The organism is Pseudomonas parafulva NBRC 16636 = DSM 17004 (assembly GCF_000730645.1).
GTDB classification, from domain to species: Bacteria; Pseudomonadota; Gammaproteobacteria; order Pseudomonadales; family Pseudomonadaceae; genus Aquipseudomonas; species Aquipseudomonas parafulva.
Genome location: NZ_BBIU01000005.1, coordinates 288,358 through 339,861, shown reverse-complemented (window position 1 = coordinate 339,861; position 51,504 = coordinate 288,358). Strand labels below are relative to the sequence as shown.

Genomic DNA, 51,504 nt, shown 5'->3' with positions numbered 1-51,504 from the left:
TACATGAGCTGAAAACAGGTTATGTAGCGGCCCCTTCGAACCAAGCCAGCTTGTCCCGCAGTTGCACCACCTCACCGACGATCACCAGGGTCGGCGCGTGCACCTCGTGCCGGGCCACCAGGTCAGGCAGGTCTGCCAGTGTGCCGGTGAACACCCGCTGGTTGCGGGTGGTGCCCTGCTGAACCAACGCCGCAGGCGTACTGGCCGCACGGCCATGACGGATCAGTTCGGCGCAAATTGTCGGCAAGCCTACCAGGCCCATGTAGAACACCAGGGTCTGGCCTGGCGCTACCAGGTCGGTCCACGGCAGGTTGCTGGTGCCGTCCTTCAGGTGACCGGTGACGAACCGCACTGATTGCGCATAGTCGCGATGGGTGAGCGGAATGCCGCCGTAGGCGGAGCAGCCGCTGGCAGCCGTGATGCCTGGCACCACTTGGAATGGGATGCCGTGCTCGGCCAGCTCTTCGATTTCCTCACCGCCACGGCCAAAGATGAACGGGTCGCCCCCCTTCAACCGCAACACGCGCTTGCCTTGCTGGGCCAGGTCCACCAACAGGCGGTTGATCTGGTCCTGGGGCACGGCATGATCGGCGCGGCGCTTGCCCACGTAAATGCGCTCGGCGTCGCGGCGGCACATGTCGATGATCGCCGGGGCCACCAGCCGGTCATACAGCACCACGTCCGCCTGCTGCATCAGGCGCAAGGCACGGAAGGTGAGCAGATCCGGGTCGCCCGGCCCTGCCCCCACCAGGTACACCTCGCCGCCCTGTTGAACCGGAGCACCGTCGACCATGGCCTGCAACAACCGCTCGGCCTCGGCGCCCTGCCCGGCCAACTGGCGCTCGGCAATCGGGCCCTGGAACACGGTTTCCCAGAACCCGCGACGCTGGTTGACGTCCGGGTACAGGGATTTGACCCTGTGCCGGAAGCGCGCTGCCAAACCGGCCAGCTCGCCGTAGGCGGCAGGTATCCAGGCCTCCAGCTTGGCGCGGATCAGACGCGCCAGCACCGGCGCATCGCCACCGCTGGACACGGCGATCACCAATGGCGAGCGGTCGACGATGGCGGGGAAAATCACCGTGCACAAGGCCGGCGCGTCCACCACGTTCACCGGCAGGCTCAATGCCTGCGCATCCGCCGACACCTGGGCATTGAGGCCAGGGTCGTCGGTGGCAGCGATCACCAGGCGGCATTCGGCAAGGTCGGCTGCCTGGTAACCACGCACCCGCACTTCACCGCCGCCTTCCCGGGCCATGGCGGCCAGCTGGCCATCCACCTCCGGTGCGACTACGCGCAGCGCGGCGCCGGCATCGGCCAGCAGCCGCGCCTTGCGCAAGGCAATTTCGCCACCGCCGACGACCAGCACCAGGGCGCCCTGCAGCTTGTGAAACAGCGGCAGGTAATCCATTTAGCGAATGACCTCGACGCCGCCCATGTACGGCTTCAGCACATCCGGTACGCGGATCGAACCATCGGCCTGCTGGTAGTTTTCCAGCACAGCCACCAAGGTGCGGCCAACAGCCAGGCCGGACCCGTTGAGGGTGTGCACCAGCTCAGGCTTGCCGGTTTCCGGGTTGCGCCAGCGCGCCTGCATGCGGCGCGCCTGGAAGTCGCCACAGTTGGAGCACGAGCTGATTTCACGGTACTTGTCCTGGCTGGGCACCCACACTTCCAGGTCGTAGGTTTTCACTGCGCCAAAGCCCATGTCGCCTGTGCACAGGGCCAGTACGCGGTAAGGCAGTTCCAGCAACTGCAGCACACGTTCGGCGTTGGCGGTGAGGCCTTCCAGGGCTTCCATCGACTTGGCCGGCTCTACCACCTGCACCATCTCGACTTTGTCGAACTGGTGCTGACGGATCATGCCGCGGGTGTCGCGGCCAGACGCACCGGCCTCACTGCGGAAACACGGCGTGTGTGCGACCAGCTTGAGCGGCAGTTGCTTGGCATCGAGAATTTCCCCGGCCACCAGGTTGGTCAGCGACACTTCAGCGGTCGGGATCAGATAGAAATCAGCCTCACCCTCACGGGTGATCTTGAACAGGTCTTCCTCGAACTTCGGCAACTGGCCGGTGCCCTGCAACGCCGGGGCCTGAACCAGGTAAGGGGTGTAGTGCTCTTCGTAGCCATGTTCACCGGTGTGCAGGTTGATCATGAACTGCGCCAGCGCACGGTGCAGGCGGGCGATGGGGCCACGCAGCACGGCAAAGCGGGCGCCGGACAGCTTGGCAGCCGCCTCGAAGTCCAGGCCGCCGCTCACTTCACCCAGGGCAACGTGGTCCTTGATCACGAAATCGAAGGCTGTCGGCGTGCCCCAGCGGCGCACTTCGACGTTGTCGTCTTCGCTGGCGCCCACCGGTACGCTGGCGTCCGGCAGGTTGGGGAGGGTCAACAGAATGCCGTCCAGCTCAGCCTGAATACCGTCCAGCTCGGCCTTGCCAGCAGCCAGCTCGTTGGCCATGCGCTCGACGTCGGCCATCAGCGGTGCAATGTCCTCGCCCTTGGCCTTGGCCTGGCCGATGGACTTGGAGCGGGCGTTACGCTCGGCCTGCAGCTGTTCAGTGCGGGTCTGCACCGCCTTGCGGCGCTCTTCCAGTGATTCGATGCGCGCGACATCCAGGCTGAAGCCACGGGAGGCCAGGCGTTCTGCCACTTCCTGAAGTTGGCCGCGTAACAGTTTGGAATCGAGCATATCGTTCTCTCGTTATAGGTAGGTGTTGGTTCAGAAACGGGTAAGGCACAACCCGGCCCAGGTCGCGAGCAGGCCGCCCACCACACTGATACCGGTATAGCCCAATGCCAGGGGTACCTGCCCGCTTTCCAGCAAGCGCACGGTATCCAGCGAAAAGGAAGAAAAGGTGGTCAGGCCGCCCAGAAAACCCACGATCAGGCCGGCACGCAGCTCCACCGGCACCATGGGTTTGTGCAAGAACAGCCCGTACAAAAGACCGATGAGCAGGCAGCCGACCAGGTTCACGGCCAGCGTACCCAGATAGAAGTGCCGTGGCCAGTGGGCGACCACCCAATTGCCGGTGGCAAAGCGTAGCAGGGTGCCGGCGATGCCACCCGCCGTCACCGCAGCGATCAACGCAATCATGGTTTTCTCCGCTGGCGGGGGCTGTTGCGGTCTAGGTCGGCCAGGTGCCGCAGCTTTTCGCCGATCTTCAATTCAAGGCCGCGAGGTACAGGCTGGTAATAGGGGCGCGGCTCAAGTGCATCGGGGAAGTAGTCTTCACCTGCTGCGTAGGCATCTGGCTCGTCGTGGGCGTAACGGTACTCGTCGCCGTAGCCCAACTGCTTCATTAGCTTGGTCGGGGCGTTGCGCAGGTGCAGCGGCACTTCCAGCGAGCCATGCTCGGCGGCTTCGCGCAGGGCCGTCTTGAAGCCTACGTAAACGGCATTGCTCTTGGGGGCGCACGCGATGTAGGTGATGGCTTGGGCCACGGCGAGCTCGCCTTCCGGGCTACCCAGGCGCTCCTGCACATCCCAGGCCGCCAGGCACAGGCTGAGCGCACGGGGGTCGGCGTTGCCGATGTCTTCGCTGGCCATGCGCACCACACGACGGGCGATATACAGCGGGTCGCAGCCACCATCGAGCATGCGCGCGAACCAGTACAGGGCCGCATTCGGATCAGAGCCACGCACCGACTTGTGCAGCGCCGAAATCTGGTCGTAGAACGCTTCGCCACCCTTGTCGAACCGGCGGCGGCTGTCGCCCAGCAGGCTCTGCAGCAGTTCTACATTGATTTCGCTGCCGTCCTCGGCCAGGTCGGCGGCGTTTTCCAGAAAGTTGAGCATGCGCCGGCCATCGCCGTCGGCGGCGGCCATCAGCATCTTGAACGCCTCATCGCCAACGTGCAGGTGGCGCTTGCCCAGGCCACGTTCTTCGGTCAGTGCACGGTTCACCAGCTTACGCAGGGCCGCTTCGTCCAGGCTCTTGAGCACGTACACCCGTGCCCGTGAAAGCAAGGCGTTGTTGAGTTCAAACGATGGGTTTTCGGTGGTCGCGCCGATGAACAGCAGGGTGCCGTCTTCCACAAACGGCAGAAAGGCGTCCTGCTGCGACTTGTTGAAGCGGTGAACTTCATCGACGAACAGGATGGTGCGCCGGCCGTATTGCCCGGCCTGCTGCTTGGCCACCTCCACCGCTTGGCGGATCTCCTTCACCCCGGCCAGTACCGCCGACACGGTTTCGAAATGCGCATCGCAGAACTGGGCCAACAGCCGCGCCAGGGTGGTCTTGCCCACCCCAGGCGGCCCCCAGAAAATCATCGAATGCAATGCGCCCTGCTCCAGCGCCTCACGCAGCGGCTTGCCGCGGGCCAGCAGGTGCTCCTGGCCCACGTACTCGTCCAGGTTGGACGGGCGCAGCCGCGCCGCGAGGGGCTGGGCGACAGGTTCGCTTCGAAACAGGTCCATGACGGGCTCTGGTTACTCCTTGATCACATCCGCGCCTTTGGGGATGTCGAACTTGAAGCGGCTATCGGCCACTGCCTGGTTGGCCTTGACGCCGTTGAACAGGATGTTGGTGCGCTGGCCGACACTGTCGATCAGCTGCATGTCGTTGATCAGGCCCTTGCGGAACGAAACGCGCAGCGAATCGAACAAGGTGTCCTTGGTTTTGGGCTTGAGGGTGAAGTCCATCACGTCGCCCTGCTGCTTCGACGTAATGTCGAAGCTCTGGCTGATCTTCGAGACGTCACCGGACAACAACAGCGCCGGGGTCTGGTTCAGGCGCACGTCGAGCTTCTTGATGGTGGCCTGTTCCAGGTCAGGGTCCCACAGGGTGACGTTGATGCCGTCGGACACCACCACCTGCTCCTGGGGCGCATCGGTGTGCCAGTAGAACAGGCCTGGCCGTTTCACGGTCATCTTGCCAGACGTTTCCTGCAGGCTGGTGCCACCGGCATCCAGGGTCAGCTGGGAGAAATTGGCCTCGATAGTTTGCGACTTCTCCAGCAACTGGGTCAGGCGTTGTACGTCTTGCTCGCCGGCAAAGGCTGCAACAGGGCCCAGGGCAAGGGCAGAAACCAACAGCATGCGAATTGCGCGCATGGGAATCCTCATTGAGCATTAATAATGCCGGGCGCCATGGTTGGCGACCGGCAGGGTGATCATCAGTCGCGCGGGCCGCCTGGGGCAATCACTTCGCGCGAGCCGTTGCTGTTCATGGGGGTGACCACACCGGCCATCTCCATGGCTTCGATCATGCGGGCAGCGCGGTTGTAGCCGATCTTGAGCTTGCGCTGCACGGCCGAGATGGACGCACGGCGGCTCTCGAGCACGAACTGTACGGCTTCATCGTACAAGGCGTCGCTTTCGGAGTCGTCGCCATCACCACCGCCGCCGCCACCTTCGAAGCCGCTGCCGGCTTCCTCGACACCGTTGAGGATGTCGTCGTTGTAGTCCGGGGCGCCGCGCTGCTTCCACGCTTCCACCACGCGGTGCACTTCATCGTCGGACACGAACGCGCCGTGTACGCGGATAGGCAGGCTGGTACCGGGCGGCATGTACAGCATGTCACCATGGCCCAGCAACTGCTCGGCACCGCCCTGGTCGATGATGGTACGCGAGTCGATCTTGCTCGATACCTGGAAGGCCATGCGGGTCGGGATGTTGGCCTTGATCAGGCCGGTGATCACGTCCACCGACGGGCGCTGGGTAGCGAGAATCAGGTGGATACCCGCCGCACGTGCCTTTTGCGCGATCCGGGCGATCAGCTCTTCGACCTTCTTGCCGACGATCATCATCATGTCGGCAAACTCGTCCACCACCACCACGATGGTGGGCAGGGTTTTCAGTGCTGGCGGCTCGTCGTCCATGCTTTCGCGACGGTACAGCGGGTCGTGAATGATTTCACCCGCTTCCTGGGCGTCCTTCACCTTGCGGTTGAAGCCCGCCAGGTTACGCACGCCCATGGCCGCCATCAGCTTGTAGCGGCGTTCCATTTCGGCCACGCTCCAGCGCAGCGCATTGGCGGCGTCCTTCATGTCGGTGACCACCGGGCACAGCAGGTGCGGGATGCCTTCGTAAATGGACAGCTCAAGCATTTTCGGGTCGATCATGATCAGCCGCGCGTCTTCCGGGCTGGACTTGAACAGGATCGACAGAATCATGGCGTTCACACCCACCGACTTACCGGAGCCGGTGGTACCGGCCACCAGCAGGTGGGGCATCTTGGCGAGGTCGGTGATCACCGGTTTGCCACCGATGTCATGGCCCAGCGCCAGCGTCACCGGGGACTTCTGGTCATCGTACTGCGGCGTGGCCAGCACCTCGGAGAAGCGCACCATCTGCCGGTTTTCGTTGGGGATCTCGATACCGACGGTGGTCTTGCCCGGGATCACTTCCACCACGCGCACGCTGGTCACGGCCAGCGAGCGCGCCAGGTCCTTGGCGAGGTTGGCGATACGGCTGACCTTCACACCGGCCGCAGGCTGGATTTCATAGCGGGTGATCACGGGGCCCGGATGGATGGAATCCACCGTCACTTCGACGCCGAACTCCTTGAGTTTGATCTCCAGCAACTGACCTACGCCCGCCAACGATTCAGGCGAATACTCGATCTTTTTCTGTTCGGCCGGGTCCAGGATGGAAATGGACGGCAAGGTGCCCTCCACGGCGCTGTCGATGAACAGTGGCGCCTGCTTCTCTTTCATCACCCGCTTGCTGGGCTCGGGCGCCTTGGCGGCGGAAGGCGGCACGATCGTTGGCATGGCTGCCTGCGGCCGCGGTACCACGGGCTCGCGCTCCACCACCGGTTCGCGGGCCAATACAGGTTCACGCCCCAGGGTAGGCTCACGCGGCTCTGCCGCCTGGGCAGGGGGTTCTTCGCGCTTGAACAGGCGCTCGCGCAGCGGTGTTTTGGCCGGTTCGCGTTTTTCAGGCGTAACGGGCGCGGCCTTGGCCGCAGGCACAACCGGTTCATCGTCGCGCAGCTGCGCCTCCAGGCGCTTGCGCTCGTTGCGCGCCTCCCACCAGCGCGACGCGGCGCCTTGCACCAGTTCCAGCAGGTCGAGGGTGATCTTGCCGGTAAGGTCCATCACCTTGAACCACGACAGGTCTGTGAATACGGTCAGGCCGAACAGGAACAGGGCGATGAACATCAGGGTGCTGCCCTGCACGTTCAAGAAGTTGCGGGCCAGCTCGCCGAGGCTTTCGCCCAACGCCCCGCCAGCCGAGAACGGCATGCTGGCCGGGGGGTGGAAATGAATGTGCGCCAGGGCCGCGCCCGACAGCACCAGGAACACCAGGCCGATCAGCCGCCAGGAGAACAGCCAGCCGCTCCAGTCCCAGGGCTGGTGACGCTGACGGAAGATCTGCCAGGTCTTGAGCGCCAGCAGCAGCGGGAAGATGTAGGCGAAATAGCCGAGCACCATGAACAGGATGTCGGCGAAGTACGCCCCGGCACGCCCGGCGGCATTCTGCACCTGGTCGACCGTGGCCGTGTGGCTGAAGGCCGGGTCCGAGGTGTCGTAGGTGAGCAGCGCCATCCACAGGTACAGGCACAGGGCGCCGACAGCGATCAACGCGCCTTCCTTCAGGCGATAGTGCAGCTGCTGCCGCCACAGGGGCACAGGCAAGGGAGCTGGGGTTGCGGTGGATTTCTTCAAAACGCGTCTATTCCTGCGCGTGGTGCGCGTCCAGTAGTGACCGGCCAGGCCTGGGCCAACGGATCACTACTTTTAACATTACTGCCCGCCAGCCGCCATGGCGCTTAGCCATAAGGGGTCTGACCGGGGGCGACTTTCCAATAGCTGCAATTTGAGCACGCATTGCCTTCTGTGACAAAGGCTTATGCTGTGTTTTTGCACAGGTGTGACAGCAAATGTGGCAGATGGTGCCGACGCTTTCATGAATGCGTGGGAATTTGCCTATTCGGTTGTGAGGCGCCGCCGCACATCAGCACCGTCGGCATTGACCCTGGCAAGTACCCGCGCCATGCTGCCCCTCTCCCCTCCCCCACCGTTAGGCAGACCATGCTGACCTGGCTCACCCGCGACGCCCTCACCTTCCCGCCACTGGAAAAGGCCCTGCAAGAACCCAACGGCCTGCTGGCCGCCGGCGGCGACCTGAGCCCCGAGCGCCTGGTGCAGGCGTATCGGCATGGCTGCTTTCCGTGGTACCAGGGCGGCCAGCCGATCATGTGGTGGTCGCCCGACCCACGCACGGTGCTGCTGCCCGGCCAGCTACATGTCTCGCGCTCCTTGGCCAAGCTGATGCGCCAGGGCCGCTACCAGGTCAGCTTCGACACGGACTTTGCCGGCGTGATCGCGGCCTGCGCCGCGCCGCGCAGCTACGCCGACGGCACCTGGATCACTGACAGCATGTGCGCTGCGTATTGCGAGCTGCATCGCCGCGGCATCGCTCACTCGGTGGAGGTACGCCAGGATGGCGAGCTGGTGGGCGGCCTGTATGGCCTGGCCATGGGCCAGCTGTTTTTCGGGGAGTCGATGTTCAGCCACGCCGACAACGCCTCCAAGGTAGGCTTTGTAACCCTGGTGAACCACTTGCGCGAGGCCGGCTTCGTGCTGGTCGACTGCCAGATGCCCACCAACCACCTGCACAGCCTGGGCGCGCACGCCATCAGCCGCGCCGAGTTCGCCCGCTACCTCGACCGCCATCTGGACCAACCCAACAGTGCCAGCTGGGTCGCCTAGGCGAGTTTCTACAGCTGGCTTACACTTAAGGCAACGTCTTACCGAGGGGGTTGATCATGACAGAGCTGGCGCGGTTGAAGTTTTATGCCACTCAACCCCACTCCTGCAGCTACCTGCCAGACGAGCAGGCCACCACCCTGTTTCTGGACCCCAGCCAGCCGATGGACGTGCACGTGTACGCCGATCTGTCGGAAATGGGCTTCCGTCGCAGCGGCGATCACCTGTATCGCCCCCATTGCCAGAACTGCAATGCCTGCGTGCCGGCACGCATCCCGGCTGCACGCTTCGCCCCCAGCCGCCAGCAGCGGCGCATTCTCAAGCGCAACACCGACATGACGGTGACCGCAGCACGCCCCGCCTTCAAAGAAGAATATTTCGAGCTGTACCGGCGCTACATCGAGGCCCGGCATGCCGACGGCGACATGTACCCACCCAGCCGTGACCAGTTTTCCACCTTTCTGGTACGTGACCTGCCGTTTTGCTGGTTCTACGAGTTCCGTGCCGGCGGGCGCCTGCTGGCGGTAGCAGTGTGCGACCTGCTGCCCAACGGCCTGTCTGCCGTCTACACCTTTTACGAGCCCGACGAAGAGCGACGCAGCCTGGGCCGCTTCGCCATTTTGTGGCAGATCGGCGAGGCGTTGCGCCAGGGCCTGGAGGCGGTTTACCTGGGTTACTGGATCAAGAACTGCAAGAAGATGAACTACAAGACGCAGTACCGGCCCATCGAATTGCTGATAAACCAGCGCTGGGTCACCCTCAATTGAAAGCATTGGCTTGAAACACAGTTTTCCGGCATAATCCACGCCACTTTTTTGCCCGGTGCGGTTATGCGTCGGGCCAACACTGGATCCGAGGGCTCAACTGCATGTCGAAAGAAGACAGCTTCGAAATGGAAGGTACTGTCGTCGACACCCTGCCCAACACCATGTTCCGCGTGGAGTTGGAAAACGGGCACGTCGTAACCGCGCACATCTCCGGAAAGATGCGCAAAAACTACATCCGTATTCTCACTGGCGACAAGGTTCGCGTCGAGCTGACGCCATACGACCTGAGCAAGGGCCGCATCACCTACCGTGCGCGCTAAGCTCCAGCCATGAAAAAGCCCGGCCATGTGCCGGGCTTTTTTGTGGGCGACAGAGGGGCCGCAAGGCGGCCCCAACACCCTTACGCCACCTCGGCGGTGGTCTCGAAGTCGAACACCAGCTCGCCGTCGCGCAAGTCGACATGCACCACACCGCCATGCTCGGCCAGCTCCCCGAACAGGATCTCCTCGGCCAGCGGCCGCTTGATCTTGTCCTGGATCAACCGCGCCATCGGCCGTGCGCCCATCTGCACGTCGTAGCCCGATACCGCCAGCCAGCCGCGCGCGGCATCGCTGACTTCCAACAGCACGCGCTTGTCCTCCAGCTGCGCCTGCAGCTCGATAAGGAACTTGTCGACGATGCTCTTGATGGTCTCGGTGCTCAGGCGGCCAAACTGGATGATGGTATCCAGGCGGTTTCTGAACTCCGGCGTAAAGCTTTTGCGGATGACTTCCATGGCATCGGACGCATGGTCCTGGTGAGTGAAGCCGATCGAGGCCCGCGCTGCCGTTTCTGCCCCGGCGTTGGTGGTCATGATCAGGATCACGTTACGGAAGTCCGCCTTGCGCCCGTTGTTGTCGGTGAGGGTACCGTGGTCCATCACCTGCAACAGCAGGTTGAAGACTTCCGGGTGGGCCTTCTCGATTTCGTCGAGCAGCAACACGCAGTGAGGTTGCTTGGTGATGGCTTCGGTCAGCAGACCGCCTTGGTCGAAGCCCACATACCCGGGTGGCGCACCGATCAGGCGGGACACGGTGTGGCGCTCCATGTATTCCGACATGTCGAAGCGTACAAGCTCCACACCCAGGGCCTTGGCCAACTGCCGTGCCGCCTCGGTCTTGCCCACGCCGGTAGGGCCGGCGAACAGGAACGAACCGACAGGTTTGTCGGGCGATTTGAGCCCGGCGCGAGACAGCTTGATCGCGGTAGCCAACGAGTCGATGGCAGCATCCTGGCCGAACACCGTCAGCTTCAGGTCACGCTCCAGGTTACGCAGCAGTTCCTTGTCGGAGCTGGTGACATGCTTTGGCGGAATGCGCGCGATCTTGGCGACGATGTCTTCAACCTGCGGCACATCGATACGCTTCACACGGTTGGCTTCTGGCTGCAGGCGCTGGTAAGCACCCGCTTCGTCGATCACGTCAATGGCCTTGTCAGGCATGTGGCGATCGTTGATGTACCGCGAAGCGAGTTCCGCAGCGGCACGCAGCGCCTCATCGCTGTACTCGATGTTGTGGTGGCTCTCGAAGCGGCCTTTCAGGCCACGCAGGATGCCCACGGTGTCTTCCACCGACGGCTCGCTTACATCCACCTTCTGGAAGCGGCGGGCCAAGGCCCGGTCTTTCTCGAAGATGCCGCGGAATTCCTGGAACGTGGTAGAGCCGATGCAACGGATTTCACCCGACGACAGCAGCGGCTTGAGCAGGTTGGAGGCATCCATCACCCCGCCCGACGCCGCACCGGCACCGATGATGGTGTGAATCTCGTCGATGAACAGGATGGCCTGCGGGCGTTTGCGCAATTCGCCAAGCAGCGCCTTGAAGCGCTTCTCGAAGTCGCCGCGGTACTTGGTACCGGCCAGCAACGCGCCGAGGTCCAGGGAGTAGACCACGCTTTGGGCCAGCAGGTCGGGCACCTGGCCATCAACGATACGCTTGGCCAGGCCTTCGGCGATGGCGGTTTTGCCCACCCCCGCCTCACCCACCAGCAGCGGGTTGTTCTTGCGGCGACGCGCCAGAATCTGCGCCACGCGCTCCACTTCCTGTTCGCGGCCCACCAGCGGGTCGATGCGCCCGGCACGGGCCAGCTCGTTCAGGTTGCTGGCGTAGGCATCCAGCGGGTTGCTGGAGGATGTGGTTTCGCCGCCGTCCTCGTCCTGCATTTCCTGGTCGCTTTCGGAATGCGGGCCGTGGCCAGGCACCTTGGAGATGCCATGGGCGATGAAGTTGACCACGTCGATACGGGCCACGCTCTGCTGCTTGAGCAGGAACACGGCCTGGCTTTCCTGTTCGCTGAAAATGGCCACCAGCACGTTGGCACCGGTGACTTCGCGCTTGCCGGAGCTTTGCACGTGGAACACGGCACGCTGCAGCACGCGCTGGAAGCCCAGGGTTGGCTGGGTTTCACGGTCTTCGTCGCTGACCGGGATCAGCGGCGTGGTTGAATCGATGAACTCTTGCAGGTCGTGCTTGAGCTTGTCGAGATTGGCGCCACAGGCGCGCAGAACGGTCGCGGCAGCCTCATTGTCAAGGAGTGCCAGCAGCAGATGTTCGACGGTCATGAACTCATGACGCTTCGAACGGGCCTCCTTGAAGGCAAGATTGAGGGTGACTTCGAGCTCGCGGTTTAACATAGCTTCACCTCATACCCAAGTGGTCGGCGATTAACCGTCCTTCTCGATTTCACAGAGTAGCGGATGCTGGCTTTCCCTGGCGTATTGGTTGACCTGCATGGCCTTTGTTTCGGCGATGTCGCGGGTAAACAATCCGCACACTGCCCGCCCCTCGGTATGGACGGTCAGCATGATCTTGGTCGCCAGCTCGCGGTTCAGATTAAAGAACGTTTCGAGCACTTCGACGACGAAATCCATCGGCGTGTAGTCATCGTTGAATAAAACCACCTTGTACATCGGTGGGGCCTGCAGGATCGGCTTGGCTTCCTGAACCGCCAGACCAGCGCCATCGTCCTCGTTGGATTGAGGGCGATCCTGATTGAATGTTAGTCGAATCTGGCTGTGTGCATGCATGGAAAGAATTTCATCACATCGACAGGATAAGGTTATGGGTTGACCCTGCAGCAGGCCGTTGGTGCAGCCGCCGCATGACCTTGACTATCGGCAAAACGGTGTTACAACCAATAAGAACCCACCGTGGTCAATAAAGATCCGCGCAGTCAACCCGATTTTTTCGCAGGTTCGTATGCGGATGACGTGGATGATACTCCAGTGATGGAGTCCTTTGCAGAGGGACATAGGGATGGCAAGCGGCAAAGTCAAGTGGTTCAACAATGCCAAGGGCTATGGGTTCGTCCTTGAAGATGGCAAGGATGAAGACCTTTTCGCCCACTTTTCAGCCATCCAGATGGACGGATACAAAACCCTGAAGGCCGGGCAGGCCGTGACGTTCGATATCATCCAGGGACCCAAGGGGCTGCATGCGGTGAACATCACGAGCGCTGTCACCCAGGCCCAGGCTAGCACGGCTGCAGCCAGCAACACCGCCGACGCCTGACAGGGCTGGGCGCCCTTGTTTGGCCAGTGACCGGCCGCTTGCCTGCAAGGCAGCGGCCGGCTTGCCGTGCGGTTACATGTGCTTGATCATTGCCTCGCCAAAGCCTGAGCTGCCCACCAGGGTGGCACCGTCCATCAGCCTTTCGAAATCATAGGTCACCGTCTTGGCGGCGATGGCCCCATTGGTGCCCTTGATGATCAGGTCGGCTGCTTCGGTCCAGCCCATGTGCCTGAGCATCATTTCTGCAGACAGAATCACCGACCCCGGGTTGACCTTGTCCTGCCCCGCATATTTGGGCGCCGTGCCGTGGGTGGCCTCGAACATGGCGACCGTATCGGACAGGTTGGCGCCCGGCGCGATGCCGATACCCCCGACCTCGGCGGCCAGCGCATCGGACAGGTAGTCACCGTTGAGGTTGAGGGTGGCGATCACATCGTATTCGGCCGGGCGCAGCAGGATCTGCTGCAGCATGGCATCGGCGATGGCGTCCTTGACGATGACCTCGCGGCCGGACTTCGGGTTCTTGAAGCGCATCCACGGGCCGCCATCGAGCAATTCGGCGCCGAACTCGTCACGCGCCACCTCGTAGCCCCAGTCTTTGAAGGCGCCCTCGGTGAACTTCATGATGTTGCCCTTGTGCACCAACGTCAGCGATTCGCGGTCGTTGTCCACCACGTATTGCAAGGCCTTGCGCACCAGGCGCTTAGTGCCCTCGCGCGACACCGGCTTGATGCCGATGCCGCAGTCCTGGTCGAAGCGGATCTTGGTGACCCCCATCTCTTCTTTCAGGAACTTGATCACCTTGTCGGCTTCAGGGGAGCCCGCCTTCCATTCGATGCCGGCATAGATGTCCTCGGAGTTCTCGCGGAAGATCACCATGTCCACGTCACCCGGCTTCTTGACCGGGCTGGGCACCCCCTGGAACCACAATACCGGGCGCAGGCAGACGTACAGGTCAAGCTGCTGGCGCAGCGCCACGTTCAGCGAACGGATGCCACCCCCCACCGGCGTGGTCAGCGGCCCCTTGATGGACACCACGTAGTCGCGCACAGCATCCAGGGTTTCCTGAGGCAGCCAGGTGTCCTGGTCATAGACCTGGGTGGCCTTCTCCCCGGCGTACACCTCCATCCAGGCGATCTTGCGCTTGCCGCCGTAGGCCTTGTGCACCGCAGCGTCGACCACCTTGATCATGACCGGCGAGACATCGATGCCGATGCCGTCCCCTTCGATGTAGGGGATGATGGGGTTGTCAGGCACATTGAGCGAATGGTCGGCATTGACGGTGATCTTGGCGCCATCGGCTGGCACCTTGATTTTCTGGTATCCCATGCTTGCACTACTCCGCGGTCGGGTGTGGGTTGGACATCATGCGATCCACACAGCCTAATCCAGCTTTCACACCCTGCAAGTTAGAAGCAGCAAGTTACAAAATGCCGAGCCTCGGCCGGCGCCCGGTAGCTGCGACAACCGGCCACATTGCCGCTACGTCTTTCGTCTTATAAATGGGCTGATATCACCTGGCCTTGCTGATTAGTCCGATTGGTTTGATATACTGCCCCGCGACCGTAGGGTCATCGGGGCGATCCCTTGGAAAAATGCGGACCGCCCTTGGCCATCGAAGGCCACGAAGCCCGGGTTGTTACCGCAGCTCGGCACTTGACGCTCGACTGATGCATCCACCATCACCGCTCGCAGCCTCTCGACTTTCCGCTCATGGCGCTGCCAGGGCGATGCGCCTACCCTGCGCAGCACGAGACTCGAGCACGCTCAGCACACAGAGAGTTAACCCGCATGCCCACCCGTTCCAAGATCATCTATACCTTCACCGACGAAGCCCCCGCCCTCGCCACCTACTCGCTGCTGCCGATCATCGAAGCCTTCACCGCTTGCGCTGACATCGCCGTCGAAACCCGCGATATCTCCCTGGCCGGTCGCATCCTCGCCGCCTTCCCGGAGCAACTGGGCGCAGAGAAGCAAGTAGGCGATCACCTGGCGGAACTGGGCCAACTGGCTACCACCCCTGAAGCCAACATCATCAAGCTGCCTAACATCAGCGCCTCGGTACCGCAGCTCAAGGCCGCGATCAAGGAACTGCAAACCAAGGGCTACAACATCCCTGACTACGCTGACGAGCCGGCCACCGCGCAAGAGAAAGAATCCCGCGCCCGTTACGACCGCATCAAGGGTTCGGCGGTAAACCCGGTACTGCGCGAAGGCAACTCCGACCGCCGCGCCCCGCTGTCGGTCAAGAACTACGCACGCAAGCACCCGCACAAGATGGGCGCCTGGGCCGCCGACTCCAAGTCGCATGTGGCCCACATGACCCAAGGCGACTTCTACGGCAGCGAAAAGGCCGCCCTGATCGAAGCTGACGACAGCCTGCGCATCGAACTGGTCGGCAAGGATGGCACCACCACCGTCCTGAAAGACAAAACCGCCGTCAAGGCAGCTGAAGTCATCGACTGCGCCACCATGAGCCGCAAGGCCCTGAAAGCCTTCATCGCCGAGCAGATCGCCGATGCCAAGGCGTCTGGCGTGCTGCTGTCGGTGCACCTGAAAGCCACCATGATGAAGGTGTCCGACCCGATCATGTTCGGCGTGATCGTCGAAGAGTTCTACAACGATGTGCTGGCCAAGCATGCCGCAGCGCTGGCCGAAGTCGGCTTCAACGCCAACAACGGCATCGGCGACCTGTACGCCCGCATCAAGGACCTGCCAGCCGACAAGCAGGCCGAGATCGAAGCCGACATCCAGGCCCTGTATGCCCAGCGGCCGGCCCTGGCCATGGTCAACTCCGACAAGGGCATCACCAACCTGCACGTGCCAAGCGACGTGATCGTCGACGCCTCGATGCCGGCCATGATCCGTGACTCGGGCAAGATGTGGAACACCGCAGGTGAGCTGCAGGACGCCAAGGCCATCATCCCGGACCGCTGCTACGCCGGCATCTACCAGGCCACCATCGAAGACTGCAAGGCCAACGGCGCCTTCGACCCGACCACCATGGGCAGCGTACCGAACGTTGGCCTGATGGCGCAGAAAGCCGAAGAGTACGGCTCCCACGACAAGACCTTCCAGATCCAGGCCGACGGCGTGGTACGGGTGGTCGACAGCAAGGGCACCGTGGTGCTGGAGCAGAACGTCGAAGCCGGTGACATCTTCCGTATGTGCCAGGTGAAAGACGCGCCGATCCAGGACTGGGTCAAGCTGGCCGTCAACCGTGCCCGCCTCAGCAACACCCCTGCGGTGTTCTGGCTGGACCCGGCCCGCGCCCACGACGGCGTCATGATCGAGAAGGTGCAGAAGTACCTGAAAGACCACGACACGTCCGGCCTGGACATCCGCATCCTGGCCCCGGTAGAGGCCATCAAGTTCTCCCTGGCCCGCATCCGCGAAGGCAAGGACACCATCTCGGTGACCGGCAACGTGCTGCGCGACTACCTCACCGACCTGTTCCCGATCATGGAACTGGGCACCAGCGCCAAGATGCTGTCCATTGTCCCGCTGATGAGCGGCGGTGGCCTGTTCGAAACCGGCGCTGGCGGCTCGGCACCCAAGCACGTACAGCAACTGGTGGAAGAGAACTTCCTGCGCTGGGACTCGCTGGGTGAATTCCTGGCCCTGGCCGCATCGCTGGAGCACCTGGGCAACACCTACGACAACCCACGTGCAAAAGTGCTGGCCAGCACCCTGGACCAGGCCACTGGCAAGTTCCTCGACACCAACAAGTCGCCTTCGCGCAAGGTCGGCGGTATCGACAACCGTGGCAGCCACTTCTACCTGACCCTGTACTGGGCCCAGGCACTGGCCGCACAGAACGACGACGCCGCCTTGCAGGCTCGCTTCGCGCCACTGGCCAAGGCCCTGGGTGATAACGAAGAGGCCATCGTTGCCGAACTGAATGCGGTCCAAGGCAAGCCAGTCGACATCGGTGGCTACTACGCCCCGGATGCCGAACTGACCGCCAAGGTGATGCGCCCGAGCCAGACCCTGAACAGCGCTATTGCAGCCCTGTAAGCTTGGCTTGAAGTAACAGCAAAAACCCCGGCCACGCACCGGGGTTTTTTTTAAGCTGCAAGCTTGAAGCTGCAAGCTACAAGTAAAAGCAGTCCGCGCACGCCTTGGCTTGCAGCTTGCAGCTTGCAGCTTGCAGCTCCTAAGGAGTATTGATCGTGTCCTGGCAACCCCATATCACCGTCGCCACCGTCATTGAGCAAGACGGCAAATTTCTCTTTGTCGAGGAGTTCAAGGCTGGTAAAGCCGTATTCAACCAACCTGCTGGCCACCTGGAACCTGATGAAAGCTTGGCCCAGGCCGCCTTGCGCGAAACCCTGGAAGAAACCGCCTGGGAGGTCGAGTTAACCGGCCTGGTGGGTATCTACCTGTACACCGCACCCAGCAACGGTGTGACCTACCAGCGCATCTGCTTTGCCGCACGCCCCGTGCGACATCATGCCGACCTGGCCCTGGACAGCGACATTACCCGTGCACTGTGGCTGACCCGCGCCGAGCTGCTGGCCGACCCGGCGCGCTGGCGCAGCGAACTGGTACCGCGCTGCCTTGACGACTACCTGGCCGGCCCCTTGCACAGCCTTGCCCTGCTGCGCGACTGACGCGCCGCTGCGGGTTTGATAGAATCGGCGTTTTTCCCCCTTGATACACACCGGTAACCATGACCAGCCCAGTACTTAAAGACCCCGCCAAGACCCGCGTCATCGTCGGCATGTCCGGCGGCGTGGACTCTTCCGTCTCCGCCCTTCTGCTCATCGAGCAGGGCTACCAGGTGGAAGGGCTGTTCATGAAAAACTGGGAAGAGGACGACGGCACCGAATACTGCACCGCCCGCGAAGACCTGGCAGACGCCCAGGCCGTGTGCGACCGCATTGGCATAAAGCTGCACACGGCCAACTTCGCCGCCGAGTACTGGGACCATGTGTTCGAGCACTTCCTGGAAGAGTACAAGGCGGGCCGCACGCCCAACCCCGACATCCTCTGCAACCGCGAAATCAAGTTCAAGGCGTTCCTCGATTACGCCCTGTCGCTGGGTGCCGACCTGATCGCCACCGGCCACTACGTACGCCGCCGCGACACCGGCGCTGTCACCGAGCTGCTCAAGGGCCTGGACCCGAACAAGGACCAGAGCTACTTCCTGCATGCCGTGGGCGGCAAGGAAATCGCCCGCACCCTGTTCCCGGTGGGTGAGCTGGAAAAGCCCGAGGTGCGTGCCATTGCCGAGAAACATGGCCTGGCCACCGCCAAGAAGAAAGACTCCACGGGCATCTGCTTCATTGGCGAGCGCCGCTTCAGTGACTTCCTCAAGCAGTACCTGCCGGCGCAGCCAGGCGACATCGAAACCACGGACGGTGAAGTGATTGGCCGCCACCACGGCCTGATGTACCACACCATCGGCCAGCGCCAGGGCCTGGGTATCGGCGGTCTGAAAGACGCCGGTGACGAGCCGTGGTACGTGCTGCACAAGGACCTGGAGCGCAACGTGCTGGTGGTCGGCCAAGGCAACGAACACCCCTGGCTGTTCTCCCGTGCCCTGCTCGCCTCGGAGATTTTCTGGGTCAACCCGGTTGACCTCAGCGGCCCACGCAACCTCACCGCCAAGGTGCGTTACCGCCAGAGCGACCAGCCCTGCACGCTGGAGCGCACCGCCAGTGGCTACCGCGCCGTATTCGACGAGCCGCAACGGGCCGTTACCCCTGGCCAGTCGGTGGTGTTCTACGACGGCGAGGTGTGCCTGGGTGGCGGCGTCATCGAAACCGCAGAGCCCTGGAGCCCGCGCTCATGACCAACCTGCAGGAGCAACTGGTAGCGCTGGGCGGGGTGTTCCAGGCTGCGGTGCTGGTCGACCGCATTGCCCGTACCGGCCAGGCCAGCGAGGCCAACATCGGCTGCATGCTGGGCAGCCTGCTGGTGCGTGACCCCAAGGACACCCTGGAGGTGTTCGGTGGCGACGACCTCAACCTGCGCGACGGCTACCGTGCACTGGTAGGCGCCCTGGAGCGCGACCCCAGCAGCCTGCAGCGCGAACCCCTGCGTTATGCCCTGTCGATGCTGGGCCTGGAGCGCCAGCTGAACAAGCGCGGCGACTTGTTGGACACCATCGGCAACCGCTTGCCGCAAATTCAGTCCCAGGCCGACCATTTCGGCCTGGTTCATGAAAACGTCATCGCTTCCAGTGGAGCCTTGTACCAGGACACGCTCAGCACCTTGCGCCAACGTATTCAGGTGCACGGCGACATGCGTTTCCTGCAGCAGGCCAGCAACGCCTCGAAAATCCGCGCCCTGCTGCTGGCCGGCATCCGCGCCGCCCGCCTGTGGCGCCAGCTGGGCGGCCACCGCTGGCAACTGGTATTCAGCCGCCGCAAACTGCTCAACGAACTTTACGACATGGTTAGGTAGCTTCAAGCGGTAAGCTGCAAGCTGCAAGTAGAAGCAGTTCGCCTTTAGCTTGTGGCTTATGGCTTATGGCTTGAAGCTTGAAGCTTGAAGCTTGCAGCTTGCAGCTTGCAGCTTGCAGCTTGCAGCTTCGTGGATTGTGGCTGCCTTTTAATGTATGATATGCGCCCTCCAAAAGCCTGACTGTCCGAGAACACCCCATGCAGCTTTCTTCGCTCACTGCGGTTTCCCCTGTTGACGGCCGTTACGCCGGCAAAACCCAGGCCTTGCGCCCCATCTTCAGCGAATTCGGCCTGATCCGTTTCCGCGCCCTGGTCGAAGTGCGCTGGTTGCAGCGCCTGGCGGCCCACCCGCAAATCGGCGAAGTGCCGGCGTTCTCGGCCGAGGCCAACGCCGTGCTCGACAGCCTGGCCACCGATTTCAAGCTTGAACACGCCGAACGCGTCAAGGAAATCGAGCGCACCACCAACCACGACGTCAAGGCTATCGAGTACCTGCTCAAGGAGCAGGCTGCCCAGTTGCCAGAACTGGCCAAAGTCAGCGAGTTCATCCACTTCGCCTGCACCAGCGAGGACATCAACAACCTGTCCCACGCCCTGATGCTGCGCGCTGGCCGTGATGACGTGCTGCTGCCGCTGATGCGCCAGATCGCCGAGGCCATCCGTGCCCTGGCCCATGCCCACGCCGAGGTGCCGATGCTGTCGCGCACCCACGGCCAGCCAGCCTCGCCAACCACCCTCGGCAAGGAACTGGCCAACGTCGTGTACCGCCTGGAGCGCCAGATCGCCCAGGTGGCTGCCGTACCGCTGCTGGGCAAGATCAACGGTGCCGTGGGCAACTACAACGCCCACCTGTCGGCCTACTCGCAGGTCGACTGGGAGCAGAACGCCCGCGCCTTCATCGAAGACGAGCTGGGCCTGCAGTTCAACCCCTACACCACGCAAATCGAGCCGCACGACTACATCGCCGAGCTGTTCGATGCCATTGCCCGCTTCAACACCATCCTCATCGACTTCGACCGGGATGTGTGGGGCTACATTTCGCTGGGTTACTTCAAGCAGAAGACCGTGGCTGGCGAAATCGGCTCATCGACCATGCCGCACAAGGTCAACCCGATCGACTTCGAGAACTCCGAAGGCAACCTGGGCATCGCCAACGCGCTGTTCCAGCACTTGGCCAGCAAGCTGCCGATCTCGCGCTGGCAGCGCGACCTCACCGACTCCACCGTGCTGCGCAACCTGGGCGTGGGTTTTGCCCACAGCGTCATCGCCTACGAAGCCAGCCTGAAGGGCATCGGCAAGCTGGAAGTGAACGAAGCCCGCATCGCGGCCGACCTCGACGCCTGCTGGGAAGTACTCGCCGAGCCGATCCAGACCGTCATGCGTCGCTTCAACATCGAGAACCCCTACGAGAAGCTCAAGGAGCTGACCCGTGGCAAGGGCATCACCCCTGATGCACTGCTGACCTTCATCGACGGCCTGGACATGCCAGCCGACGCCAAGGCCGAGCTCAAGCAGCTGACCCCCGCGACCTACATCGGTAACGCGGCAGCCCAGGCCAAGCGCGTCTAAAGCAACCGTCGCGCCCAACGCCCGGCCTGGCCGGGCGTTTTTATTCCCGTACGAAAATTACGATTTTTCAATAGGTTGAACATGAATCCTGATACTCCACTGCAGCTGCTGGGCGGCATTTCTGCCCGTGAATTCATGCGCGACTACTGGCAGAAGAAGCCGCTGCTGGTGCGCCAGGCGTTCCCCGATTTCATCAGCCCGATCGACCCCGACGAACTCGCGGGCCTGGCGCTGGAAGAAGAAGTCGAGTCGCGGATCGTGCTGGAGCACGGCGCCCACCCCTGGGAACTGCGTCGCGGCCCGTTCAACGAAGACACCTTCGCCGAGCTGCCAGAAAAAGACTGGACCCTGCTGGTTCAGGCGGTGGACCAGTTTGTGCCGGAAGTGGCCGAGCTGCTGGAAAACTTCCGTTTTCTGCCCAGCTGGCGCATTGATGACGTGATGATCAGCTTCGCGGCCCCAGGTGGCAGCGTTGGCCCGCACTTCGACAACTATGACGTGTTCCTGCTGCAAGGCCACGGCCAGCGCAACTGGAAAGTGGGCCAGATGTGCAGCAGCGACAGCGCGCTGCTGGAACACAGCGACCTGCGCATCCTGGCCGAATTCGAGCAGAGCGGTGAGTGGACCCTGGAGCCCGGCGACATGCTCTACCTGCCACCGCGCCTGGCCCACTATGGCGTGGCGGTGGACGACTGCCTTACCTACTCTGTCGGCTTCCGCGCGCCGAGCGCCGCCGAAGTACTGACCCACTTCACCGACTTCCTCGGCCAGTTCCTGCCGGACGAAGAGCGCTACAGCGACGCCGACGCGCAGCCCGCCAGCGACCCTCACCAGATCCAGCACGATGCCCTCGACCGCCTCAAGGCGCTGCTCGAGAAGCACATGGGTGACAAGGACCTGCTGCTGACCTGGTTCGGCCAGTTCATGACCGAGCCGCGCTACCCCGAGCAAATCGTCGGCGAAGAGCTGTCGGAAGAAGAACTGATCAATGCCCTCGAGCAGGGTGCGATCCTGATCCGCAACCCGAGCGCGCGCATGGCCTGGTCGGAGTTCGAACAAGACCTGTTGCTGTTCGCCAGCGGTCGCAGCTGCCCGCTGCCTGGCAAGTTGCGCGAATTGCTGAAGCTGGTGTGCGCAGCCGATGCCCTGCACATCGACAACCTCGGCCAATGGCTGCAGGATGAAGACGCACTGATGCTGGTGCAGCAACTGGTCAAGCAAGGAAGCCTGGGATTCGCCAATGAATAAAATTCGTGTGCGCCTCGCCGATTGGCACAAGGACAACGCCGACATCCGCCGCATCCGTGAAGCGGTGTTCATCGCCGAGCAACACGTGCCGCCTGAACTTGAATGGGACTCCGACGACCCGACGGCGGTGCACTTCCTGGCCGTTGAAGGTGACTATGCGATCGGTACGGCCAGGCTGCTGTCTGACGGCACCATCGGCCGTGTGTCGGTGCTCAAGGACTGGCGGGGTTTGAAGGTGGGCGATGCCTTGATGAATGCGGTGATCGCCGAAGCGCAGCACCGTGATCTGAAAACGCAGCGCCTGAGTGCCCAGGTGCATGCCACACCGTTTTACGAACGGCTGGGCTTTCGCGTGGTGAGTGAGGAGTTCTTGGAGGCGGGTATTCCGCACGTGGACATGTTGCGCGACGCTCAAGGCTGACCCGCAGGGCCGCGCTGCGGCCCTTTCACGCGGTGCGCTCGCGCCTACCGAATGGGTAAACGAGCGAGCGCATGCCGTGATGACAGAACATAAACCCTCACAAAAACCTGTACATCCATCCAGATAAAACTTGCCTCCCGGCGCCTGCTTGCGCATCCTAGTGCCCATCTACCTGATGAAGCGTCTGCGGCCATGCGCCTGTTCCTCTGTGAAAAGCCCTCCCAGGCAAAAGACATCGCCAAGGTGCTCGGCGCCCATCGCAAGGCCGACGGCTGTTGGCAGGGTACCGACGTCTGCGTAACCTGGTGCATCGGCCACCTGCTGGAAACCGCTCCGCCAGACAGCTACGACGAGCGCTACAAGCGCTGGAACCTCGCCGACCTGCCGATCATCCCGGCGCAGTGGAAGATGCAGGTCAAACCCAAAACGGCCAGTCAGTTCAAGGCGGTCAAGCGCCTGCTGGGCGAAGCCCGCGAGCTCGTCATCGCCACCGATGCGGACCGCGAAGGCGAAATGATCGCCCGCGAGCTGGTCGAGCATTGCCGTTACCGTGGCCCGGTACAGCGGTTGTGGCTGTCGGCCCTGGACGATGCGTCCATTCGCAAGGCCCTGGCCCGCCTGCTCCCCGGCCACGAAACCTTCAACCTGTACCATTCGGCCCTGGGCCGCTCCCGTGCCGACTGGCTGATCGGCATGAACATGAGCCGGCTGTTCACGCTGCTGGGCCGGCAATCGGGCTATCAGGGGGTGCTGCCAGTAGGCCGGGTACAAACCCCTACCCTGCGCCTGGTGGTCGACCGCGACCGTAGCATCGCCGATTTCGTGCCTGTCCCCTTCTGGGCTATCGATGTGCAACTGGCCCATGCCGGCCAGGCCTTCAACGCCCAGTGGCGGGCACCGGACGACACCTGCGACGAGCAGGGCCGCTGCCTGAACCAGGCACTGGCGCAACAGGCCGCAGCAGACATCAGCAATGCCAGGGTCGCACAGGCTACGCGGGTGAGCACAGAGCGCGTGCGCGAAGCCGCCCCCCTACCCTTTGATCTCGGCACCTTGCAGGAGCTGTGCTCGAAAAAGTTCGGCCTGGGTGCCCAGGAAACCCTGGACATCGCCCAGGCCCTGTACGAAACACACAAACTGATCACCTACCCACGCAGCGACTGCGGCTACCTGCCGCTCAGCCAGCACAGTGAGGCGCCTGGCATTCTGGCTGCACTGCAGCGGGCCGATGCCAGCCTTGCACCGCTGCAGCCACACCTGGAGCCCCAGCGCCGCTCCCGGGCGTGGAACGACGCCAAGGTCAGCGCGCACCACGGCATCATCCCCACGGCTGCAGCCAGCGACCCGGCGCGGCTACCGGCCAAGCACAAGGCTGTGTATACCCTGATCCGCGCCCGCTACCTGGCGCAGTTTCTGCCAAACCACGAATACGACCGCACCCAGGCCGACTTCGATTGCGCCGGCCACGCCCTGCGGGCCGTCGGCAAACAGATTGTCGAGCCGGGCTGGCGACGCGCCCTGCCCGAAGCCCTCACACCCGCCAAGGGCCGTGAAGCCGCCCCGCCTCAGGTACTGCCGGCGCTGAGCCAGGGCCAGAGCTGCGCCGTACAGGCGGTGCAACTGAAGGACCTGTGGACCCAGCCACCCAAGCCGTTCACCGAGGGTGATCTGATCAAGGCCATGAAGAACGTGGCCAAGCTGGTGGACGACCCGCGGTTGAAACAGAAGCTGAAAGAAACCACCGGCATCGGCACCGAGGCCACCCGCGCCAGTATCATCCAGGGCCTGCTCGACCGCGGCTACCTGGTCAAGAACGGCAAGGCGCTGTCTGCCACCCCTGCGGCGTTCAGCTTGATCGATGCAGTGCCCCGCGCCATCGCCGACCCAGGCACTACCGCTATCTGGGAACAGGCATTGGACATGGTGCAAAGCGGCGAGATGAGCCTGGACGAATTCGTCACCCGCCAGTCGGCCTGGATGGGCAAGCTGGTAGAACGCTGCAGCGGATTGCGCATGACCATCAGCGGGCCGGCAGCCGGCGCAGCCCCACCATGGAAAAAGAAGCGCAGAAGCGGCGGCAAAACCAAGGCCGCCGCAGGCAAAACGGCAACCGGCAAGGCTGCAGGGGGCAAAGCGAGGGTAACCCGCAGAAGGGCCAGCCCCTGACCCAGGCCAAGGGTGCAGCACGCGGGCCTGGCACCGGGTAGGGCTTCTGCTAGATTGGATTGAAACAATCTTGGATACGTTTCATGAGCTCAGGCTTGGACACCACGGCCAACATCGCAACCGACTTCCCCGACCTGCCCAGCGAAGTGCGCGCATTCAGGACGCGCTACCCTGAGGTGCGGTATGTCGATCTGCTGTGCCTCGACATCCCTGGCCACTTCTACGGCAAGCGCTACCCCATCGACATGCTGGAAAAGGTTGCTGCAGGCAGCCCCCTGAAGCTGCCACAAAATGCCGTGCTGCTAGGGGCACAAGGCGGCTTGTTCCCCATCAGTGACTACTGTTTCAGCGATGGCGACCCGGATGCCGTACGCCGGCTGATACCCGGCACACTCAAACCGGTGACCTGGGAGCAGCAACCGCTGGGGCAGATGCTGATCACCACCGACGGCACCCCCGCGCCCATCGAGTTCGAACCCCGTGAAGTACTGGCCAGGGTGCTGCAACGCCTGACGCGGCGCGGTATCCACCCGGTAGTCGCATTCGAATTGGAGTTCTACCTGTTCGACCGAGCACTGAAAGACGGCTTGCCGCAGTGCCCCCGCGACAGCCTGACAGGCGATGCGGATAACCAGCCGAACATGCACATGGAGCGGCTGTCGCGCTTTGGCGACGTGCTGCGCGACATGGTCGACACCGCCAACCTGCAAGGCGTGGACGCCAACGTGATCAGCGCGGAGCTGGGGCCCGGCCAGTTCGAGATCAACTTTGGCCACTGCGATGATGGCCTGCGTGCGGCAGACTGGGCCGCACTGTTCTGCCGCAGCACCCGTGGCGTCGCGCTCAAACACGGCCACCGCGCCTCGTTCATGAGCAAACCCTACCTGCAGGCACCTGGCAGCGGCATGCATGTGCACGTCAGCCTGTACGATGCAGCGGGCAGCAACCTGCTGGCAGCGGGCGGCCAGCGCCCGCTTCGCCACGCTGTGGCCGGCTGCCTGGCACTGCTGCCCCACTGCATGCCGATATTTGCTGCCAACCACAACGCCTTCCGCCGCTACGGCGCCATGGTCAATGCGGCCAGCCGCGCCAGTTGGGGCTTCGAAGACCGCGACGCATGCATTCGCATCCCGGAGTCAGACCCGGCCAATTTACGCATCGAACACCGGCTTGCCGGTGCCGATGCCAACCCTTACCTGGTACTGGCGGCCATCCTGTGCGGCATGGAACAAGGGCTCGATGCCAGGCAGGCACCGATCGCCCCGCTGAATGAGGACCGCAGCAGCGGCATCGATTTCCCCACGGACATGCTCAGCGCCGTGGCCGCCATGCGGCACCACCCGGCGGCCAAACAAGGCCTGGGGGAGGAGTTCGTGATGGTGTACTGCGAAAACAAGCGCCAGGACCACCTGGCGTTCATGCAAGAGGTGAGCGCCCGGGAATACCGCTGGTTCCTATGACGAGGCAACCAAACGACGTGCTGTGCGTGCTGCAAAGCACTCGGCACTGGCACCGGCCCCTTCACGGCATTACCATGGGCTGCTTCGCACGCGGCTTGTTGTCGCACCCAGCCTCCCTGCCTGCCAGAACGCCATGCCCTTCGAGCTCACCGTTGAACCCCTCACCCTACTGATCCTGGTCCTGGTTGCCTTTGTCGCCGGTTTCATCGATGCCATCGCTGGCGGTGGCGGCCTGCTGACCACCCCCGCCCTGCTGACGGCTGGCATGCCGCCGCACCTGGTGCTGGGCACCAACAAGCTCAGTTCCACATTCGGCTCTGCCACGGCGGGGTTCACCTACTACCGGCGCAAGCTGTTCCACCCGGTGCAATGGCGGCGGGCATTGCTCGGCACCTTGGTCGGGGCGCTGCTGGGCGCAGTGGTGGCCCACTACATGCCGGCCGAATGGCTGAACAAGATGCTGCCCGTGATTGTGTTTGCCTGCGGCATCTACCTGCTGTTCGGCGGCACGCCCAAGGCGCCGCTGGATGCCGAAGCGCCGATCAGCAAGAAGTGGCAGGCGCCGCAGGGCCTGGCCCTGGGCTTCTACGACGGCGTTGCCGGCCCCGGCACCGGGGCATTCTGGACGGTGAGTACACTGCTGCTGTACCCCATCGACCTGGTGCGTGCCAGCGGCGTGGCCCGCAGCATGAACTTCGTCAGCAACATCGCAGCGCTGACGGTGTTCGTGTTGTCCGGGCAGGTGGATTACATCGTGGGCCTGTGCATGGGCCTGTCGGTGATGGTCGGCGCGTTCTTTGGTGCGCGCACCGCCATCAGCGGGGGCAGCAAGTTCATCCGCCCCGTGTTCATCACCGTGGTGCTGGCGCTGACCGTGCGCCTAGCGTGGCAGCACTGGTTCGGGCAGGCCTAACCGCCGCGCCACGTACAGGTCGATGAGGTGGCGAGCGATGGAGCGGCCCGCCGGCAGCGGCGGCAGGTGGTGCACGCTGAACCACTGCGCATCCTCGATTTCATCGGGCTGCATCACGATGTCGCCACCGGCGTACTCGGCATGAAAACCCAGCATCATCGAGTGTGGAAATGGCCAGCACTGGCTGCCCACGTACTGGATGTTCTTCACCTGCACCGCCACTTCTTCATGTACCTCGCGCACCAGGCAATCCTCGGCAGACTCGCCAGGCTCGGCAAAGCCTGCCAGGGTGCTGTATACGCCGGCCACAAAGCGCGGAGAGCGTGCCAGCAGGATCTCATCGCCGCGGGTCACCAGCACGATCATGCTCGGTGAAATACGCGGGTAGCTGCGCAGGTCGCAGGCCGTACAGTGCATGGCCCGCTCCCAGCGGATTTGCGTCATGGCCTGGCCGCAGCTGCCGCAGAACCGGTGTTCCCGCGCCCAGGTGCCAATCTGTGCGGCATAGCCCAGCACCTTGTAGGTGTCGAAATCACCCTCCAGCATGAACGCGCGCAAGCCGCGCCAGCTGCAGCCTGGCAGGGCCGCTGCGCTGTGCAGCTCCAGCAGGAACACTGGCTGGCCGTCGAAATGGCCGATGCCGTGTTCACACAGCACGTCCAGGCCCTGGCGTTTCAGCCAGTCCCGTGGGAACATTGCCCCCTCGTCGGCCACCAGAAACCCTTCCGGGCTACGGGCCACTGCCAGGCCGCCGGTGATCTGGGGGTCGAGTACTGCAGTGGTCCAGCGTGCTGACATATCAGGGTTCCTGTAAGACGCGTCCCCGGGGTTGTCAGTCGGTGAACGTCGGTTTCTGTTTGCTCATGTGCGCTGCCATCGCCAGCCGAAGGTCTTCGGACTGCAGCATCGCAGCGTTCCAGGTAGCGATGTAGTCGAGGCCGTCATCAATGCGGTGGTCGCGCATGTAGCTGAGCAGGTGCTTGGTACCGGCCACGGCAATGGGCGATTTTGCGGCAATGTCGCGGGCCATGGCAAAAACCCCGTCCAGCAGGGTAGCAGCGTCATCGTACACGCGGTTCACCAGGCCGATGCGCAGCGCCTCGTCAGCCTCCACATTGCGCCCGGTGTAGGCCAGCTCCCGCATCATGCCGTCGCTGATGATACGTGGCAAACGTTGCAGCGTGCCGACATCGGCCGCCATGCCCATGTCGATTTCCTTGATGGAAAACTGCGCGTCAGCGCTGCAATAGCGCATGTCGCAGGCTGATATCAGGTCGATGGCCCCGCCGATGCAGTAGCCCTGCACCGCCGCCAGCACTGGCTTGCGGCATTGATCCACCGCATTGAACGAAGCCTGCATGCGCAGGATGGTCTTGCGCAACAGCCGCGCATTGCGCCCCACATCCTTGCCCAGCTGGCCCGCCACCGACGCCAGTAGCGCCAGGTCGATGCCGGCAGAAAAATGCTTGCCGGCGCCACTGATGACCACCACCCGTATGGCATCGGTGTCGTCCACCCACTGGAAGATGTCGATGATCTCCTCCCAGAATGCCGCATTCATGGCATTGAGCTTTTCAGGCCGGTTGATCTGGACGTGTGCGATGTTGTCGATCAGTTCGACCTTGAACGCGCTGTACTCGGCCATGGGCGATACTCCTATGGGTAAAAGGCAATGTCATCGATGGTAACCCAGGCAGGTGGCTGCACGTCTGCCAAAACCGGGACTGGTGCATCGTGCGATTGCGCACAACTTTTGCTCGCGCCTGGCATCGAAACATTCAGGCACCCAACTTTCGGGAGAAACGCAATGGCGATACGCAAGGCATTGATGCTTTCCTGCATGGCCCTGGCCCTTTACGGCTGCGCCGGCAACGATCACCCCGCCCCGCCGCGCACTCAGCAAGTGGACCTGCAACGCTACCAGGGCACCTGGTACGAACTGGCGCGCCTGCCAATGTTCTTCCAGCGCAACTGCGTGCAGTCCGAGGCCCACTATGCCCTGCGCACCGACGGCCGCATCGACGTCACCAACCGCTGCAAGGAGAAGGACGGCGAGTGGAACGAGGCCAATGGCATTGCCGAGGCCCAGCAGGCTGGCAGTACCGACAAGCTGTGGGTACGCTTCGACAACTGGTTCAGCCGCCTGGCACCGGACCTGACCAAAGGCGAGTACTGGGTGCTGTACCACGACAAGGACTACCGCGTCGCGCTGGTAGGCCACCCGAACCGGGAATACCTGTGGCTGCTGTCACGCACCCCCGCCATCCCCGACCAGACCCGCGACCAGTTGCTGGGCATCGCCCGTGATCAGGGTTACGACACCAGCAAGCTGGTGTGGCGCCAGGCTGATACCAAAGCCATGAACTGAACACCGCCCCGGCATAAGCCGGCCATTACAGGAGTAAGAATGGACCTGCTGTTTCTCGGCACTTCGGCCGGAGTGCCGACCAAGGCCCGCAATGTCAGTGCCACAGCGCTGCTCGAAACCACGGGCAGAGGCTGGTACCTGGTGGACTGTGGTGAAGGTACCCAGCACCGCCTGTTGCACACGCCGTTGTCCGCCCAGGACCTGGCGGGCATTTTCATCACCCATGTGCATGGCGATCATTGCCTGGGCCTGCCCGGCCTGTTGTCCAGTGCAAGCATGAATGGCCGGCGCGATCCCCTGGACGTGGTGTTGCCTGAGGCGTTGCACCCTTGGCTGCGCCTGAGCCTTGCGGCTACCGACAGCCACCTGTCTTTCGAGCTGCGGCTACTGGCGGTGGAAGGTTTCGAGGGTTGGCAGAACGGCACGGTCAGGGTCACCACCGTCGCGCTCTCCCATCGAGTCCCCAGCGTGGGGTATGTATTCGACGAAGTGTGTCCGCAGCCGCGCCTGAACACCGACCGCCTGGACGCCGAAGGCATCCCGCGCGGCCCGCTGTGGGGGGATTTGGCAAAGGGCCTGCCTGTGCAGCATGGTGAACGTGCGCTGGATGCCGCCGATTACCTGAGCCCGGGCCGTGCGCCGCGCCGGGTCATTATCTGCGGGGATAACGATACCCCCGACTTGCTGGCAGGGGTGGCAGCCGATGCCGACGTATTGGTGCACGAGGCCACGTTTACCCAGCCGGCGGTGGAACGCACAGGGGTTACCTACGGCCACAGCACCGCCGCTGATGTCGCGCACATGGCCGAGAGCGCCGGGGTACGAAACCTGGTGCTGACGCACTTCAGCGCCCGCTACCAGGCAGACCCGCAACGCAGCCCCTCCATCGACGACGTACGCCACGAAGCCCAGGCGCATTATCGCGGCAACCTGACCTTGGCCGCCGACCTGCAGCGCTACCACCTGGGGCGCGATGGCTTGCTGGTGCCAGCATCCTGACTAGGCCGCCAGCTGCGCCTTGGCCACCGCCTGGGAAGCCGCCAGCATCGCTCGCAGCAACACCGCACAGCCCGCAGCCAAGTCCTCCGCCGTGGCGTTCTCGATCTCGTTATGGCTGATGCCATTCTCGCAGGGCACGAAGATCATCCCTGCCGGGCCCAGCTCTGCCAGGAAGATCGCGTCGTGCCCTGCCCCGCTGACGATGTCCATGTGCGGCAAACCCAGCGCCTCGGCCGACTGGCGCACCGCGTCGACACAACCTTTGTCGAAGTACAAGGCCGGGAAGTCTGCCGTAGGCACCAGCTCATGGGCCAGGCCATGGGTGGCACAGGTGGCCTCGATCACCCCGCGCACTTCAGCAATCATCGCATCCAGCCGTTCACCCTCAAGGTGCCGGAAGTCCAGGGTCATGCGCACCTCCCCGGGTATCACGTTGCGCGAGCCGGGGTACGCTTGCAGGCAACCCACTGTGCCACAGGCGTGGGGCTGGTGAGCCAGCGCGGTATGGTTTACCGCCTGTACCACGGCCGCCGCACCTACCAGGGCGTCCTTGCGCAGGTGCATGGGGGTGGGGCCGGCATGCGCTTCGACCCCACGCAAGGTCAGGTCGAACCACTTCTGGCCCAGTGCCCCCAGCACCACCCCGATGGTTTTGGCCTGGTCTTCCAGAATCGGGCCTTGTTCGATATGTGCCTCGAAGTACGCACCCACCGGGTGGCCAGTCACGCTGCGGGGCCCGGCATAGCCTATGGCACCCAGGGCCTCGCCGACGCTTGTGCCCTGGGCATCACGCTTGGCCAACGTGTCAGCCAGGCTGAATTTACCGGCGAACACGCCTGAGCCCATCATGCACGGCGCAAAACGCGAGCCCTCTTCGTTGGTCCACACCACCACCTCCAGCGGCGCCTCGGTTTCAACGCCCAGGTCGTTGAGGGTGCGGATCACCTCCAGGCCAGCCATCACCCCAAAGCAGCCATCGAACTTGCCACCCGTGGGCTGCGTATCGATGTGGCTGCCCGTCATCACCGGTGGCAGCGCCGGGTTGCGCCCGGGGCGGCGGGCAAACAGGTTGCCTACACCATCGATGCTGACCGTGCACCCGGCCTCTTCGCACCACTGCACGAACAGGTCACGGGCCTGGCGGTCCAGGTCGGTCAGGGCCAGGCGGCAGACACCGCCTTTTGCAGTGGCCCCCAGGCGGGCCAGGTCCATCAGCGATTGCCACAGGCGTGCGCTGTCGACGTGCTGGTCAGTGCTTTGCAGAATGTCTTGGGCTGGGTTCACGGGTTCATCCTCAGGCATTGTTGTGATCGTGGCGCACGGCGTGTGTGCCGGCTTCAAGGCAACGGCTTGGCCACCCGCGCAGGGCTGCGGGCGGCCAGCCCGGCGAACAGGTAATACAAGGCGGCCCCGAGCAACGACCCGGTGAACCAGCCATAGTCGTAGAACCAGCTGAAGCGGCTGCTGCCGATGGCCATAACGGTCAATGCCACCGGCACGCCGAAGGCGGCAAACCCGGCCCAGTTCCAGGCCGGGTAAACGTCGTCACGGTACAGCCCGGCCAGGTCCAGCTGCTGGCGACGCACCAGGAAGTAGTCCACCACCATGATGCCGGCAATCGGCCCCAGCAGGCTGGAGTAGCCCAGCAGCCAATTGGAATACACGCTTTCAAGGCTGAGGTCGGACACAATCAAGCCCAGCTTCTTCAGCAACTCGTGGCCCATCAGGGCCAAGCCGATGAACCCGGTAAGCCATACCGCCCGGCTGCGGCCAATCAAACGCGGGGCAATGTTCTGGAAATCGTTGGTGGGCGAGACGATGTTCGCCGCCGTGTTGGTCGACAGAGTGGCTATCACGATCAGCGCCATGGCCAGGGCCACCCAGAACGGGCTGTGGATCTTGCCGATCAGGCTGACCGGGTCCGACACGGTTTCGCCCACCAGCGACGCGGAAGCCGCCGTGAGTACCACGCCCAATGACGCAAACAGGAACATGGTCAACGGCAAACCGAAAATCTGCCCCAGAATCTGGTCCTTCTGGCTGCGTGCATAGCGGCTGAAGTCCGGTATGTTCAGCGACAGCGTGGCCCAGAAACCGACCATGGCGGTAAGCCCGGCGCAGAAGTAGCCGACCATGCTTGCCCCCTCGGGGCGCTTGGGCGGCTGGGCCAGCAGTTCGGTCATCGACATGTGCGGCAGTGCCCATACCAGCAGGCCCAGGCCCACCGCCACCAGCAACGGCGCCGAAAGGGTTTCGAGCCACTTGATGGACTCGGCACCGCGCAGCACCACCCACAGGTTCAGGCACCAGAAAATCATGAAGCCGATCACCTCGCCGGTGCCGCCCAGGGCCTTCCAGCCCTCGAACACCGAGCCCAGGAACAGGTGGATGGCCAGCCCGCCGAACAAGGTCTGGATGCCGAACCAGCCGCAGGCCACCACCGCCCGCACCAGGCACGGTACATTCGAACCCAACACACCAAACGACGAGCGCAGCAGTACCGGGAACGGGATACCGTACTTTGTCCCGGGGAACGCATTGAGCGTCAGCGGAATCAGCACGATCAGGTTGGCCAACAGGATGGCCATCAACGCTTCGCCCACGCTCAGGCCAAAATAGGCCGTGAGCACGCCCCCGAGGGTGTAGGTGGGCACACACACCGACATGCCGACCCACAGTGCAGTGATGTGCCATTTGTTCCAGGTGCGCTGGTGCACCTTGGTAGGTGCGATGTCGGCGTTGTAGCGCGGGCTGTCGAGTACATCGCTGCCCTCGCACAGCTCGAACAGGCCATTTTGCTCGACCACTTGAGATCTGCTCTGTTGCATGGGGCCTTCTCCAGATTTGTTGTAGTTGTTTGCTCATCGGGCTAACGCGATGGCCGGAGTACACACGCTGAATGTGGTTAAAATCTTGACCAGATCTGTATCTTGTCAAGTCAGTCAATGTCCTCTGAAACCCGCATGCTAGACCGCGAAATAATTATTTGTTGTTTATTTTCAATAACTTAAAAACCACAAAATTCGTGGGAATTATTTCTTGCTGAATGCGCAATCAGCATCTAGCCTCGATTCTTGTCAGGCCTGACAGGATCAAAACCTGCCAGGCCTGCCCCGACAATTCCAAGAACCGGCCAAGACCGGTCAGCCTGCGAGGAAGACGGTATGCCCCTGTTGATCCGTGGCGCCACCGTGGTCACCCACGAAGAAAGCTACCCCGCCGATGTGCTGTGTGCCGGGGGCCTGATCCAGGCCATCGGCCAGAACCTTGAAGCACCCACCGACTGCGAAATACTCGATGGCAGCGGCCAATACCTGATGCCTGGCGGCATCGACCCGCACACCCACATGCAACTGCCGTTCATGGGCACGGTGGCCAGCGAAGACTTCTTCAGCGGCACCGCTGCCGGGCTCGCGGGCGGTACCACGTCCATCATTGATTTCGTCATCCCCAACCCTCAGCAATCGCTGCTGGAGGCTTTCCACACCTGGCGCGGCTGGGCACAGAAAAGCGCCAGCGACTATGGCTTCCACGTCGCTATCACCTGGTGGAGCGAGCAGGTGGCCGAAGAAATGGGCGAACTGGTGAGCCAGCATGGGGTAAACAGCTTCAAGCACTTCATGGCGTACAAGAACGCGATCATGGCCGCCGACGACACCTTGGTGGCCAGCTTCGAGCGCTGCCTGCAACTGGGCGCGGTGCCCACCGTGCATGCCGAAAACGGCGAGCTGGTGTACCACCTGCAGAAAAAACTGCTGGCCCAGGGCATGACCGGGCCCGAAGCGCACCCGCTGTCGCGCCCCTCCCAAGTTGAGGGAGAAGCGGCAAGCCGAGCCATCCGCATCGCCGAAACCCTGGGCACCCCGCTGTACCTCGTGCATATCTCCAGCCGCGAGGCCCTGGACGAAATCACCTATGCGCGCAGCAAGGGCCAACCGGTCTACGGTGAAGTGCTGCCGGGGCATCTGCTGCTGGATGACAGTGTGTACCGCGACCCCGACTGGGCGACCGCCGCCGGCTACGTGATGAGCCCGCCGTTCCGCCCACGCGAACACCAGGAGGCCCTGTGGCACGGCCTGCAGTCTGGCAACCTGCACACCACGGCCACCGACCATTGCTGCTTCTGCGCCGAGCAGAAAGCCATGGGGCGGGATGACTTCAGCCGCATCCCCAATGGCACTGCGGGCATCGAGGACCGCATGGCCGTGTTGTGGGATGCCGGGGTGAACAGCGGGCGCCTGTCCATGCACGAGTTCGTCGCGCTGACCTCCACCAACACGGCGAAAATCTTCAACCTGTTCCCCCGCAAGGGCGCCGTGCGCGTGGGGGCAGACGCCGACCTGGTGCTGTGGGACCCGCACGGCACCCGCACCCTCTCGGCCAAGACCCACCACCAGCGCGTGGACTTCAACATCTTCGAAGGGCGCACGGTACGTGGCATACCCAGCCACACCATCAGCCAGGGCAAGGTGGTGTGGGCCGATGGTGACCTGCGCGCCGAAGCCGGGGCGGGCCGTTACGTGCAGCGCCCAGCGTACCCGTCGGTGTACGAGGTACTGGAGCGCCGGGCCGAGCACCAGCGCCCTACACCTGTGCAGCGCTGAGCACCTGCCACGCAACCCTCGCGTTGTCTGCACTCATAAAAAAAAGAGGCTACCACCGTGACCGATCCCCTGAACCATCTGCCGCGCCCCCAGGCCCGCGCAGACCAGTTGGCCGAGCGCTTCAGCGACCTGGCCCCACCCCTCACCGCCCGCCAGGCCGCCGTAGAAAGCGCGCGCTGCCTGTACTGCTATGACGCACCGTGCATCAATGCCTGCCCCAGTGAAATCGACATCCCGTCGTTCATCCACCGTATCAGCGACGAAAACCTTCAGGGGGCGGCCCAGCGCATTCTCTCGGCCAACATCCTCGGCGGCAGCTGCGCCCGCGTATGCCCTACCGAAATTCTCTGCCAGCAGGCCTGCGTGCGGAACAATGCCCAGGAATGCGCACCCGTATTGATCGGCCAGTTGCAACGCTATGCACTGGATAACGCGCACTTTACAGAACACCCGTTTCGGCGCTCACCGGCCACCGGCAAACGTATCGCCGTGGTCGGTGCCGGCCCGGCCGGGCTGTCGTGCGCCCACCGCCTGGCACTGCATGGGCACGAGGTGGTGGTGTTCGAAGCCAGTGACAAGCCAGGCGGCCTGAACGAATACGGCATCGCCCGCTACAAGCTGGTGGACGACTATGCCCAGCGTGAAGTGGCGTTTCTGCTGGGCATTGGCGGTATCGAAATCCGCCACGGCCAGCGCCTGGGCGGCAACCTCAGCCTGGCCAGCCTGCGGGAGCAGTACGACGCGGTGTTCCTGGGCCTGGGCCTGAATGCCGTGCGCGCCTTGGGCCTGCCGGATGAACATGCCCCGGGGCTGCTGCCGGCTACCCACTACATCCGCGAACTGCGTCAGGCCGATGACCTGAGCCAGTTGCCCCTGGCCGACCGCTGCCTGGTGATCGGCGCCGGCAACACTGCCATCGACATGGCCGTGCAGATGAGCCGCCTGGGTGCACGCGACGTCAACCTGGTGTACCGCCGCGGCCACGCCGACATGGGCGCCACGGACCACGAGCAGGCCATCGCCAAGGCCAACCAGGTGCGCCTGCATACCTGGGCACGCCCCGACACCGTGCTGCTGAACGAAGCCGGGCAGGTGCGCGGCATGCGCTTTGCCCGCACCACCCTGGCAGAGGGCCGCCTGAGCGACACGGGCGAAACCTTCGAACTGGCCGCCGACGCCATTTTCAAGGCCATCGGCCAGGGCTTCGACGATGCCAGCCTGGCCGACCCGGCCGCCGCCCAGCTGGCGCGCGAGGGGGAGCGCATTCGGGTAGACGCGCACATGCGCACCAGCCTGCCGGGCGTGTATGCCGGCGGCGACTGCACCGCGCTGGGCCAGGACCTCACCGTGCAGGCAGTGCAACACGGCAAGCTGGCGGCTGAAGCCATCCATGCCCAACTGATGACCAACGTGGAGGCTGCGTAATGGCTGACCTGTCGATCGAATTTGCCGGCATCAAGGCACCCAACCCCTTCTGGCTGGCGTCAGCGCCGCCTACCGACAAAGCCTACAACGTGGTACGGGCCTTCGAGGCGGGCTGGGGCGGCGTGGTGTGGAAGACCCTGGGCGAAGACCCGGCTGCGGTGAACGTGTCGTCGCGCTACTCGGCGCACTACGGCGCCAACCGCGTGGTGCAAGGCATCAACAATATCGAGCTGATCACCGACCGCTCGCTGGAAATCAACCTGCGTGAAATCACCCAGGTAAAGCGCGACTGGCCTGACCGGGCGCTGATCGTGTCGCTGATGGTGCCGTGCGAAGAAAACGCCTGGAAATTCATTTTGCCCCTGGTGGAAGCCACCGGTGCAGATGGGATCGAGCTGAACTTCGGCTGCCCCCACGGCATGCCCGAACGCGGCATGGGCGCCGCAGTGGGCCAGGTGCCGGAGTACGTGGAAATGGTCACGCGCTGGTGCAAGGCCTACTGCTCGCTCCCCGTGATCGTCAAGCTCACGCCCAACATCACCGACATTCGCCAGTCGGCACGCGCCGCTCACCGGGGCGGGGCCGATGCGGTGTCGTTGATCAACACCATCAACTCCATCACCAGCGTCGACCTGGAGCGCATGGTGGCCCACCCCATCGTCGGCGACCAGAGCACCCACGGCGGCTATTGCGGGTCGGCGGTAAAACCGATTGCCCTGAACATGGTGGCAGAGATCGCCCGCGACCCGGCGACGCACGGCCTGCCCATCTGCGGCATTGGGGGCATTGGCAGTTGGCGGGATGCCGCCGAGTTCATCGCCCTGGGCAGCGGTGCGGTGCAAGTGTGCACGGCGGCGATGCTGCATGGCTTTCGCATCGTGGAAGACATGAAGGACGGGCTGGCGCGCTGGATGGACCAGCACGGGCATCGCAGCCTGGAAGCATTCCGTGGCCAGGCGGTGGAGCACACCACTGACTGGAAGTACCTGGACATCAACTACAAGTCCATCGCCCACATCGATCCGCAAACCTGCATTGGCTGTGGCCGCTGCCACATCGCCTGCGAAGACACATCACACCAGGCGATCGCCAGCACCCCTGCAGCCGATGGCACCCATGTTTACCAGGTGATCGAGGAAGAATGCGTGGGCTGCAACCTGTGCCAGATCACCTGCCCGGTGCAGGACTGCATCGAGATGGTGGCCCAGGACACCGGCAAGCCCTACCTGAACTGGACCCAGGACCCACGCAACCCCTACCGCGAGGCCAGTTGAGGCCAAGCCTGCGCATCAGGGCTCCAGGCCGATGCCCCGTAGGATCACGCAGGTCACTGTCTGCACCGCGCGCTCGAAGGCGCGGTCAGACAGCGGCTGGCCGCCGTTGAGCAGGGTTACCTGGAAACCGAAGTCCGCGTAGTGCTGGGTGGAAGCCCAGATCATGTACAGCAGCGCAGACGGCTCCACCGGCTGAATGCGCCCCTCTTCTACCCAACGGCGGATCTTGGCCTCCTTCAGCCGGGCCCAGGGCACCAGGCTTTCGCTGAGGTTGATGCCCAGCACCGGGGCACCGTGCAGCATCTCCTCGGCCCAGATCCGCGAACCCAGCGGCCGCGACCGGGAATGGCCCATCTTCGCCCGTATGTAGCTGGTCAGCACCACACGCGGGTCATCGAAATGCTCGAAGCACTGGGCGTCCTGCTTCCATTCCTCCAGCAAGTCTTGCAGCACGGCACGGAACAGCTCGTCCTTGGTGGTGAAGTAGTAGTGCAGGTTGGAACGCGGCAGCCCGGCCTGCTCGGCGATGTCGCCCATGGACGTGCCGCCGTAGCCCTGCTCGGCGAACACTTTTTCCGCAGCTTGCAGAATTTTTTGCACGTTACGCCGGCGTATCTCGATCTTGTGGTTGGCCATCAGCCCACTGCCATCAGAAGGTAATACGCAAGGTTACCCCATGTAGGACGATAGGCCGCAAAGCGGCCCCGCCTCCTACCCACACCTCGCCCTGTCCCGCGCCGGACACTGTGCCCGGTGCAAGTTGATGGCCGTATTGATAATGCCGATATGGCTGAACGCCTGCGGGAAGTTGCCCAGCATGCGCTGGTCGGCCGGGTCGTACTGCTCGGCCAGCAGCCCCACGTCATTGCACAGGCCGGTCAGCCGCTCATACAGCGCCTGCGCTTCGGCCTGGCGCCCTAACAGCACATACACATCTGCCAGCCAGAACGAACACACCAGGAACGTGCCCTCGCCTGCAGTCAGGCCGTCACCGCAGCTGTCGGTGTCATAGCGCAGCAGCAGGCCGTTTTTCAGCAGGCGCTGCTCGATCTGCTCCAGCGTGCGCAGAAAACGTGGGTCCTCTGCGGGCAGGAAGCCGGTCAGGGCAATGTGCAGCAGGCTGGCATCCATCTCCGCAGAACCATACGCCTGGACGAAGTGACTGCCCCCGGCATCCAGGCCCTGCTCGCATACCTCCTGGTGGATCTGGTCGGCCACCTGGCGGTAATGGCGGGCCTGTTCGCGGCCTTCTTCCGTGGTTTCGGCAAGCCCGGCGGCACGGTCGAACGCCACCCAGGCCATGACCTTGGAGTGCACGAAGTGCTGCCGACCGCCACGCACTTCCCAGATGCCTTCATCCGGGTCACGCCAAATGCTTTCGAGGTACGGCAGGATCAGCCGGGCGATGGCGGCACTGCGTGGGTGCCGAGGCAGCCCGCCGCGAATGGCCTGGCTCATGGCATCGGCGAGCTCGCCGTAGATGTCCAGCTGGGTCTGCGCCGATGCCGCGTTGCCTACGCGCACCGGCTGGGAGTGCTCGTAACCGGCCAGCCACGGCAGGGTGTACTCCTGCAAGTCCCGTTCACCGGCCAGGCCGTACATGATCTGCATCTGCTCGGGGTTGCCGGCGACCGAGCGCAGCAACCATTCGCGCCACGCCTGCGCCTCTTCGAAGTAACCCAGGTTCATGAACGCCAGCAAGGTCATGGTGGCATCGCGCAGCCAGCAGAAGCGGTAGTCCCAGTTACGCTCACCCCCCAGGCGCTCGGGCAGCGAGGTGGTCACTGCGGCGACGATGCCCCCGGTAGGTGCGTAGGTCATGGCCTTGAGCACCAGCAACGAGCGGCGCACCAGCGCCGTGTACGGCCCCACCTCCGGGCAACGGAAAGCAAAGGTTTCCCACTGGTCCACAGTGTCCTTGAGCGAGGCGTCGACATCCTGGTCGGGCTGCACCGGCAGGTGCGACAGCTGGTGGCGCAGGCTGAAGACCTGCCGCTCGCCAGCGCCCACCCGGAACCGCGCACCGGTGTGGTGATCGCGGGCGTGGGGCGGCACGCTGGTCGCCAGAATCAACCGGTCCGGCCCCGCCACGGCGCTGAGGGTAAGGGGCGCCAGGCGCTCGACCCAGGGCACCGTGCGCCCGTAGTCGAAGCGCATCACCAGGTCCATCTCGAAGTTGATTTCGCCGCTGATGCCCTCGACGATGCGCACCACCGAATTGACCTCACCCAGCGGCATGAAATCCAGCACACGGGCACGCCCGGTGGCCGTTACCCAGGTGGTTTCCAGCACCAGCGTGTCGTCCAGGTAGCGCCGGCTGCAGTGCTCCACTGGGTCGCACGGCGCCAGGCGCCACCGGCCGTTTTCTTCGTTGCCCAGCAGCGCCGCGAACACCGCAGGGGCATCGAAACGCGGCAGGCACAGCCAGTCGATCGAGCCGTCCTTGCTGACCAGGGCAGCACTGCGGCAGTTGCCCAGCAGGGCGTAGTCTTCAATATGAGCAGGCATTGAGGTTCCTGTGTGTGATTGCTGTCGGGCTCAACCCAAGCGGTGCCACTCGCGCTTGTCGCGGGCGAGCAACGCATTGCCCGCTTCGGGCCCATCTTCCCCTGCCGCGTAATCGTGCACCTCGCCGCCTGTTGCCCAGGCATCCAGAAACGGCTGCACCGCCCGCCAGCCGTTCTCGATGTTGTCGGCGCGCTGGAACAACGTCTGGTCGCCGGTGAGGCAGTCGTAGATCAAGGTCTCGTACCCGGTGGCAGGGGTCATCTTGAAGTAGTCCTTGTAGGCAAAGCCCAGCTCCACGTTTTCCATCACCAGCTCGGGGCCAGGGCGTTTGGCCTGCAGGTCGAACCACATGCCCTCGTTGGGCTGGATCTGGATTTTCAGGTAGTTGGGCTTGGGCCGCTCCAGCTCCGACTCGCGGAACTGGGCATAAGGCGCAGGCTTGAAGCAGATGGCGATTTCGGTGTCACGCACGCTCATCCGTTTGCCCGTGCGCAGGTAGAACGGCACGCCGGCCCAGCGCCAGTTGTCGATCATCACCTTCAGCGCGACGAAGGTCTCGGTCTGGCTGTCCTCGGCAACGTTCTCTTCCTGGCGGTACCCGGCAATCTGCTTGCGCCCCTGCTTGCCAGTCACGTACTGGCCACGCACGGAGTTCTTCAATGCCATCTTGGTGGACCAAGGCCGGATGGCACCGATGACCTTGGCTTTTTCGCCCCGCACGGCATCGGCGGCAAACGCGGCAGGCGGCTCCATGGCCACCATTGCCAGCAGCTGGAACAGGTGGTTGGGCACCATGTCGCGCAACGCGCCAGTGCTGTCGTAGAAGGCACCCCGGGTTTCTACGCCCACGGTTTCAGCTGCCGTGATCTGGATGTGATCGATGTAGTGGTTGTTCCAGAACGATTCGAACAGGCCGTTGGAGAACCGGCTGACCATGATGTTCTGCACCGTTTCCTTGCCCAGGAAGTGGTCGATGCGGTAGATCTGCCGCTCGTCCATCACCTTCAACAGGCAGGCATTGAGCGCCTGGGCGCTGGCCAGGTCGGTGCCGAAGGGTTTTTCCACCACCAGGCGGCGAAAGCCACCGCCCGATTCATCCAGCAAGCCCGCCTCACCCAGCCGCTGGGCCACCTCGGGGAAAAAGCGCGGTGAGGTGGCGAGGTAGAAAATGGCGTTGCCATGGCGGGTCTTGTTGACCCGTTCGGCAATGGCCTGGTACGTGGCCGGGTCCATGAAATCGCCGGTCTGGTAGTCCAGGCGTTTGGCCAGGCCGGCCCAGAGGGTTTCGTCCAGGCTGGCAGGCGCACCTTCGCCGCCCTTGTCGCGCTCGGCGATGAAGGTGTGCAGGCGTTCGGCAAATTCCTCGGCGGTGGCAGTGTTGTGGTCCACACCCACAATGCGCAGGTTGCGGTCCAACAGGCCATCACGGCTGAGGTTGTAAAGCGCCGGCATCAGCAGGCGCTTTACCAGGTCGCCATTGGCGCCAAACAGAAACAGGGTGCACGGTGGGGCAGCGGGGGTTTTCTGTTTTTTGCTCATTCAGGTTTTTTCTCGACGTGGCCACCAAACCCCAGGCGCATGGCCGAGAGCACTTTGTCACCGTAGGTACCCTGTTGCTGCCGGGAGCGGAACCGTGCGAACAGCGCGCTGGACAGCACCGGCACCGGCACCGCCTGCTCCACTGCGGCATCTACCGTCCAGCGCCCTTCGCCGCTGTCCGACACCGAGCCGCTGAACTGGGCAAGCTGAGGGTCGGCGGCCAGCGCGTCGGCGGTGAGGTCCAACAGCCAGGACGTCACCACGCTGCCGCGTCGCCACACTTCGGCAATTTCCGCCACATTCAGGTCGAAGCGCTGGTCTTCGGGCAATTCGGTACCGCCCTTGCTGCGCAGCAGGTCGAAGCCTTCGGCATAGGCCTGCATCAGCCCGTATTCGATGCCGTTATGCACCATCTTCACGTAGTGCCCGGCGCCAGGCGGGCCGGCGTGAATGTACCCGTGCTCGGCACGCTGGTGTTCACCGCTCAGGCCATGGGTACGCGGGATTTCACCCACGCCAGGGGCGAGTGCCAGAAACAGCGGTTCCAGCCGCTCGAACACGTCCTTTTCGCCGCCAATCATCATGCAGTAGCCACGCTCCAGCCCCCACACGCCACCGGACGTGCCCACGTCCAGGTAATGCAGCCCGCGCGTGGCCAGCTCGGCGGCGCGGCGCATGTCGTCCTTGTAGAAGGTGTTGCCGCCGTCGATGATCGCATCCCCCGGTTCCAGCAGGTCGGCAAGCTGGGCGATGGTCTGTTCGGTAGGCTCACCTGCCGGCAACATCACCCACACCGCACGGGGTGCCTGCAGCTGTGCCACCAATGCGCCCAGGTCCTGGGCAGGTTGGCTGCCCTCACCTTCCAGCGCGGTAACGGCATCCAGGTTGCGGTCGTGCACCACGGTGTGGTGGCCGGCGCGCATCAGCCGCCTTGCGATATTGCCGCCCATGCGGCCAAGCCCGACGATTCCCAATTGCATGAGCCGATGCTCCCCTTCTGGATTCTGGAATGGATGACGACAGTTCAGCCTTTCAGGTTAGTCCAGCGCGCTGCGCGAGGGTTCAGCGACGAACGGCACAAGGCTAAGCGCCGCTTCATAGACCACGCTGCATCATCACGCACCATCACAGTGCAGCCATGATGGTCAGTGCCCCGCAGCTTGCCCTCGGATGTGCCCCACCCGGGCCCGCTTGCGCTGGCGGCGCAAGCGCCAACGTTTGCGTCTGGCACGGGGCCTGACAATAGTGACCAGCGGGTCACATTTGTCACATTTTCTACCCTACACTCGATTGTCGGCCCAGCTTTTGCTGGGGGTGTAAGTGACGAAAATAAGTCGAACTTTCACGAAAGCCGGCAGGTCAGGACATAAGTAGGCCAACGCAATGGGAAATCTGCCCAATCGGCCCACCCACCCCAGACAGTCCATTTGCCTTTCGGCCGGAATGCCGATTGAGCCGCGCTCGTGCGCATGACCCAGGGGCATGGAACGCAGTAAGCAGAATTCGGAAACAGAGAGAACCACATATACGTAATACGGCCGCGTTATCAGCACCCGGCCAAGCTTAGGGATGGAGAGAAAGAATGATCAGTGCCGCTGTCGAGCCTCATGTAGCTACCTTGTTCACCACAGACCATCGCGAACCGCTCATCCCGGAGCTCCCCCCGGCAGGCAAGGCACCCGGCGCCCAGCGCCAGAACAACCCGAACAAGCGCAAGGTGCTGTTCGTGACTTCGGAAATCGCTGACCTGGTCAAGACCGGCGGCCTGGGTGACGTCTCCGCCGCCCTGCCCCGCGCCCTGGCGCACCTGCATGATGTACGGGTGCTGATCCCCGGCTACACCCAGGTGATGGACAGCGACAACCCCATTCACATCGTGGGTGAACTGGGCGGCCACGCGGCCCTGCCCCCCTGCAAGATCGGGCGCATGGACCTGCCCGACGGATTGGTGATCTATGTGCTGATCTGCCCTGAGCTGTACCAGCGCCCCGGTACCCCGTACGCTGCCGAAAACGGCCGCGACTGGCCGGACAACCATATCCGTTTCGCCCGCCTGGGCCTGGCCGCCGCCGAAATTGCGGCCGGTGAAGGCATGATCCACTGGAAGCCCGAGCTGGTACATGCCCACGACTGGCCTGCCGGTTTGGCGCCTGCCTACATGCACTGGCGCGGCCTGAGCACCCCTACCCTGTTCACCATCCACAACCTGGCCTACCAGGGCGTGTACAGCCGTGCCTGCAGCCCGGAACTGGCGATCCCCGACCACGCCATGCAGCAGGAAGGCATGGAGTTCTACGGCAAGCTGTCGTTCCTCAAGGCAGGCCTGGCTTATTCCAGCCACATCACCACCGTCAGCGCCACCTATGCCCAGGAGATCACCACGCCGGAGTTTGGCTGCGGCCTGGATGGCTTCCTGGCCAGCAAGGCCCAGCAGGGGCTGCTGGGGGGTATCCCCAACGGTATCGATGACAGCTGGGATGCCGCCACCGACACCTACCTGCAGCACAATTTCAGCCTCAATGACTGGGACGGCAAGGCGCGCAACGCCGAGGCGGTGCGTGAACTGTTCGAACTGGAACCGTCCGAAGGGCCGTTGTTTGCCGTGGTGTCGCGCCTGGTCTACCAGAAAGGCCTGGACCTGACCTTGGGTGTTGCCGAATACATTGTCGAGCAAGGCGGCCAGATCGGGATCATCGGCCGCGGCGAGCCCGAAGAAGAGCAGGCCATGCGCGAGCTGGCCCTGCGCCACCCTGGCCGTATCGGAGTACGCATCGGCTTCAACGAAACCGATGCTCGGCGGATGTTCGCCGGCAGCGACTTCTTGCTCATGCCATCGCGCTACGAGCCCTGCGGCCTGAGCCAGATGTATGCCCAGCGCTTTGGCTCGCTGCCGGTAGCCCGTAACACCGGCGGCCTGGCCGACACCATCGAGAACGGTGTCACTGGCTTCCTGTTCAATGAATCGACCGTCGAAAGCTACCGCGAAGCGCTGAGCCGCGCCTTCTACATCTACCAGAAAAAGGACCTGCTCAACGCCATGCGCTGCCTGTCGATGACGCAGCCATTCAACTGGTGCCAAGCCGTTGAACCCTATGCGCGCCTTTACGAGGACCTGGTCAAGCAGGCTCACCTGGCTTATTACTGAAAAAGGGGTCGAAGATGCACAGGCATGGCGCACACTCACTGGACGCCACGTCGGCGCGCTTCGCCCTCTGGGCACCCGACGCGCGCAGCGTGAGCTTGGAATTGCAGCAACAACCTGGGGTTGAATTAAAGGCAGAGGGTGACGGCTGGTTTAGCGTTGATGCATCTGCCAAGCCCGGGGACCGCTACACCTATCGCATTGACGGCAAGCTGCAAGTGGCCGACCCGGCATCGCGCTTTCAGCCTGAGGGCGTTCACGGCCCAAGCCAGCTGGTGGATCTGGCTGGCCATGCCTGGCAACACACCTGGCAGGGCCGGCCTTGGCATGAAGCAGTCATTCAGGAGGTGCACGTCGGCGTACTGGGTGGCTATGAAGGCGTGGCACGCCAGTTGCCACGCATGGCCGCAACCGGCATCACCGCTATCGAACTGATGCCCGTTGGCGAGTTCCCGGGCACCCGCAACTGGGGCTACGATGGCGTGCTGCCCTACGCGGCGCAGCACACCTATGGCACCCCCGAGCAGCTGTGCAGCCTGATCGACCAGGCCCACGGCCATGGCCTGATGGTGATGCTGGACGTTGTGTACAACCACTTCGGCCCGGACGGCAACTTCCTGCATGCCTACGCTGGCCCCTTCTTCCGGGAAGACCGCCAGACCCCTTGGGGCGCGGCCATTGACTTCCGCCGCCCGGAAGTGCGCGAGTACTTCATCCAGAACGCCCTGATGTGGCTGTGCGACTACCGCTTCGACGGGCTGCGCCTGGATGCCGTGCACGCCATCGACCAGCCCGACTTCCTGGTTGAACTGGCACGTCGCGTGCGCGAGGCGGTGGAGCCTGGCCGGCAGATTTGGCTGGTGCTGGAGAACGAGCACAACCAGGCGTTTCTGCTGGAACAAGGCTTTGATGCGCAGTGGAACGATGACGGCCACAACGCGCTGCATGTATTGCTCACAGGCGAGACCGAGGGCTATTACGAAGACTACAAGCACCAGCCGATCAACAAGCTGGCCCGGTGCCTGAGTGAGGGCTTTGTCTTCCAGGGCGAACCCAACCGCCATGGCCAACCCCGCGGCGAGCCGAGCGGACATCTACAGCCCAGCGCCTTTGTGCTGTTCCTGCAGAACCACGACCAGATCGGCAACCGGGCGATGGGCGAGCGCCTCACCCGCCTGGCACCGCCTGCCGCGCTGCGGGCAGCCACGGGTTTGCTGTTGCTGAGCCCGATGATTCCGCTGCTGTTCATGGGCGATGATGACGGCAGCCGTGCACCGTTCCTGTTCTTCACCGACTTCCACGATGAGTTGGCCGACGCGGTGCGCGAAGGCCGCCGGGGCGAGTTCGAGCACTTCGCCGCGTTTGCCGACCCGGAGCAACGGGCGCGCATCCCCGACCCCAACGCCCGGCAGACCTTCGATGACTCGCGGCCCGATGCACAGGATGTGCTGGCGGGCTGGCACGGGCTGTACCAGCAGTTGCTGGCGGTACGTAGGCAACAGTTGATGCCGCGCCTGCCTGGTACACGTGCTCTGGGTGCAGAAGTGTTGGCAGACAAGGCACTCAGCGCCCGTTGGCAGCTGGGTGATGGCAGCACGCTACGCATCGACCTCAACCTCTCCGAGCAGCCGCTCACGTTGCATGCGCCGCCTGCCGGTGCCTGCCTGTTCGACAGCGGCGACACGGCCCACCCGGGCTCTACCCTTTCCCCTTACAGCTGCGTGGTCACCTTGCTGCCCGCTGGCCAGGAGGCGCCATGAGCGAAACCTTGCTCCATAAACTGGCCAGCGCAGCCGGGTTGGCACGCGACTGGGTCGATGCCAACAACAAGCCGCAGCAAGTCAGTGATGACGTGTTGCGCCAGGTGCTTGAAGCGCTCGGCCATGCTGCGGCGGATGATGCGCAGGTTCGCGAAAGCCTGGCAGACCTCCAGCACAGCGACGATGCCGACCATGTGCCCCCGTTGTTGACTGCAGACCAAGGCGAGCCGCTCGACCTCTCACGCTATTTTGCCAGCGGCGCAGCAGTGCGCTGTGAGCTGGAGGACGGCAACCAGACGGAACTGGCGCTGGACGCCCATGCCCGGCTGCCCGGCACCCTGCCGGTGGGTTACCACCAGCTTGAGGTGTCGGGGCATGGGTTCACGCTGGCCGTGGCACCAGCCGGCTGCCTGTCGTTGCACGAGGTAGCCGAAGAAGCCCCCGCACGCTGCTGGGGCCTTTCAGCGCAGCTCTACAGCTTGCGCCGCCCCGGCGACGGGGGCTACGGCGACTGCCTGGCCCTGGAACAGCTGGCCCGCAGCGCCGCCGAGCGCGGCGCAGACGCACTGGCCATAAGCCCTATTCACGCGTTGTCCGCCTTCGAGCAGGAGCACTACAGCCCCTACTCACCCTCCAGCCGCCTGCTGCTGAACACCCTGTACGCCAGCCCAGCCGCCATCCTGGGGGAGCGCGCTGTAAGGACGGCCATCGTCAGCAGTGGGCTTGAGCAGGCACTCGAAGCGCTGGAGCAGGAACCGCTGGTGGACTGGCCGCGTGCAGCCGACTTCCGCTTCCAGCTGCTGCGTGCGCTGTACAAGGATTTTTGCCAGGGCGACCACCCCCTGCGCACCGATTTCGAAAGCTTCCGCGACGACGCCGGGGAAGCGCTGGAACATCACTGCCGCTTCGAGGTACTGCAAGCCAAGGCGGTGGATGAAGGCCTGGGCGCCGACTGGCGCAAATGGCCAGCCGAGTGGCGCGACCCGTATCACCCGAGCGTGCAGAGCCTTGCCGAAAGCTACCCGTCCAGCGTGGAATTCCATGCCTTCTGCCAGTGGCTGACCGAGCGCAGCGTGCGCCGTGCTCAACAGGCCGCCACAGGCAACGGCATGGGCATCGGGCTGATTGCAGACCTGGCGGTGGGGGCCGATGGCGCCGGTAGCCAGGCCTGGAGCCGCCAAGACGAATTGCTGGCCAACCTCACCGTGGGCGCGCCGCCCGATATCCTCAACCGCGCCGGCCAGGACTGGGGCATTTGCGGGTTCTCACCCGAGGGCCTGAAGCGCAACGGCTACCGCGCCTTCATCGAAATGCTCAGGGCCAACATGGCCAACGCCGGCGGCCTGCGCATCGACCACGTCATGGGCCTGCGCCGGTTGTGGGTGATCCCCCGTGGCGCCAAGCCCAGCGAAGGTGCCTACCTGAATTACCCGCTGGAAGACCTGCTGCGGCTGCTGGCGCTGGAGTCGGTGCGCAACCAGGCGGTCATCCTGGGAGAAGACCTGGGCACAGTGCCGGACGGGCTGCGCGAAGCCTTGGCGGCCAAGAATGTGTTGGGCATGCGTGTATTGCCGTTCGAGCAAGCCTCGCCCGGCAAATTCACACCCATCATGGACTGGCCCGACGACGCCCTGGCCACCACCGGCACCCACGACCTCGCCCCCGTGGCTGGTTGGCTGCAGAACCGCGATATCGACTGGAGCCACCGCCTGGGGCTGGTCGATGCCGCCACCGAGCAACACTGGCGCGCCGACCGCCAGAAGGAACACGACGGCCTGCGCCGTACGCTGGAAACCAACTATGGCCCGCTTGAGGACACCTCTGCCGTGATCGATGCCGCTATCCGTTATGTAGGCCATACCCGCGCACCCTTGGTACTGGTCCCGCTCGAAGACCTGCTCGGCCTGGACGAACAGCCCAACATGCCCGGCACCACCGATGGCCACCCCAACTGGCGCCGCCGCTTTGCCCTGCCCGCCGACCGCATGCTGGACGATGCAGACGCCGCACGGCGCCTGGAGCTGCTGGCCCAAGCCCGCGAGCAAGCCTGGGAGCGCGACCGATGAAGCCGCTTACCGCCACGCTGCGCCTGCAATTTCACAGCGACTTCACTCTCGACCACGCCCTGCCGCTGGTGCCCTACTTCGCCCAGCTGGGCATCAGCCACCTGTACGCATCGCCCCTGCTGAAAGCCCGCGCCGGGTCGCGGCACGGCTACGACGTGGTCGACCCTACACAGGTAAACCCGGAACTGGGCGGTGAGGCTGCCCTGGAGCGCCTGGTGGCCGCTTTGCGCCAGCACGGCATGGGGCTGATCGTAGACACGGTATCCAACCACATGGCCGTGGGCGGGGCCGACAACCCGTGGTGGCAGAGCCTGCTGGCCTGGGGCCGGCGCAGCCCCTATGCCGAATTCTTCGATATCCAGTGGCACTCGGCCGACCCATTGCTGGCTGGCCAGTTGCTGCTGCCGTTCCTGGGCAGCGACTACGGCGTGGCCCTGAAAGAGGGCGAGATCCCGCTTGAATTCGACAAGGCCAACGGCGTACTCCAGATTGCCCATTACGAGCACCGCTTCCCGATTTGCCCGGTGGACTATGGCTGGATCCTGGCGCTAAGCCCGGACCCGGCGCTGGCAGCCCTGGCTGAGCACTTCACCGCTTTGGGTGACTCGGCTGCACCCGTGGAGGAAGCCCTCCCCCTGCAAGCTGAATTGGCGCGCCTGGTGCGCGAAGGTGCCGATCTGGAGTCGGCATTGGTGGCCTTCGACAGCCGCAGCGAAGCGGGCTTCAAGCGCCTGCACCTGCTGCTGGAACGTCAGACCTATCGCCTGGCCAGCTGGCGCACGGCAGCGGACGACATCAACTGGCGGCGTTTCTTCGACATCAACGAACTGGGCGGCCTGCGGGTCGAACGCTCGGTGGTGTTCGAAGCCACCCATGCCAAGCTGTTCGAACTGATCGAGCGCGGCTTGGTGGACGGCCTGCGCATCGACCACATCGACGGCCTGGCCGACCCACGCGGCTACTGCCGCAAGCTACGCCGCCGCGTCACCAGCCTGATGGCCAGCCGCCCGCCGCAGGCGTCGCTTGAGCACTTCCCCATTTATGTGGAGAAGATCCTGGGCGTGGATGAGCACCTGCATCGCGACTGGCTCACCGACGGCACCACCGGCTACGAATTCATGAACCAGGTGTCGCTGTTGCAGCACGACCCCGCCGGCGAAGCGCCGCTGACGGAACTGTGGGCGAATGTGAGCGAGCGCCCGGATTACGCCGAAGAAATCCGCCTGGCGCGGCACCTGGTGCTCAACGCCAGCCTGGCTGGTGACTGCGAGTCGGTGGCCCAGGCATTGTTGCAGGTGGCGCGCAACGACCTGATGACCCGCGACCTGTCCCTGGGCGCTATCCGCCGAGCGTTGCAAGCACTGGTGGCGCAATACCCGGTGTACCGCACCTACTTCAACGCCTGCGGCAGGCCGGCTGAGGACGAGGGCTTTTTCCAGCAGGCTCTGGAAGGCGCCCGGCAAGACCTCAGCGAGGCAGACTGGCCCTTGCTGGAGCAAATGGAGAAGTGGCTGGGTGGCGAAGGCTGGCGCCAGCTGCCGCCAGGGCGGGCACGCAAGCAACTGCGCCATGCCTGTGTACGCTTCCAGCAACTGACTGCCCCCAGCGCCGCCAAGGCCGTGGAGGACACCGCCTTCTACCGCAGCGCACGCCTGCTGTCGCGCAACGATGTGGGCTTTGAAGCCGAGCGCTTTGGCGCACCACTGGACGACTTCCACAATGAGGCGCAGCGGCGCTTGCGGGACTTCCCCGATAACCTGCTGGCCACTGCCACCCACGACCACAAGCGCGGCGAGGATACCCGTGCCCGCCTGGCGGTGCTCAGCGAACGTGCGCCCTGGCTCGCCAGCCGCCTGGAGCACTGGCGCGAGCTGGCCGAGCCGCTGCGTGAGCCGCTGGACGACGGCGTGGCCCCCAGCCCCGGCGACGAGTACATGCTGCTGCAAACCCTGCTGGGCACCTGGCCCCTAGGCCTGGATGTAGATGACCACCAAGGCCTGGAGCAGTACGCCGAACGGGTTCGCCAATGGCAGCAGAAGGCCCTGCGCGAGGCCAAGCTGCGCAGCAGCTGGAACGCACCCAACGAAGCCTATGAAGCCAGCTGCGTACGCTATCTGGATGGCTTGCTGCTGAACGACGACCACCTGCAGTTGCGCAAGTCCGTGGCGGATGCCGCGCAGTTGATCAGTTGCCCCGGCGCGCTCAACAGCCTGGTGCAGGCCCTGATGCGCATGACCGTGCCTGGTGTGCCCGACCTGTACCAGGGCAACGAGTACTGGGATTTCAGCCTGGTCGACCCAGACAACCGCAGGCCGGTGGATTACCCGGCGCGGCGCGCCTCGCTGACCGACAATGCGCCGCTGCCCGAGCTGCTGGCTAACTGGCAGGACGCACGGGTCAAACAGGCATTGGTTGCGCGTGTGCTCGACTGCCGCATGGCCCACCCTGAGCTGTTCCGCCGTGGGGCCTACCTGCCCCTTGCCGTGCAAGGCAAGCACGCTGACAAGGTTGTGGCATTCGCCCGCCTGGGGGACAGCGAACGGGCGGTGATTGTTGCCCCACGCCTGGCCAGCTCGCTGCTGGGCGCGGCTGCGACGCCCCTGATCCCAGCTCAGAATTGGGACGATACGCGGGTAATTCTGCCGTTTGCCTTTTCCCCTGCC

The 51,504-nt window shown here is 63.8% G+C and carries 40 protein-coding genes (1 of these 40 only partly in view); 23 read left to right on the top strand and 17 right to left on the bottom strand.

Annotation, left to right across the window (positions count from 1 at the left end; genetic code table 11):
- Positions 1-19 precede the first annotated feature (19 nt).
- From cysG to PPA02S_RS04345, 6 genes are all read right to left on the bottom strand, one after another.
- Positions 20-1,408: a siroheme synthase CysG gene (cysG, locus tag PPA02S_RS04370; RefSeq protein ID WP_028632350.1), complete on the bottom strand. Its 1,389-nt coding sequence runs from the start codon at positions 1,406-1,408 to the stop codon at positions 20-22.
- Positions 1,409-2,689, bottom strand: a complete 1,281-nt coding sequence (gene serS, locus PPA02S_RS04365; protein ID WP_028632349.1) for a serine--tRNA ligase — start codon at positions 2,687-2,689, stop codon at positions 1,409-1,411.
- A 30-nt stretch (positions 2,690-2,719) separates the two neighbouring features.
- A complete protein-coding gene (crcB, locus tag PPA02S_RS04360; RefSeq protein ID WP_028632348.1) occupies positions 2,720-3,094 on the bottom strand; it encodes a fluoride efflux transporter CrcB in 375 nt (124 codons plus the stop codon).
- Positions 3,091-4,416, bottom strand: coding sequence for a replication-associated recombination protein A (locus PPA02S_RS04355; protein ID WP_028632347.1), 1,326 nt, complete (start codon positions 4,414-4,416; stop codon positions 3,091-3,093). The genes crcB and PPA02S_RS04355 overlap by 4 nt, the downstream gene beginning before the upstream one ends.
- 12 nt (positions 4,417-4,428) lie before the next feature.
- Positions 4,429-5,052 (bottom strand): outer membrane lipoprotein periplasmic chaperone LolA, encoded by a 624-nt coding sequence (gene lolA, locus PPA02S_RS04350; RefSeq protein WP_028632346.1) that lies wholly within the window; start codon positions 5,050-5,052, stop codon positions 4,429-4,431.
- 62 nt (positions 5,053-5,114) lie between these two features.
- Positions 5,115-7,658 (bottom strand): DNA translocase FtsK, encoded by a 2,544-nt coding sequence (locus PPA02S_RS04345; RefSeq protein WP_428829798.1) that lies wholly within the window; start codon positions 7,656-7,658, stop codon positions 5,115-5,117.
- 318 nt (positions 7,659-7,976) lie between these two features.
- Between PPA02S_RS04345 and aat the strand changes: the two genes are divergently transcribed.
- The 3 genes from aat (at position 7,977) to infA (ending at position 9,741) form a co-directional block, all read left to right on the top strand.
- Complete coding sequence (gene aat / locus PPA02S_RS04340; RefSeq protein ID WP_028632344.1) at positions 7,977-8,657, top strand: leucyl/phenylalanyl-tRNA--protein transferase; 681 nt, start codon at positions 7,977-7,979, stop codon at positions 8,655-8,657.
- 56 nt (positions 8,658-8,713) lie between these two features.
- Complete coding sequence (locus tag PPA02S_RS04335) at positions 8,714-9,421, top strand: arginyltransferase (RefSeq protein WP_028632343.1); 708 nt, start codon at positions 8,714-8,716, stop codon at positions 9,419-9,421.
- A gap of 101 nt (positions 9,422-9,522) precedes the next feature.
- On the top strand, positions 9,523-9,741 hold the full coding sequence (infA, locus tag PPA02S_RS04330; protein ID WP_002553999.1) for a translation initiation factor IF-1: 219 nt from the start codon (positions 9,523-9,525) through the stop codon (positions 9,739-9,741).
- Positions 9,742-9,821: 80 nt separating this feature from the next.
- On the opposite strand, the gene clpA is transcribed toward infA, so the two are convergent.
- Positions 9,822-12,092: an ATP-dependent Clp protease ATP-binding subunit ClpA gene (gene clpA, locus PPA02S_RS04325; RefSeq protein WP_028632342.1), complete on the bottom strand. Its 2,271-nt coding sequence runs from the start codon at positions 12,090-12,092 to the stop codon at positions 9,822-9,824.
- Positions 12,093-12,122: 30 nt separating this feature from the next.
- Positions 12,123-12,485 (bottom strand): ATP-dependent Clp protease adapter ClpS, encoded by a 363-nt coding sequence (clpS, locus tag PPA02S_RS04320; protein WP_023534830.1) that lies wholly within the window; start codon positions 12,483-12,485, stop codon positions 12,123-12,125.
- Positions 12,486-12,714: 229 nt separating this feature from the next.
- Here clpS and cspD point away from each other — a divergent pair, with 229 nt between their 5' ends.
- A complete protein-coding gene (gene cspD / locus PPA02S_RS04315) occupies positions 12,715-12,969 on the top strand; it encodes a cold shock domain-containing protein CspD (RefSeq protein WP_028632341.1) in 255 nt (84 codons plus the stop codon).
- Between the two features lie 72 nt (positions 12,970-13,041).
- Here the strand turns inward: cspD and icd are convergent, their stop codons facing one another.
- A complete protein-coding gene (gene icd, locus PPA02S_RS04310) occupies positions 13,042-14,298 on the bottom strand; it encodes an NADP-dependent isocitrate dehydrogenase (protein ID WP_028632340.1) in 1,257 nt (418 codons plus the stop codon).
- Positions 14,299-14,760: 462 nt separating this feature from the next.
- Between icd and PPA02S_RS04305 the strand changes: the two genes are divergently transcribed.
- The 10 genes from PPA02S_RS04305 to PPA02S_RS04260 all read left to right on the top strand — a co-directional run bounded on the left by PPA02S_RS04305 (position 14,761) and on the right by PPA02S_RS04260 (position 27,156).
- A complete protein-coding gene (locus tag PPA02S_RS04305; RefSeq protein ID WP_028632339.1) occupies positions 14,761-16,986 on the top strand; it encodes an NADP-dependent isocitrate dehydrogenase in 2,226 nt (741 codons plus the stop codon).
- Between the two features lie 155 nt (positions 16,987-17,141).
- Entirely contained in the window at positions 17,142-17,582 is a 441-nt protein-coding gene (locus PPA02S_RS04300) for an NUDIX hydrolase (RefSeq protein ID WP_028632338.1), read from the top strand.
- 59 nt (positions 17,583-17,641) lie between these two features.
- Complete coding sequence (gene mnmA, locus PPA02S_RS04295; protein WP_028632337.1) at positions 17,642-18,766, top strand: tRNA 2-thiouridine(34) synthase MnmA; 1,125 nt, start codon at positions 17,642-17,644, stop codon at positions 18,764-18,766.
- A complete protein-coding gene (gene hflD, locus PPA02S_RS04290) occupies positions 18,763-19,380 on the top strand; it encodes a high frequency lysogenization protein HflD (protein WP_028632336.1) in 618 nt (205 codons plus the stop codon). The genes mnmA and hflD overlap by 4 nt, the downstream gene beginning before the upstream one ends.
- Positions 19,381-19,577: 197 nt before the next feature.
- Entirely contained in the window at positions 19,578-20,948 is a 1,371-nt protein-coding gene (gene purB, locus PPA02S_RS04285; RefSeq protein ID WP_028632335.1) for an adenylosuccinate lyase, read from the top strand.
- Positions 20,949-21,029: 81 nt separating this feature from the next.
- Positions 21,030-22,196: a ribosomal protein uL16 3-hydroxylase gene (locus PPA02S_RS04280; RefSeq protein ID WP_028632334.1), complete on the top strand. Its 1,167-nt coding sequence runs from the start codon at positions 21,030-21,032 to the stop codon at positions 22,194-22,196.
- Positions 22,189-22,617 carry a GNAT family N-acetyltransferase gene (locus PPA02S_RS04275; protein ID WP_028632333.1) on the top strand — a complete coding sequence of 143 codons (429 nt, stop codon included), beginning with the start codon at positions 22,189-22,191 and terminating at the stop codon, positions 22,615-22,617. Before PPA02S_RS04280 ends, PPA02S_RS04275 begins: the two co-directional genes overlap by 8 nt.
- A gap of 192 nt (positions 22,618-22,809) precedes the next feature.
- A complete protein-coding gene (locus tag PPA02S_RS04270) occupies positions 22,810-24,783 on the top strand; it encodes a DNA topoisomerase III (RefSeq protein ID WP_028632332.1) in 1,974 nt (657 codons plus the stop codon).
- 83 nt (positions 24,784-24,866) lie between these two features.
- Positions 24,867-26,243, top strand: a complete 1,377-nt coding sequence (locus PPA02S_RS04265; RefSeq protein ID WP_042141272.1) for a glutamine synthetase family protein — start codon at positions 24,867-24,869, stop codon at positions 26,241-26,243.
- Between the two features lie 133 nt (positions 26,244-26,376).
- Entirely contained in the window at positions 26,377-27,156 is a 780-nt protein-coding gene (locus tag PPA02S_RS04260; RefSeq protein ID WP_028632330.1) for a TSUP family transporter, read from the top strand.
- Here the strand turns inward: PPA02S_RS04260 and nudC are convergent.
- Both nudC and PPA02S_RS04250 read right to left on the bottom strand, forming a co-directional pair.
- Positions 27,124-27,954, bottom strand: coding sequence for an NAD(+) diphosphatase (nudC, locus tag PPA02S_RS04255; protein ID WP_028632329.1), 831 nt, complete (start codon positions 27,952-27,954; stop codon positions 27,124-27,126). The genes PPA02S_RS04260 and nudC overlap by 33 nt on opposite strands.
- Positions 27,955-27,988: 34 nt before the next feature.
- A complete protein-coding gene (locus tag PPA02S_RS04250) occupies positions 27,989-28,801 on the bottom strand; it encodes a crotonase/enoyl-CoA hydratase family protein (RefSeq protein WP_028632328.1) in 813 nt (270 codons plus the stop codon).
- Between the two features lie 162 nt (positions 28,802-28,963).
- On the opposite strand from PPA02S_RS04250, the gene PPA02S_RS04245 reads away from it, so the two are divergent.
- Together PPA02S_RS04245 and PPA02S_RS04240 are read left to right on the top strand one after the other, a co-directional pair.
- Complete coding sequence (locus PPA02S_RS04245; protein ID WP_028632327.1) at positions 28,964-29,524, top strand: lipocalin family protein; 561 nt, start codon at positions 28,964-28,966, stop codon at positions 29,522-29,524.
- 39 nt (positions 29,525-29,563) lie between these two features.
- Entirely contained in the window at positions 29,564-30,523 is a 960-nt protein-coding gene (locus PPA02S_RS04240) for a ribonuclease Z (RefSeq protein ID WP_028632326.1), read from the top strand.
- Here PPA02S_RS04240 and PPA02S_RS04235 read toward each other — a convergent pair whose 3' ends face one another.
- Together PPA02S_RS04235 and PPA02S_RS04230 are read right to left on the bottom strand one after the other, a co-directional pair.
- Positions 30,524-31,807, bottom strand: a complete 1,284-nt coding sequence (locus tag PPA02S_RS04235) for a Zn-dependent hydrolase (RefSeq protein ID WP_028632325.1) — start codon at positions 31,805-31,807, stop codon at positions 30,524-30,526.
- Between the two features lie 53 nt (positions 31,808-31,860).
- Positions 31,861-33,351 (bottom strand): NCS1 family nucleobase:cation symporter-1, encoded by a 1,491-nt coding sequence (locus PPA02S_RS04230; RefSeq protein ID WP_028632324.1) that lies wholly within the window; start codon positions 33,349-33,351, stop codon positions 31,861-31,863.
- 336 nt (positions 33,352-33,687) lie between these two features.
- Between PPA02S_RS04230 and hydA the strand changes: the two genes are divergently transcribed.
- Genes hydA through preA form a run of 3 tightly spaced genes read left to right on the top strand, consistent with a single transcriptional unit; the run spans position 33,688 to position 37,826 of the window.
- Complete coding sequence (gene hydA, locus PPA02S_RS04225) at positions 33,688-35,127, top strand: dihydropyrimidinase (RefSeq protein WP_028632323.1); 1,440 nt, start codon at positions 33,688-33,690, stop codon at positions 35,125-35,127.
- Between the two features lie 57 nt (positions 35,128-35,184).
- Positions 35,185-36,552: an NAD(P)-dependent oxidoreductase gene (locus PPA02S_RS04220; RefSeq protein WP_028632322.1), complete on the top strand. Its 1,368-nt coding sequence runs from the start codon at positions 35,185-35,187 to the stop codon at positions 36,550-36,552.
- Complete coding sequence (preA, locus tag PPA02S_RS04215) at positions 36,552-37,826, top strand: NAD-dependent dihydropyrimidine dehydrogenase subunit PreA (RefSeq protein WP_028632321.1); 1,275 nt, start codon at positions 36,552-36,554, stop codon at positions 37,824-37,826. Before PPA02S_RS04220 ends, preA begins: the two co-directional genes overlap by 1 nt.
- A 15-nt stretch (positions 37,827-37,841) precedes the next feature.
- Here preA and PPA02S_RS04210 read toward each other — a convergent pair whose 3' ends face one another.
- The 4 genes from PPA02S_RS04210 to gnd all read right to left on the bottom strand — a co-directional run bounded on the left by PPA02S_RS04210 (position 37,842) and on the right by gnd (position 42,853).
- Complete coding sequence (locus PPA02S_RS04210) at positions 37,842-38,462, bottom strand: TetR/AcrR family transcriptional regulator (protein WP_028632320.1); 621 nt, start codon at positions 38,460-38,462, stop codon at positions 37,842-37,844.
- 75 nt (positions 38,463-38,537) lie between these two features.
- Positions 38,538-40,334 (bottom strand): glycoside hydrolase family 15 protein, encoded by a 1,797-nt coding sequence (locus PPA02S_RS04205; protein ID WP_028632319.1) that lies wholly within the window; start codon positions 40,332-40,334, stop codon positions 38,538-38,540.
- Between the two features lie 30 nt (positions 40,335-40,364).
- Positions 40,365-41,873 carry a glucose-6-phosphate dehydrogenase gene (zwf, locus tag PPA02S_RS04200; RefSeq protein ID WP_028632318.1) on the bottom strand — a complete coding sequence of 503 codons (1,509 nt, stop codon included), beginning with the start codon at positions 41,871-41,873 and terminating at the stop codon, positions 40,365-40,367.
- On the bottom strand, positions 41,870-42,853 hold the full coding sequence (gene gnd / locus PPA02S_RS04195; protein ID WP_028632317.1) for a phosphogluconate dehydrogenase (NAD(+)-dependent, decarboxylating): 984 nt from the start codon (positions 42,851-42,853) through the stop codon (positions 41,870-41,872). Before gnd ends, zwf begins: the two co-directional genes overlap by 4 nt.
- A gap of 602 nt (positions 42,854-43,455) precedes the next feature.
- On the opposite strand from gnd, the gene glgA reads away from it, so the two are divergent.
- The 4 genes in view from glgA to PPA02S_RS04175 are tightly spaced (at most 14 nt apart) and all read left to right on the top strand, a layout consistent with a single transcriptional unit that may run on beyond the window.
- Entirely contained in the window at positions 43,456-45,018 is a 1,563-nt protein-coding gene (glgA, locus tag PPA02S_RS04190) for a glycogen synthase GlgA (RefSeq protein ID WP_028632316.1), read from the top strand.
- Between the two features lie 14 nt (positions 45,019-45,032).
- The gene (treZ, locus tag PPA02S_RS04185) at positions 45,033-46,775 is read left to right on the top strand and encodes a malto-oligosyltrehalose trehalohydrolase (protein ID WP_028632315.1); all 1,743 of its coding nucleotides are present in this window, start codon (positions 45,033-45,035) and stop codon (positions 46,773-46,775) included.
- A complete protein-coding gene (gene malQ, locus PPA02S_RS04180) occupies positions 46,772-48,841 on the top strand; it encodes a 4-alpha-glucanotransferase (RefSeq protein ID WP_028632314.1) in 2,070 nt (689 codons plus the stop codon). Before treZ ends, malQ begins: the two co-directional genes overlap by 4 nt.
- Positions 48,838-51,504 carry the 5' portion of a malto-oligosyltrehalose synthase gene (locus tag PPA02S_RS04175; RefSeq protein WP_028632313.1) on the top strand. The gene runs 108 nt beyond the window's last position, so the window shows 2,667 of its 2,775 coding nt (coding positions 1-2,667); the start codon lies at positions 48,838-48,840; its stop codon lies beyond the right edge, outside the window. Before malQ ends, PPA02S_RS04175 begins: the two co-directional genes overlap by 4 nt.

Excerpts from the sequence above, each read along its gene's own strand:
- cysG (WP_028632350.1), bottom strand. The coding sequence starts at position 1,408 with ATGGATTACCTGCCGCTGTTTCACAAGCTGCAGGGCGCCCTGGTGCTG.
- serS (WP_028632349.1), bottom strand. The coding sequence starts at position 2,689 with ATGCTCGATTCCAAACTGTTACGCGGCCAACTTCAGGAAGTGGCAGAA.
- crcB (WP_028632348.1), bottom strand. The coding sequence starts at position 3,094 with ATGATTGCGTTGATCGCTGCGGTGACGGCGGGTGGCATCGCCGGCACC.
- PPA02S_RS04355 (WP_028632347.1), bottom strand. The coding sequence starts at position 4,416 with ATGGACCTGTTTCGAAGCGAACCTGTCGCCCAGCCCCTCGCGGCGCGG.
- lolA (WP_028632346.1), bottom strand. The coding sequence starts at position 5,052 with ATGCGCGCAATTCGCATGCTGTTGGTTTCTGCCCTTGCCCTGGGCCCT.
- aat (WP_028632344.1), top strand. The coding sequence starts at position 7,977 with ATGCTGACCTGGCTCACCCGCGACGCCCTCACCTTCCCGCCACTGGAA.
- PPA02S_RS04335 (WP_028632343.1), top strand. The coding sequence starts at position 8,714 with ATGACAGAGCTGGCGCGGTTGAAGTTTTATGCCACTCAACCCCACTCC.
- infA (WP_002553999.1), top strand. The coding sequence starts at position 9,523 with ATGTCGAAAGAAGACAGCTTCGAAATGGAAGGTACTGTCGTCGACACC.
- clpA (WP_028632342.1), bottom strand. The coding sequence starts at position 12,092 with ATGTTAAACCGCGAGCTCGAAGTCACCCTCAATCTTGCCTTCAAGGAG.
- clpS (WP_023534830.1), bottom strand. The coding sequence starts at position 12,485 with ATGCATGCACACAGCCAGATTCGACTAACATTCAATCAGGATCGCCCT.
- cspD (WP_028632341.1), top strand. The coding sequence starts at position 12,715 with ATGGCAAGCGGCAAAGTCAAGTGGTTCAACAATGCCAAGGGCTATGGG.
- icd (WP_028632340.1), bottom strand. The coding sequence starts at position 14,298 with ATGGGATACCAGAAAATCAAGGTGCCAGCCGATGGCGCCAAGATCACC.
- PPA02S_RS04305 (WP_028632339.1), top strand. The coding sequence starts at position 14,761 with ATGCCCACCCGTTCCAAGATCATCTATACCTTCACCGACGAAGCCCCC.
- mnmA (WP_028632337.1), top strand. The coding sequence starts at position 17,642 with ATGACCAGCCCAGTACTTAAAGACCCCGCCAAGACCCGCGTCATCGTC.
- hflD (WP_028632336.1), top strand. The coding sequence starts at position 18,763 with ATGACCAACCTGCAGGAGCAACTGGTAGCGCTGGGCGGGGTGTTCCAG.
- purB (WP_028632335.1), top strand. The coding sequence starts at position 19,578 with ATGCAGCTTTCTTCGCTCACTGCGGTTTCCCCTGTTGACGGCCGTTAC.
- PPA02S_RS04280 (WP_028632334.1), top strand. The coding sequence starts at position 21,030 with ATGAATCCTGATACTCCACTGCAGCTGCTGGGCGGCATTTCTGCCCGT.
- PPA02S_RS04275 (WP_028632333.1), top strand. The coding sequence starts at position 22,189 with ATGAATAAAATTCGTGTGCGCCTCGCCGATTGGCACAAGGACAACGCC.
- PPA02S_RS04270 (WP_028632332.1), top strand. The coding sequence starts at position 22,810 with ATGCGCCTGTTCCTCTGTGAAAAGCCCTCCCAGGCAAAAGACATCGCC.
- PPA02S_RS04265 (WP_042141272.1), top strand. The coding sequence starts at position 24,867 with ATGAGCTCAGGCTTGGACACCACGGCCAACATCGCAACCGACTTCCCC.
- PPA02S_RS04260 (WP_028632330.1), top strand. The coding sequence starts at position 26,377 with ATGCCCTTCGAGCTCACCGTTGAACCCCTCACCCTACTGATCCTGGTC.
- nudC (WP_028632329.1), bottom strand. The coding sequence starts at position 27,954 with ATGTCAGCACGCTGGACCACTGCAGTACTCGACCCCCAGATCACCGGC.
- PPA02S_RS04250 (WP_028632328.1), bottom strand. The coding sequence starts at position 28,801 with ATGGCCGAGTACAGCGCGTTCAAGGTCGAACTGATCGACAACATCGCA.
- PPA02S_RS04245 (WP_028632327.1), top strand. The coding sequence starts at position 28,964 with ATGGCGATACGCAAGGCATTGATGCTTTCCTGCATGGCCCTGGCCCTT.
- PPA02S_RS04240 (WP_028632326.1), top strand. The coding sequence starts at position 29,564 with ATGGACCTGCTGTTTCTCGGCACTTCGGCCGGAGTGCCGACCAAGGCC.
- PPA02S_RS04230 (WP_028632324.1), bottom strand. The coding sequence starts at position 33,351 with ATGCAACAGAGCAGATCTCAAGTGGTCGAGCAAAATGGCCTGTTCGAG.
- hydA (WP_028632323.1), top strand. The coding sequence starts at position 33,688 with ATGCCCCTGTTGATCCGTGGCGCCACCGTGGTCACCCACGAAGAAAGC.
- preA (WP_028632321.1), top strand. The coding sequence starts at position 36,552 with ATGGCTGACCTGTCGATCGAATTTGCCGGCATCAAGGCACCCAACCCC.
- PPA02S_RS04210 (WP_028632320.1), bottom strand. The coding sequence starts at position 38,462 with ATGGCCAACCACAAGATCGAGATACGCCGGCGTAACGTGCAAAAAATT.
- PPA02S_RS04205 (WP_028632319.1), bottom strand. The coding sequence starts at position 40,334 with ATGCCTGCTCATATTGAAGACTACGCCCTGCTGGGCAACTGCCGCAGT.
- zwf (WP_028632318.1), bottom strand. The coding sequence starts at position 41,873 with ATGAGCAAAAAACAGAAAACCCCCGCTGCCCCACCGTGCACCCTGTTT.
- gnd (WP_028632317.1), bottom strand. The coding sequence starts at position 42,853 with ATGCAATTGGGAATCGTCGGGCTTGGCCGCATGGGCGGCAATATCGCA.
- glgA (WP_028632316.1), top strand. The coding sequence starts at position 43,456 with ATGATCAGTGCCGCTGTCGAGCCTCATGTAGCTACCTTGTTCACCACA.
- treZ (WP_028632315.1), top strand. The coding sequence starts at position 45,033 with ATGCACAGGCATGGCGCACACTCACTGGACGCCACGTCGGCGCGCTTC.
- malQ (WP_028632314.1), top strand. The coding sequence starts at position 46,772 with ATGAGCGAAACCTTGCTCCATAAACTGGCCAGCGCAGCCGGGTTGGCA.